The organism is Micromonospora sp. Llam0, assembly GCF_003751085.1.
GTDB lineage: Bacteria > Actinomycetota > Actinomycetes > Mycobacteriales > Micromonosporaceae > Micromonospora_E.
The window spans coordinates 168,243-225,913 of the sequence record NZ_RJJY01000002.1 but is presented as its reverse complement, the minus strand read 5'-3'; the positions used below and the strand labels follow the sequence as shown (position 1 = coordinate 225,913).

The 57,671-nt window shown below is 70.9% G+C and carries 50 protein-coding genes and 1 tRNA gene (2 of these 51 cut by a window edge); 28 read left to right on the top strand and 23 right to left on the bottom strand.

Annotated features, from left to right (window positions below):
- Positions 1-2,128 carry the 3' portion of a S8 family serine peptidase gene (locus tag EDC02_RS28060; protein WP_123605353.1) on the top strand. 1,283 nt of this gene lie to the left of the window's left edge, so 2,128 of the gene's 3,411 nt are visible here — the last part of the coding sequence; its start codon lies off the left edge, out of view; it ends in the stop codon at positions 2,126-2,128.
- Between the two features lie 100 nt (positions 2,129-2,228).
- Here the strand turns inward: EDC02_RS28060 and dapD are convergent, their stop codons facing one another.
- Positions 2,229-3,185 carry a 2,3,4,5-tetrahydropyridine-2,6-dicarboxylate N-succinyltransferase gene (dapD, locus tag EDC02_RS28055; RefSeq protein WP_123605352.1) on the bottom strand — a complete coding sequence of 319 codons (957 nt, stop codon included), beginning with the start codon at positions 3,183-3,185 and terminating at the stop codon, positions 2,229-2,231.
- 108 nt (positions 3,186-3,293) lie between these two features.
- Between dapD and dapE the strand changes: the two genes are divergently transcribed.
- Complete coding sequence (gene dapE / locus EDC02_RS28050) at positions 3,294-4,367, top strand: succinyl-diaminopimelate desuccinylase (RefSeq protein ID WP_123605351.1); 1,074 nt, start codon at positions 3,294-3,296, stop codon at positions 4,365-4,367.
- 22 nt (positions 4,368-4,389) lie between these two features.
- Here dapE and EDC02_RS40455 read toward each other — a convergent pair whose 3' ends face one another.
- Positions 4,390-4,542, bottom strand: a complete 153-nt coding sequence (locus tag EDC02_RS40455) for a hypothetical protein (RefSeq protein ID WP_158632337.1) — start codon at positions 4,540-4,542, stop codon at positions 4,390-4,392.
- A gap of 234 nt (positions 4,543-4,776) precedes the next feature.
- Between EDC02_RS40455 and EDC02_RS28045 the strand changes: the two genes are divergently transcribed.
- The 6 genes from EDC02_RS28045 to EDC02_RS28020 all read left to right on the top strand — a co-directional run bounded on the left by EDC02_RS28045 (position 4,777) and on the right by EDC02_RS28020 (position 15,071).
- Positions 4,777-5,688, top strand: a complete 912-nt coding sequence (locus EDC02_RS28045; RefSeq protein ID WP_123605350.1) for a TIGR00730 family Rossman fold protein — start codon at positions 4,777-4,779, stop codon at positions 5,686-5,688.
- A 14-nt stretch (positions 5,689-5,702) separates the two neighbouring features.
- On the top strand, positions 5,703-6,248 hold the full coding sequence (locus tag EDC02_RS28040) for a TIGR00730 family Rossman fold protein (protein WP_123605349.1): 546 nt from the start codon (positions 5,703-5,705) through the stop codon (positions 6,246-6,248).
- 81 nt (positions 6,249-6,329) lie between these two features.
- Entirely contained in the window at positions 6,330-9,788 is a 3,459-nt protein-coding gene (locus EDC02_RS28035; protein ID WP_123605348.1) for an ATP-dependent DNA helicase, read from the top strand.
- A complete protein-coding gene (locus EDC02_RS28030; protein WP_123605347.1) occupies positions 9,785-13,135 on the top strand; it encodes an ATP-dependent DNA helicase in 3,351 nt (1,116 codons plus the stop codon). The genes EDC02_RS28035 and EDC02_RS28030 overlap by 4 nt, the downstream gene beginning before the upstream one ends.
- A gap of 242 nt (positions 13,136-13,377) precedes the next feature.
- Complete coding sequence (locus EDC02_RS28025; protein WP_123605346.1) at positions 13,378-13,581, top strand: cold-shock protein; 204 nt, start codon at positions 13,378-13,380, stop codon at positions 13,579-13,581.
- A 173-nt stretch (positions 13,582-13,754) separates the two neighbouring features.
- Positions 13,755-15,071: a DEAD/DEAH box helicase gene (locus EDC02_RS28020; RefSeq protein ID WP_233606479.1), complete on the top strand. Its 1,317-nt coding sequence runs from the start codon at positions 13,755-13,757 to the stop codon at positions 15,069-15,071.
- 87 nt (positions 15,072-15,158) lie between these two features.
- Here the strand turns inward: EDC02_RS28020 and EDC02_RS28015 are convergent, their stop codons facing one another.
- Both EDC02_RS28015 and EDC02_RS28010 read right to left on the bottom strand, forming a co-directional pair.
- A complete protein-coding gene (locus EDC02_RS28015; RefSeq protein ID WP_123605344.1) occupies positions 15,159-16,559 on the bottom strand; it encodes a glucose-6-phosphate dehydrogenase in 1,401 nt (466 codons plus the stop codon).
- A complete protein-coding gene (locus EDC02_RS28010; protein ID WP_199757943.1) occupies positions 16,556-18,454 on the bottom strand; it encodes a glycoside hydrolase family 15 protein in 1,899 nt (632 codons plus the stop codon). Before EDC02_RS28010 ends, EDC02_RS28015 begins: the two co-directional genes overlap by 4 nt.
- 391 nt (positions 18,455-18,845) lie before the next feature.
- Between EDC02_RS28010 and EDC02_RS28005 the strand changes: the two genes are divergently transcribed.
- From EDC02_RS28005 to nudC, 5 genes are all read left to right on the top strand, one after another.
- Positions 18,846-19,043, top strand: a complete 198-nt coding sequence (locus tag EDC02_RS28005) for a hypothetical protein (RefSeq protein ID WP_123607163.1) — start codon at positions 18,846-18,848, stop codon at positions 19,041-19,043.
- A 106-nt stretch (positions 19,044-19,149) separates the two neighbouring features.
- On the top strand, positions 19,150-20,049 hold the full coding sequence (locus EDC02_RS28000; protein ID WP_233606478.1) for a hypothetical protein: 900 nt from the start codon (positions 19,150-19,152) through the stop codon (positions 20,047-20,049).
- A 46-nt stretch (positions 20,050-20,095) separates the two neighbouring features.
- A complete protein-coding gene (locus EDC02_RS27995) occupies positions 20,096-21,403 on the top strand; it encodes a pitrilysin family protein (RefSeq protein WP_123605342.1) in 1,308 nt (435 codons plus the stop codon).
- On the top strand, positions 21,400-22,782 hold the full coding sequence (locus EDC02_RS27990; protein WP_123605341.1) for a pitrilysin family protein: 1,383 nt from the start codon (positions 21,400-21,402) through the stop codon (positions 22,780-22,782). The genes EDC02_RS27995 and EDC02_RS27990 overlap by 4 nt, the downstream gene beginning before the upstream one ends.
- Positions 22,769-23,782: an NAD(+) diphosphatase gene (nudC, locus tag EDC02_RS27985; RefSeq protein WP_123605340.1), complete on the top strand. Its 1,014-nt coding sequence runs from the start codon at positions 22,769-22,771 to the stop codon at positions 23,780-23,782. The genes EDC02_RS27990 and nudC overlap by 14 nt, the downstream gene beginning before the upstream one ends.
- 42 nt (positions 23,783-23,824) lie before the next feature.
- On the opposite strand, the gene EDC02_RS27980 is transcribed toward nudC, so the two are convergent.
- The 4 genes from EDC02_RS27980 to EDC02_RS27965 all read right to left on the bottom strand — a co-directional run bounded on the left by EDC02_RS27980 (position 23,825) and on the right by EDC02_RS27965 (position 26,188).
- A complete protein-coding gene (locus EDC02_RS27980) occupies positions 23,825-24,064 on the bottom strand; it encodes a hypothetical protein (RefSeq protein WP_123605339.1) in 240 nt (79 codons plus the stop codon).
- 283 nt (positions 24,065-24,347) lie between these two features.
- Complete coding sequence (locus tag EDC02_RS27975) at positions 24,348-24,584, bottom strand: DUF397 domain-containing protein (RefSeq protein ID WP_123605338.1); 237 nt, start codon at positions 24,582-24,584, stop codon at positions 24,348-24,350.
- A gap of 45 nt (positions 24,585-24,629) precedes the next feature.
- A complete protein-coding gene (locus EDC02_RS27970; protein ID WP_123605337.1) occupies positions 24,630-25,781 on the bottom strand; it encodes a helix-turn-helix transcriptional regulator in 1,152 nt (383 codons plus the stop codon).
- Positions 25,782-25,942: 161 nt separating this feature from the next.
- Complete coding sequence (locus EDC02_RS27965; protein ID WP_123605336.1) at positions 25,943-26,188, bottom strand: mycoredoxin; 246 nt, start codon at positions 26,186-26,188, stop codon at positions 25,943-25,945.
- A 189-nt stretch (positions 26,189-26,377) separates the two neighbouring features.
- On the opposite strand from EDC02_RS27965, the gene EDC02_RS27960 reads away from it, so the two are divergent.
- From EDC02_RS27960 to EDC02_RS41035, 4 genes are all read left to right on the top strand, one after another.
- Entirely contained in the window at positions 26,378-28,555 is a 2,178-nt protein-coding gene (locus tag EDC02_RS27960; protein ID WP_123605335.1) for an ATP-dependent DNA helicase UvrD2, read from the top strand.
- Positions 28,556-28,648: 93 nt separating this feature from the next.
- Positions 28,649-29,041 (top strand): hypothetical protein, encoded by a 393-nt coding sequence (locus EDC02_RS27955; RefSeq protein WP_123605334.1) that lies wholly within the window; start codon positions 28,649-28,651, stop codon positions 29,039-29,041.
- Between the two features lie 137 nt (positions 29,042-29,178).
- A complete protein-coding gene (locus EDC02_RS27950) occupies positions 29,179-29,583 on the top strand; it encodes a WhiB family transcriptional regulator (protein ID WP_123605333.1) in 405 nt (134 codons plus the stop codon).
- An 85-nt stretch (positions 29,584-29,668) separates the two neighbouring features.
- A complete protein-coding gene (locus tag EDC02_RS41035; protein WP_199757942.1) occupies positions 29,669-29,812 on the top strand; it encodes a hypothetical protein in 144 nt (47 codons plus the stop codon).
- Between the two features lie 110 nt (positions 29,813-29,922).
- On the opposite strand, the gene EDC02_RS27940 is transcribed toward EDC02_RS41035, so the two are convergent.
- The 3 genes from EDC02_RS27940 to EDC02_RS41940 form a co-directional block, all read right to left on the bottom strand.
- Entirely contained in the window at positions 29,923-31,251 is a 1,329-nt protein-coding gene (locus EDC02_RS27940) for an AarF/ABC1/UbiB kinase family protein (protein ID WP_123605331.1), read from the bottom strand.
- Between the two features lie 10 nt (positions 31,252-31,261).
- Positions 31,262-32,368 carry a hypothetical protein gene (locus EDC02_RS27935; protein ID WP_233606477.1) on the bottom strand — a complete coding sequence of 369 codons (1,107 nt, stop codon included), beginning with the start codon at positions 32,366-32,368 and terminating at the stop codon, positions 31,262-31,264.
- Between the two features lie 242 nt (positions 32,369-32,610).
- Positions 32,611-32,778, bottom strand: coding sequence for a DUF5679 domain-containing protein (locus EDC02_RS41940; protein WP_233606684.1), 168 nt, complete (start codon positions 32,776-32,778; stop codon positions 32,611-32,613).
- 483 nt (positions 32,779-33,261) lie between these two features.
- Between EDC02_RS41940 and EDC02_RS27930 the strand changes: the two genes are divergently transcribed.
- Complete coding sequence (locus EDC02_RS27930) at positions 33,262-33,792, top strand: M48 family metallopeptidase (RefSeq protein WP_123605330.1); 531 nt, start codon at positions 33,262-33,264, stop codon at positions 33,790-33,792.
- Positions 33,793-33,876: 84 nt separating this feature from the next.
- Positions 33,877-34,473 (top strand): hypothetical protein, encoded by a 597-nt coding sequence (locus tag EDC02_RS27925; protein WP_123605329.1) that lies wholly within the window; start codon positions 33,877-33,879, stop codon positions 34,471-34,473.
- A 57-nt stretch (positions 34,474-34,530) separates the two neighbouring features.
- On the opposite strand, the gene EDC02_RS27920 is transcribed toward EDC02_RS27925, so the two are convergent.
- Positions 34,531-35,799: a zinc-dependent metalloprotease gene (locus EDC02_RS27920; RefSeq protein ID WP_123607162.1), complete on the bottom strand. Its 1,269-nt coding sequence runs from the start codon at positions 35,797-35,799 to the stop codon at positions 34,531-34,533.
- A 160-nt stretch (positions 35,800-35,959) separates the two neighbouring features.
- Here EDC02_RS27920 and EDC02_RS27915 point away from each other — a divergent pair, with 160 nt between their 5' ends.
- The 3 genes from EDC02_RS27915 to EDC02_RS27905 all read left to right on the top strand — a co-directional run bounded on the left by EDC02_RS27915 (position 35,960) and on the right by EDC02_RS27905 (position 40,316).
- Positions 35,960-36,985 (top strand): PDZ domain-containing protein, encoded by a 1,026-nt coding sequence (locus tag EDC02_RS27915; protein WP_123605328.1) that lies wholly within the window; start codon positions 35,960-35,962, stop codon positions 36,983-36,985.
- 103 nt (positions 36,986-37,088) lie between these two features.
- Entirely contained in the window at positions 37,089-40,091 is a 3,003-nt protein-coding gene (locus tag EDC02_RS27910; protein ID WP_199757941.1) for a UPF0182 family protein, read from the top strand.
- Positions 40,092-40,239: 148 nt separating this feature from the next.
- A tRNA-Met gene (locus EDC02_RS27905) sits at positions 40,240-40,316 on the top strand.
- A gap of 78 nt (positions 40,317-40,394) precedes the next feature.
- Here the strand turns inward: EDC02_RS27905 and EDC02_RS27900 are convergent.
- The 9 genes from EDC02_RS27900 to EDC02_RS27860 form a co-directional block, all read right to left on the bottom strand.
- Positions 40,395-41,885 (bottom strand): site-specific integrase, encoded by a 1,491-nt coding sequence (locus EDC02_RS27900; RefSeq protein ID WP_123605326.1) that lies wholly within the window; start codon positions 41,883-41,885, stop codon positions 40,395-40,397.
- Positions 41,882-42,442: a helix-turn-helix domain-containing protein gene (locus EDC02_RS42935; RefSeq protein WP_123605325.1), complete on the bottom strand. Its 561-nt coding sequence runs from the start codon at positions 42,440-42,442 to the stop codon at positions 41,882-41,884. Before EDC02_RS42935 ends, EDC02_RS27900 begins: the two co-directional genes overlap by 4 nt.
- Positions 42,442-44,400, bottom strand: a complete 1,959-nt coding sequence (locus tag EDC02_RS27890; protein WP_123605324.1) for a DUF3987 domain-containing protein — start codon at positions 44,398-44,400, stop codon at positions 42,442-42,444. Before EDC02_RS27890 ends, EDC02_RS42935 begins: the two co-directional genes overlap by 1 nt.
- Before the next feature lie 37 nt (positions 44,401-44,437).
- Positions 44,438-44,731, bottom strand: a complete 294-nt coding sequence (locus EDC02_RS27885; RefSeq protein WP_123605323.1) for a hypothetical protein — start codon at positions 44,729-44,731, stop codon at positions 44,438-44,440.
- The gene (locus tag EDC02_RS27880) at positions 44,728-44,982 is read right to left on the bottom strand and encodes a hypothetical protein (RefSeq protein ID WP_123605322.1); all 255 of its coding nucleotides are present in this window, start codon (positions 44,980-44,982) and stop codon (positions 44,728-44,730) included. Before EDC02_RS27880 ends, EDC02_RS27885 begins: the two co-directional genes overlap by 4 nt.
- Positions 44,983-45,124: 142 nt before the next feature.
- The gene (locus tag EDC02_RS27875) at positions 45,125-47,332 is read right to left on the bottom strand and encodes a cell division protein FtsK (RefSeq protein ID WP_123605321.1); all 2,208 of its coding nucleotides are present in this window, start codon (positions 47,330-47,332) and stop codon (positions 45,125-45,127) included.
- Positions 47,333-47,434: 102 nt separating this feature from the next.
- Complete coding sequence (locus EDC02_RS27870) at positions 47,435-47,674, bottom strand: hypothetical protein (protein WP_148083662.1); 240 nt, start codon at positions 47,672-47,674, stop codon at positions 47,435-47,437.
- 93 nt (positions 47,675-47,767) lie between these two features.
- Positions 47,768-48,676, bottom strand: a complete 909-nt coding sequence (locus tag EDC02_RS27865; protein ID WP_123605319.1) for an ABC transporter permease — start codon at positions 48,674-48,676, stop codon at positions 47,768-47,770.
- Positions 48,676-48,933 carry a DUF6284 family protein gene (locus EDC02_RS27860; protein WP_233606476.1) on the bottom strand — a complete coding sequence of 86 codons (258 nt, stop codon included), beginning with the start codon at positions 48,931-48,933 and terminating at the stop codon, positions 48,676-48,678. The genes EDC02_RS27865 and EDC02_RS27860 overlap by 1 nt, the downstream gene beginning before the upstream one ends.
- Positions 48,934-49,102: 169 nt before the next feature.
- Between EDC02_RS27860 and EDC02_RS27855 the strand changes: the two genes are divergently transcribed.
- From EDC02_RS27855 to EDC02_RS27840, 4 genes are all read left to right on the top strand, one after another.
- Entirely contained in the window at positions 49,103-49,897 is a 795-nt protein-coding gene (locus EDC02_RS27855; protein ID WP_123605318.1) for a GntR family transcriptional regulator, read from the top strand.
- Between the two features lies 1 nt (position 49,898).
- Positions 49,899-50,642: a glycosyltransferase gene (locus EDC02_RS27850; RefSeq protein ID WP_123605317.1), complete on the top strand. Its 744-nt coding sequence runs from the start codon at positions 49,899-49,901 to the stop codon at positions 50,640-50,642.
- Between the two features lie 35 nt (positions 50,643-50,677).
- Positions 50,678-51,322, top strand: a complete 645-nt coding sequence (locus tag EDC02_RS39790) for a glycosyltransferase family 2 protein (protein ID WP_158632336.1) — start codon at positions 50,678-50,680, stop codon at positions 51,320-51,322.
- A gap of 727 nt (positions 51,323-52,049) precedes the next feature.
- Complete coding sequence (locus EDC02_RS27840; protein WP_123605315.1) at positions 52,050-52,316, top strand: hypothetical protein; 267 nt, start codon at positions 52,050-52,052, stop codon at positions 52,314-52,316.
- A 172-nt stretch (positions 52,317-52,488) separates the two neighbouring features.
- Here EDC02_RS27840 and EDC02_RS39785 read toward each other — a convergent pair whose 3' ends face one another.
- Positions 52,489-53,292 (bottom strand): hypothetical protein, encoded by an 804-nt coding sequence (locus EDC02_RS39785; RefSeq protein WP_148083660.1) that lies wholly within the window; start codon positions 53,290-53,292, stop codon positions 52,489-52,491.
- Positions 53,293-54,153: 861 nt separating this feature from the next.
- Positions 54,154-55,014 carry a hypothetical protein gene (locus EDC02_RS27835; RefSeq protein WP_123605314.1) on the bottom strand — a complete coding sequence of 287 codons (861 nt, stop codon included), beginning with the start codon at positions 55,012-55,014 and terminating at the stop codon, positions 54,154-54,156.
- 113 nt (positions 55,015-55,127) lie between these two features.
- Here EDC02_RS27835 and EDC02_RS27830 point away from each other — a divergent pair, with 113 nt between their 5' ends.
- Entirely contained in the window at positions 55,128-56,033 is a 906-nt protein-coding gene (locus tag EDC02_RS27830; protein WP_123605313.1) for a hypothetical protein, read from the top strand.
- A 220-nt stretch (positions 56,034-56,253) separates the two neighbouring features.
- Positions 56,254-57,671, top strand: the beginning of a protein-coding gene (locus EDC02_RS27825) for a type I restriction-modification enzyme R subunit C-terminal domain-containing protein (RefSeq protein WP_199757939.1). The gene runs 2,023 nt beyond the window's last position; the window shows 1,418 of its 3,441 coding nt (coding positions 1-1,418); its start codon is at positions 56,254-56,256; its stop codon lies beyond the right edge, outside the window.

Genomic DNA, 57,671 nt, shown 5'->3' with positions numbered 1-57,671 from the left:
CGCGGCCCGCGCCGCCGGCACCACCCTCGCCGATCCGGTCGACGAGCACTACGTCGCCGCCTCCGGCACCTCGATGGCCGCGCCGCACGTGGCCGGAGCCGCCGCGCTGCTCGCCCAGCGTCGGCCGAACTGGCCCGCCGTGCGGTTGAAGGCCGGTCTGATGGCGTCGGCCGCACCACGGTCCGGCACCGGCGCGTACCCGCAGGGAGCCGGCCGGGTGGACGCCGCCCGCGCCGTCACCCAGGAGCTGATCAGCCGACCGGCCAGCGTGTCGTTCGGCCGCGCCGACTGGCCGCACCACGATGATCCGGCGGTCGTGGAGAAAGTCACCTACCGCAACACCGGCAGCAAGCCGCGGACCCTGACCCTCTCCGTCGAAGCCGTCGGTCCGACCGGCCGCAGCGCACCGGCGGCGATGTTCCGGGCCGGTGCCGACACGGTGACCGTACCGGCCGGCGGCACCGCCGCAGTGACGCTGACCGCGGACACCAGCGTCGGCGGCCCGGACGGCTACTACTCCGGCCATCTGGTCGCCACCGGTGCCGGCCAGCGGGTCGTCACCCCGTTCGGCGTCCACCGCGAGGTGGAGAGCTACGACCTGACCTTCGTCCACGTCGACCAGGCCGGCGTGGCGACCGACGACTACTGGACCGTCGCGGTCGGCCTGGACCAGCCGGTGGACGCGATGCCGTGGACCTCGGACGGCTCCGGCCGGGTCACCACCCGGCTGCCGGCCGGCCGGTACGGACTGTCCAGCATGATCCAACGCTGGACCGGCGAGCAGGAGTACGAACTCGCCGTCCTGGTCCGGTCGAACCTGCGGCTGGACGGTGACCGCACCGTACTGTTCGACGCCCGTACCGCCCGACCGGTCCGGATGACGGTGCCCGAGCCGACCGCGCGTCCGGCGCTGGTCGACGTCAGCTTCCAGTACCGCACCCCGGACGCGGGTGCCGGGATCGGGGTGCTGGCCGACACCTTCGACGGGCTCGCCGCCGCCCACGAGGGCGGGCCGTCGGGCGCGGGCGAGTTCACCGCCAGCATCGCCAGCCAGTGGCTGCGACCGGACGGCGCGGACGGGTTCACCGCCAGCCCGTACTTCTACGGGCTGAGCGAACTCTTCGCCGACCGGCTGCCCACCGGCTTCACCCGGCACTACCGTCCCCGGGACCTGGCCACCGTCCGGCACCGGTTCCGCGGGGTCAGCCACGGCGACCTCACCGACCGGCTGGTCTTCCCCGGCCACGGCGAGCAGGACATCGGGGGATGGGCGCTGGTGACCCCGGTCGAGCTGCCCAGCGTGCGGGTGGAGCACTACAGCGTGTCGAGCACGTCGACCTGGGAGAGTTCCCTGGAGTTCGGCCGGGCGGTGGACGGTCAGCTCTGGCCGGAGTACACCGCCGTGCTGGTCTCGCCGCCGAGCCGTCACCAGCCCGGCAAACGCACCCTGGACACCTGGAACCTGGCACCGTACGGGCCGGCGTTCCCCGCCGTCGCGGGTGACGGTGCCGCAGTCAGCCGGCGGGGCAACGTCATCGACGTCCAGGTGCCGGTGTTCGCCGACGCGCAGGGCCACCCCGGCGGGGTGGTGACGGAGACCGCGCGGACCGCGCTGTACCGCGACGGGAAGCTGATCGGGGAGAGCCCGGAGCCGGGCTACGGCCGGTTCCCGGTACCGCGGGCCCAGGCCGACTACCGGTTGGAGGTGTCGGCGACGCACGACGTCGGGGACTTCTCCACCTCGGTCAGCGGGGCGTGGACCTTCCCGTCCGGTCCGGTGACCCGCAACCAGGTGGCGGCCCTGCCGGTGATGGCGGTGCGGTTCACCCCGCCGGTGGACGCCGGAAACACCGCCGCCGCCGGACGGGAGATGCCGATCCCGTTCACCGTCGCCCACCAGCCCGGCGTGGTCGGGATCGGCATCCGCCGGCCGACCGTCGAGGTGTCCTACGACGGCGGGCGGACCTGGCAGCCGGCCGACGTGCGGTCCGCGAAGGCCGGCTGGACCGCCACGGTCGACCATCCGTACCGGGACGGCTATGTGTCGCTGCGGGCGTCGGTCACCGACCGGGCCGGCAACACGGCACGGCAGACGATCGTCCAGGCGTACCGGATCGTGCGCCGCTGACCCGCGCCGGCCGGTGCCCTGCCCGCCGCTACCGTGGCGGGTGGGGCACCGGCTGACCTCGGCGGACCGGCACCGGCGCACCGTACCGGCCGGTCCGCGGTCAGCTGTTGGCGTGCAGTGCCTCGTTGAGCTGGATGCCGGCCCCGGTACGCGGCCGGGCCTCCAGCGCGCCGGTGACCGAGTTGCGCCAGAACAGCAGCCCGTCGACGCCGGACAACTCGCGGGCCTTGACCACCCGGCCGTCCGGCAGGGTCACCTTGGAGCCGGCGGTGATGTAGCAGCCGGCCTCGACCACGCAGTCGTCGCCCAGCGAGATGCCGATGCCGGCGTTCGCGCCGAGCAGGCTGCGCTCGCCGATGCGTACCTTTTCGGTGCCGCCACCGGAGAGGGTGCCCATGATCGACGCGCCGGCCCCGACGTCGGAGCCGTCGCCGACCACCACGCCGGCGACGATCCGGCCCTCGACCATCGAGGTGCCGAGCGTGCCGGCGTTGAAGTTGCAGAAGCCCTCGTGCATGACGGTCGTCCCGGACGCCAGGTGGGCGCCGAGCCGTACCCGGTCGGCGTCGGCGATCCGCACCCCGGACGGCACCACGTAGTCGGTCATCCGGGGGAACTTGTCCACCCCGTACACCGCCAGGTGGCGCCCGGCGGCCCGCTCGATCAGCCGCAGCTCGTCGACCCGGTCCGGCGGGCACGGTCCGGCGGAGGTCCAGGCGACGTTGGCCAGCCGGCCGAAAATGCCGTCCAGGTTGAGCTCGTTCGGCCGGACCAGCCGGTGGGACAGCAGGTGCAGCCGCAGGTACGCGTCGGCGGCGTCGGCGATCGGGTCGGCCAGCGAACCGATCTCGACGACCACGATCTCGGTACGCAGTCCGGGCAGTGCCCGGGGGCCGACCACCCCGGCGGGCAGTCCGGCCGGTGTGGTGCCGTTCGCGGCCGGCGGCCGCTCGCCGAGCCCCAGCTGACCGACCGGATACCAGGTGTCCAGCACCTGCCCCTGCTCCGTGCAGGTGGCCAGGCCGATGCCCCAGGCGGGCTGCGTCGAAACCGTCACCGAACTGTCGCCTTCCGATCGGGGTACGTGTCACCACCGGGCCGACGTCCGGGCGATCCGGGTGATCAGCGGACGAGTCGACCCTGCCGAGACGGTACCGTGCCAGCCATGGTGAACCCGCTGACCCCCGAGGTCCTGGCCGATCCGGTGACCCTGACCCGCGCGTTGGTCGACATCGAGTCGGTGTCGCGCAACGAGCAGCGGATCGCCGACTGCGTGGAGCAGGCGCTGTCCGTCGTGCCCTGGCTGACCACCGGGCGGTACGGCAACACGGTGATGGCCCGGACCGAGCTGGGGCGCTCCCGGCGGGTGGTGCTCGCCGGGCATCTGGACACGGTGCCGCTGGCCGACAACTTCCCGTCCCGGGTGGTCGGTGATCTGATCTACGGTTGCGGCACCTCGGACATGAAGTCCGGGGTGGCGCACGCGTTGCATCTGGCGGCCACCGTCGCCGAGCCGAGGTACGACGTCACCTACCTGTTCTACGAGGCGGAGGAGATCGACTCACGGTTCAACGGGCTGCGTCTGGTGGCCGAAGCCCACCCGCAGTGGCTGTCGGCCGACTTCGCGGTACTGCACGAGCCGACCCACGGCGTCGTCGAGGCCGGTTGCCAGGGCACCCTGCGGGCGGTGGTCGGCACCACCGGCCGCCGGGCCCACTCGGCGCGGTCCTGGCGCGGGTTGAACGCCATCCACGCCGCCGGTGAGGTGCTGCGCCGGCTGGGCGACTACTCGGCGCGGACCGTCACCATCGACGGTTGTGAGTACCGGGAAGGGCTGAACGCGGTCCGGATCGGCGGCGGGGTGGCCGGCAACGTGATCCCGGACCGGTGCGACGTCGAGGTCAACTTCCGGTTCGCGCCGGACCGCGACGGGCGGCAGGCGGAGCAGCACGTCCGCGAGGTCTTCGCCGGGTTCGACGTCGAGGTGGTCGACTGCGCCGGCGGGGCGCTGCCCGGACTGACGTCGGCACCGGCGCGGGAGTTCCTCGCCGCGGTCGGTGAGCCGCCGGTCGCGAAGCTGGGCTGGACCGACGTCGCCCGGTTCGCCGCGCTGGGCATCCCGGCGCTCAACTTCGGCCCCGGCGACCCCAACCTGGCCCACGCTCGTGACGAGCACGTGGAGATCGACAAGATCCAGCAAGGCGCCGAGACACTCCGGCGTTGGCTGACGCCGGAGTGAATCGGGATCACCGCGGCCGGGATCACCGCAGCAGCGCCGGCTCCTGCTCGACGGCGTCGTCCACCGGCTCAGCCGGATGCGCTCGCCCCCCGGCAACCCGGCGCTCGGCCACCACGACACGGATCCGGCGGTGCATCTGCCGCCGGACCCGGATGAGTTCGCTACGTGTCATCATGACTACTCCTCCCCCCGAAGGTGCCGTGACGGCGTCCTCCCCACCGTCCGGCGTACCCAGTATCTGTTAGTGAAGACGTAGCCGCAGCCGATTTGGTTGCACTTGACGCCAGATTGACATCACCTTTTTCGTCATGCGCCGGGTGAGTGCCGCAGCGTGGCGGTTCGGCGTCCGCACTGGACACGCGCGGGCGGCGACGTCAAGCACGGCACGCCGCCCACTACGGTTGTCCAGATGGACCAGTCGAACAACCATCGCGCGCCAGACGACCAATCCCGACCGGGACCGGACCGGGTCGGTGCGACACCGGACGAACCGGGGTCGGAGCGGCACCGGGGCGCGGTGACCCTGCGCCGGGAAGCGGTCCGCCGCAGCACCGCCGATCAGGGTCTGCTCGATTCCCGGGCCCGTGGCGAATGGAAGACCAAGGATTCCTGGCGGGCGCTGCGAATCCTGTCGGAGTTCGTCGAAGGGTTCGACACTCTCGCTGATCTGCCGCCGGCGGTCAGCGTTTTCGGGTCGGCCCGCAGCGCGCCGGACAGCCCTGAATGCCGGCTCGCTGAGGAACTGGGCCGCGCGCTCGCCGGTGCCGGCTACGCCGTGATCACCGGCGGCGGTCCCGGTGTGATGGAGGCGGCCAACCGGGGCGCCACCGAAGCCGGCGGCGTGTCGGTGGGGCTCGGCATCGAATTGCCGTTCGAGCAGGGCATCAACGAATGGGTGGAGGTCGGCATCAACTTCCGCTACTTCTTCGCCCGCAAGACCATGTTCGTCAAGTACGCCCAGGCGTTCGTGGTGCTGCCCGGCGGATTCGGCACCATGGACGAGTTGTTCGAGGCGCTCACCCTGGTGCAGACCGGCAAGGTGACCAGATTCCCGGTGGTGCTGATGGGCACCGGGTACTGGTCCGGACTGGTCGACTGGCTGCGTGACACGATGCAGGCGCAGGGCCGGATCGGCGACGCCGACCTCGACCTGCTCTGCCTGACCGACGACGTGGCCGAGGCGGTACGGCACATCGTCGGCGCGGATGCCGCGCTCGCCGCCGAGCAGGCGGCGCTGCGCCAGACGGCGCACGCCCAGATCGCGGCCGAGCGGCAGGCCGACGAACGGGCACCGGCCGGGGACCACCGGCCGGCGGAATGAGAGGAGCAGCACGGATGGCCGCGATCGGAGTCTTCTGCGCCTCGTCGCGCACCCTGGAGCAGCGGTGGCTCGACCTGGCCGCCGAGACCGGGCGGGAGCTGGCCCGACGTGGGCACACCCTGGTCTCCGGCGGCGGCTGCGTCGGCATGATGGGTGCGCTCGCGGACGGTACCCGGGCCGGCGGCGGCTGGACCCTCGGGGTGATCCCGCAGTCGCTGGTCGACCTGGAAGTGGCCGACACCCGCTCCGACGAACTCGTCGTCACCGACGGGATGGCCAGCCGTAAGACGCTGATGATCGAGAAGTCGGATGCGTTCGTCACCCTCCCCGGCGGTCTCGGCACTTTGGACGAACTGTTCGAGGTGTGGACCACGGCGGTGCTCGGGCTGCACCGCAAACCGGTGGTGCTGGTCGACACCGACGGCTTCTACCAGGGGTTGCTGGACTGGCTGACGGCGTTGGCGGAGACGGCGTTCGTCGGGCGGTCGGCCCTGGAGATGCTGATTGTCGTCGATTCGGTGCCGGCGGCGCTGGACGAGATCGAGGCCCGGTTGGGTTGACCGGCTACCCATGTCCCGGCGTGCCCGGGACCGGCGTGCCGGCGACCCGGCTGCCGACAGCTGTCCCATCGTCGTGGTGAGATGAGCGGCGTGCAGGCGTACCGGCTGGTCCGCCGGCCGGCCCAGGCCGAGCCGGCGCGCTTTGACGACCCCGCGCAGCAGGCGGTGGTCGCGCACACCGACGGGCCGCTGCTGGTCGTCGGCGGTCCGGGGACCGGCAAGACCAGCACCCTGGTCGACGCGGTCGCCACCCGGGTCGCCGAGGGGACCGACCCGGAGCGGATCCTGGTGCTCACCTTCAACCGGCGGGCCGCCGTCGCACTGCGCCGACGGATCGAGGCGGCGATCGCCGCCGGCTCCCGGCGGGTGCTGCACGAACCCCTGGTACGCACGTTTCCCGGCTACGCGTTCGGCCTGTTGCGCCGCGCCGCCGCCGAACGGGGCGAGCCGTCGCCACGGCTGCTCACCGGCCCCGAGCAGGATCTGATCATCCGCGAACTACTGGACGTGGCCGGCCCGCAGCCAGGGGCCGCCGGCCCGGACGGCCCGACCGCCACCACCGGCTCCACCGGCCCGACCGGCCCGAGCGGCGATCAGAACGGTGACCAGATCGGCGACCCGGTCGGCTGGCCGCCGGAGCTGCGCGCCGCCCTGCCCACCAGGGCGTTCGCCACCCAGCTGCGCGACCTGCTGCAGCGGGCCACCGAACGCGGTGTCGGGCCGGTCGAGCTGGCCCGGCTCGGCGAACGGCTGGGCCGGGCCGACTGGCCGGCGGCGGCCCGCTTCCTGCGCCAGTACGTCGCGGTCCTCGCGCTGCGCGACGTCAGCAACCGGGGTTCGATCGGCTACGACCACGCCGAGCTGGTCCGGGCCGCCACCGGGCTGCTCACCGACGATCCGCCGCTGCTGGCGGCCGAACGGGGCCGGCTGTCCTACGTCTACGTCGACGAGTTGGCCGACACCGATCCGGCGCAGGTCGAGCTGCTCGGTCTGATCGCCGGTGGCGGGCGGCCGCTGGTCGCGTTCGCCGACCCGGACTCCTCGACGTACGCGTTCCGAGGCGCCGATCCGGGCATCGTGCCGGCGTTCGGGCACCGGTTCCGGACCGCCTCGGGCGCGCCCGCCCGGCAGATCCTGCTGCCGGTCTGCTACCGCACCGACCCGGAGCTGCTGGCGGCCACCGGTCGGGTGGCCCGGCGGCTGCGCGGCCCGGCCGGCCACCGCGACCTGCGCCCGGCCACGGACACCGGCGCGACGGCCGACAGCGGCGACGCCGTGGCGGTACGGGTGTTCCGCTCGGCGACCAGCGAAGCCGGCTACCTGGCGCACGCGCTGCGGGTGGCGCACCTGATCGACGGGGTGCCGTGGTCCCGGATGGCGGTGATCGTGCGCTCCACCACGCTGCAGCTGCCGCCGCTGCAGCGGGCGCTGCACGTCACCGGCGTGCCGACCGTGGTGCACGCCGAGGACCTGCCGCTGCACCGGCAGCCGGCGGTGGCGCCGCTGCTGTTGCTGCTGCGCTGCGCGTTGGAGCCGGACCGGCTGGACGAGGAGGCGGCGGTCGCGCTGCTGCACTCCCCGCTGGGCGGGGCGGACCCGCTGGCCGAGCGGCGGCTGCGGCAAGGGCTGCGGGCGCTGGCGCTGGCCGCCGGTGACCGTCGTCCCTCCGGCGAGCTGCTGGTCGACGCGTTGCGTGATCCGGCGGAGCTGGCCGCGATCGAACGCCGCTGGGCGGCACCGGCGCAGGCGGTCGCGGCGCTGCTGGCCACCGCCCGGGACACCGCGGCCCGGCCGGGTGCGACCGCCGAGGAGGTGCTCTGGGCGGTGTGGCAGACCAGCGGGCTGGCCGACCGGTGGTTCGGCGCGATCCTGCGCGGCCGGACCCCGGCCGGGCCGGCTGGCACCGTACCGGTCGGTGGGGTGACCGACGCCGGGGCGCGGTGGCGGGCAGCGGCGGCGGACCGGGACCTGGACGCGGTGATGGCGCTGTTCGACGCGGCGGCCCGCTTCGTCGACCGGCTGCCGGGTGCCCGGACCGAGGTCTTTCTCGACCATGTGCTCGGCCAGCAGCTACCGGCCGACACCCTGGCGCCGAGCGGCGATCGCGGCGAGGCGGTCCGGCTGCTCACCGCGCACGCCGCGAAAGGTCTGGAATGGGACGTGGTGGCGGTCGCCGGGGTGCAGGAGGGCGTCTGGCCGGACCTGCGGCTGCGCGGCAGCCTGCTCGGTTCGGAACGGCTGGTCGACGTGCTGACCGGCCGGGCCGACGGCGCCGGGCTCACCGCGTCGCTGGTCGCGCAGACGTCGGCGCTGCTCGACGAGGAGCGGCGGCTGTTCTACGTGGCGGTGACCCGGGCCCGCCGACGGCTGCTGGTCACCGCGGTCGCCTCCGCCGGGGTCGGCGGGCTGGACCACGAGGAGCAGCCGAGCCGGTTCCTGCACGAGCTGGGCGTGTCGACGGTGGACGCCGACGGCGAGGAGCTGCCGACCCTGCCGGTCGGCCGGCCGCCCCGGTCGCTCACCCTGCCGGCGCTGGTCGCCGAGCTGCGTACCGTGGTCACCGACCAGACGGCGCAGCCGCAGCGCCGGCAGGAGGCGGCGGCGGTGCTCGGCCGGCTGTCGGTCGCCGGGGTGCCCGGTGCCCACCCGGACGACTGGTGGGGGCTGCGGCCGCTGTCCGACGACCGGCCGCTGGTCGACGAGGGCGAGTCGGTCCGGGTCACCCCGTCGACCATGGAGAGCGCGCTGCGGTGCAGCCTGCGCTGGCTGTTGGAGCGGCACGGCGGCCGGGGCGAGCCGAGCGCGGCGGCCGGCGTCGGCAACCTGGTGCACGCGGCGGCGATGCTCGCCGAGGACGCCAGCGTCGACCGGGCGAAACTGCTGGAGTACGTCGCCGCCCGGTTCGACGCGATCGACCTGGCCGCCCGCTGGATGGCCGGTCCGGAGCTGGCCCGTGCCGAAGGCATGGTGGACAAGCTGCTGCGCTGGCTGGCCAGCAATCCGCGCCGGCTGCTCGCCATCGAGCACGAGTTCACCGTACGGCTGGACGACCCGCGGCAACCGGTGGAGCTGACCGGCCGGGTGGACCGGTTGGAGATCGACGCCGACGGCCGGCTGGTGGTGATCGACCTCAAGACCGGCAAGTCGACCTCGGTCACCGCCGCCGAGCTGGCCGAGCATCCGCAGCTCGGTGCATACCAGGCGGCGGTCGAGGCGGGGGCGTTCGCCGAGTACGGCGACGACTCCGGCGGGGCGGCGCTGGTCCAGCTCGGTACCCCGGTGAAGGAGGCGAAGGAGCAGCCGCAGGAGCCGCTGGCCGACACCGACGACGCCGGCTGGGCGACGGCGATGGTCCGCCGTACCGCCCAGACGATGGCGGCGTCGACGTTCTCTGCGGTGGCCAACTCCTCCTGCCGGGTCTGCCCGGTGAAGACCAGCTGCCCGGTCTCCGGCAAGGGCCGGCAGGTCGTCGAGCCGCCGTCCGGCGAGCCACCGTCCGGCAGACCGCCGGTCGCCGAGCCACCAGCGGAGCGCGGATGACCCAGCAGTCGTTGTTCGCCGCCACGCCGTCGCCGCGCCGCCGCGCCGACTCCGGCCCGCGCTACACCCCGCAGGAGCTGTCCCGGCTGCTGAAGCTGCCGCCGCCGACGCCGGAGCAGGCGGCGATCATCGCCGCCCCGGTGGAGCCGCTGCTGGTGGTCGCCGGGGCCGGGTCCGGCAAGACCGAGACGATGGCCGCCCGGGTGGTCTGGCTGGTCGCCAACGACCAGGTACGCCCGGAGCAGGTGCTCGGTCTGACCTTCACCCGCAAGGCCGCCGGGGAGCTGGCCCACCGGATCCGGACCCGGCTCGGGCAGCTGGTCCGTCAGCTCGGCCGGCAGGGCCGCCGGGCGGAGGAGGATCCGCTGGCCGGTGAGCCGATGGTGGCCACCTACCACTCGTACGCCGCCCGGGTGGTCACCGAACACGGGCTGCGGGCCGGGTACGAGCCGTCGGCCCGGCTGCTCACCGAGGCGTCCCGCTGGCAGATCGTCGACTTCCTGGTGCGCAACTACGACGGTGACATGTCCGAGGTGGACCGGGCGCCGGGCACGGTCACCGACGCGGTGCTGGCGCTCGCCGGAGAGCTGGCCGAACACCTGGTCACCCCGGACCAGCTGGCCGGCTGGACCGGCCGGTTCTTCGCCGAGGTGCAGTCCCGGCCCGGCCGGGTGTACGCCGACGTGAAACGGGCGCTGACCATCCAGCAGATCCGGCTGCGGCTGCTGCCGCTGGTCCGGGCGTACCAGCAGCGCAAGGCCGATTTCGAGGCGATGGACTTCGCCGACCAGATGTCCCGGGCCGCGCAGGTGGCCCGGGACCATCCGGCCGTGGGTGAGCTGGAGCGGGACCGCTACCGGGTGGTGCTGCTCGACGAGTACCAGGACACCAGCCATGCCCAGGTGGTGATGCTGCGGTCGCTGTTCGGCGGGGGGCATCCGGTGGTCGCGGTCGGTGACCCCTGCCAGTCGATCTACGGTTGGCGCGGGGCCAGCGCCGGCACCCTGGACCGGTTCCCCGGCGAGTTCGCCCGCGCCGACGGCGGCCCGGCCCGGTCGCTGACGCTGACCACCAGTTGGCGTAACCGGCCGGAGGTCCTCAGCGTCGCCAACCAGCTGTCCGGCCCGCTGCGGACCGCCGGGGCCCGGGTGGCGGCGCTGGCCGCCGCCGCGAAGGTCGCCGCGCCGATCCCGGGCCGCACGGCCCGGGGCGCGCCGGCCGCGACGGTGCACTGCGCGCTGCTGGACACGGTGCTCGACGAGGCCGAGTGGATCGCCGACGGCATGCTGGCGGCCTGGCGCGGGGCGGCCGGCGTCGAGCCGGGTCGCGGCGACGAGATCCCGGTCGACGCCCGGCCGACCAGCGCGGTGCTGGTCCGGGTCCGCAGCCAGATCCCGGCCGTCGAGGCGGCGCTGCGGGCCCGCGGGCTGCCGGTCGAGGTGGTCGGTCTCGGCGGCCTGCTGGACACCCCGGAGGTCCGCGACGTCGTCAGTACGCTGCGCGTGCTGGCCGATCCGACCGACGGCGCGGCGCTGCTGCGGCTGCTGACCGGGGCCCGGTGGCGGATCGGCCCCCGGGACCTGGTGGCGCTGCACCGGCGGGCCCGGGCGATCGCCGACGCCCGGCGGGAGCTGCCTCGGGCCGGGGCAGCCGAGCCGGAGATCGTCGTCGACCGGCTCGACGAGGCCAGCCTGGTCGAGGCGTTGGCCGATCCGGGGCCGGCCCAGCTGTACTCGGCGGAGGGCTACGCCCGGCTGCGCGGGTACGGCCGGGAGCTGGCCCTGCTGCGGCAACGCCTGGACCAGTCGTTGCCGGACCTGATCGCCGACGTCGAGCGGACCACCGGCCTGGACGTGGAGGTGGCGGTGCGGGCCGGCGGGGCCGGCGGCGGTGACGCCGGGCTGGCCCGTGGGCACCTGGACGCGCTCGGCGACGTCGCGGCCCGGTTCGCCGGTGAGTCGGACACCGCGACCCTGTCGGCGTTCCTGGCGTTCCTGGACGCCGCCGAGGACGAGGAACGCGGGCTGAGCCCCGGCGAGATCGACGTGGTCTCCGGCGCGGTGCAGATTCTCACCGCGCACGCCGCCAAGGGCCTGGAGTGGGACGTGGTGGCGGTGGCCGGGCTGACCCGCGACGTCTGGCCGGGCGCGGTGCGCGGCTCGGACCACTACCTGTACGGCCTCGGGGTGCTGCCGTTCCCGCTGCGCGGCGACGCGGACGGCCTGCCGGCGCTGGGCCTCGACGACGCCGAGGACCAGAAGGCGGTGCAGCGGGAGCTGACCGAGTTCGGCAAGCGGTGGCGCGAGCACGACGAGCGGGAGGAGCGGCGGCTGGCGTACGTGGCGGTCACCCGGCCGCGCCGGCTGCTGCTCTGTTCCGGTTACTGGTGGGGTGCCGGGGTGAAACGGCATCGCGGGCCGTCGGTCTTCCTTAAGGAGATTCACGACGACTGCCTGGCCGGCGCGGGAGTGGTGGACCACTGGGCGCCGGAGCCGCTGCCGGGCTCGGCGAACCCGATCGACGAGGTGACGGTACGGGCCGAGTGGCCGGCCGACCCGCTGGGCGCGCAGCGGCCCCGGATGACGGAGGCGGCCAACCTGGTCCGCCAGGCGATGGACCGGCCGGCCGACCCGCCGGACGATCAGCCGCCGGCGGGGTGGTGGGCGGAGGCCCGGATCCTGCTCGCCGAGCGGGATCGGCTGGCCCACGGGGTCGGGCCGGTGGACGTGCCGTTGCCGGACCAGCTGTCGGTGTCGCAGCTGGTGGCTCTGCGCCGGGACCGGTTCGGGCTGGCCCGCACGCTGCGCCGGCCGCTGCCCGGCCGACCGGATCCGTACGCCCGACGGGGGACGGCGTTCCACGCCTGGCTGGAGCAGCGCTTCGGCGCGGACCGGCTGTTGGACGTCGACGAGTTGCCCGGTGCGGCCGACGCCGACGCGGCATCCGACGACGCCCTGTCGGAGCTGCAGGAGCGGTTCCTGGCCAGCGAGTGGGCCGGCCGGGTGCCGGTCGAGGTGGAGGTGCCGTTCGCCACGGTGATCTCCGGTGTGGTGGTCCGTGGCCGGATGGACGCGGTGTTCGCCGGTCCGGGCGGGCGCTACGACGTGGTGGACTGGAAGACCGGCCGGCAACCGACCGGGGTGGCCGAGGCCGCTGCGGCGGTGCAGCTCGCCGCGTACCGGCTGGCCTGGGCGGACCTGGCCGGGGTGCCGGTGGAGCAGGTCCGGGCGGCGTTCCACTACGTGCGCGACGGCGTCACCGTGCGCCCGGCGGACCTGCTGGACCGGGCCGGGCTGGCGAAGCTGATCAGTGATCTGCCGTTGCTGGGTGACACTCCGGATTCGTGATAGCCTGGCGGCGTTGCAGTATTGGTTCCCCGTGCCGCCCCCGGTGCTACCCGCCGGCCGGCCGGTCACAGAGACAGTGCGAGCGCCTGTGGGGTCTCGGCCCAGGCGCTCTTCGTTGTGTCCGGGCTCTGTTCCGGATGGGGCGATCAGCACCGCGACGCCGGTCCGCGTAGTAAGCGTGGATCTCACATCGGCCCGCAGGCAGTCTCGGGTCCGATCGTTCCATCAAGGAGAAGAGTTACATGGCAGTAGGCACCGTCAAGTGGTTCAACGCGGACAAGGGTTTTGGTTTCATCACCCCGGATGAGGGCGGTGCCGACGTGTTCGCCCACTTCTCCGCCATCCAGTCCTCCGGCTACCGGAGCCTGGACGAGAACCAGCGGGTCGAGTTCGAGATCACCCAGGGCCAGAAGGGCCCGCAGGCGGCCAACATCCGCCCGCTCTGAGCTGTTCGGTAAGAACGGTCCGGCTCCCGCCGCCCGGCGGCGGGAGCCGGACCGCAGCAAGTCCCACCCTGGTTCGTGCTTGTGACCCGCTGCTGGCGACCCCGTCGCCCGGCGCCTTCCTCGCTACGTGCCACCTAGCTAGCGGAAGGCCGATCCGGTCAATGAGCACCACCATGATTCCTCACGTCCAGACGCCCTCGTTCGCCGACCTCGGTGTGCCGGCGAGCCTGCTCGCCGCGTTGACCGCCAACGGCATCAACGAGCCGTTCCCCATCCAGGCGGCGACGCTGCCCGACTCGTTGGCCGGCCGCGACGTCCTCGGCCGTGGCCGCACCGGCTCCGGCAAGACCCTCGCCTTCGGGCTGCCGCTGGTGGCCCGTACCGCCGGGCGGCGCGCCCGCCCCGGTCGGCCGCTGGCCCTGGTCCTGGTCCCCACCCGTGAGCTGGCCCAGCAGGTGACCGCTGCGGTGGAACCGTACGCCCGGGCGGCGCGGCTGCGCTGCGTCACCGTCGTCGGCGGCCTGTCGCTCCAACGCCAGGCCGACGCGTTGCGCTCCGGCGCGGAAATCGTCGTCGCCACCCCGGGCCGGCTCAACGACCTGGTCAACCGGGGCGCGTGCCAGCTCGACGACGTCACCGTGGCGGTGCTCGACGAGGCCGACCAGATGGCCGACATGGGCTTCCTGCCACAGGTCACCATGATCCTGCGTAAGGTCGCGCCGGGCGGGCAGCGGATGCTCTTCTCGGCCACCCTGGACCGCGGGGTGGACCGGCTGGTCCGCGAGTTCCTCACCGACCCGGTGTCGCACCAGGTCGACCCGTCGACCGCCACCGTCGGCGCGATGAGCCACCACCTGCTGCACGTGAGCGCGGCCGACAAGCCGGCGACCACGGCGGCCATCGCCGCCCGGGACGGTCGGGTCATCATGTTCATCGGGACCAAGCACCGCGCCGACCGGCTGGCCCGCCAGCTGCTCGCCAGCGGGGTGCGGGCGGCCGCTTTGCACGGCGGCAAGTCCCAGGGGCAACGCAACCGCATTCTGGAGCAGTTCAAGACCGGTCAGGTCACCGCGCTGGTCGCCACCGACGTCGCGGCCCGTGGCATCCACATCGACGACCTCGACCTGGTGCTCAACGTCGACCCGCCGGCGGACCACAAGGACTACCTGCACCGGGGCGGGCGTACCGCCCGGGCCGGTGCCGCCGGCGTGGTGGCCACCCTGGTCCTGCCCGAGCAGCGGCGGGACATGGACCGCCTGATGGCCGCCGCGAAGATCCGTCCGCAGCGCAACTCGGTCGGCCCGGCGGACGCGGACCTGGCCCGGGTCACCGGCGCCCGTACCCCGTCCGGCGTGCCGGTCACGCTGCCCACGCCGACCCGGGCCGCGGCGGCGAAGAACACTCCGGCCGGCGGCACCGGTACCGGTCGGCGCCCGGGGCGTCGCCCGGGCGGCCGGCGTCGCCCGGCCCGCCGTCCGGCGGCCCGCTGACCGGCCAGAACCCCATCAGGTCCGGACCGGGCCGGACCGCATACGGCCCGGTCCGGTCCGGACCCGTATGCGGCCCGGTCCGGCCGGTCAGGGCGGTGGGCCGGTGCTGCCGGCCGGATAGTCGCGTAGCGGGGTCCGACCCTCGGCCCAACCGGCGAGCACCGGTTCGATGATCCGCCAGCTCTCCTCGGCCTCCTGCGCCTGGGCGCTGAGCCGGGTGTCACCTTCGATGATGGCCAGCAGCAACTGCCCGTACGGGCTCGGTGCCTGCCGGGCCAGCTCGGTGACCATCTCGACCGGCTCCAGGTCGAACGGGTCGCCGATGCCGTTGACGTTGAGCCGCAGCGACATCCGGTCCGGGTCGAGTTGCAGCCGCAGCTCGTTGCACTGGCTGTCCCGCTCGGTGAAGATCGCGTGCGGCACGTCGGCGAACCGGATCACGATCTCGCGCCGGTCGGCGGCCAACGCCTTGCCGGTACGCAGCTTGAACGGCACCCCCGACCACCGCCAGTTGTCGATGTGGACGGTGAGCTCGGCGTACGTCTCGGTGCCCCGGGCCGGATCGACCCCGGCGCCGTCGACGTAGCTGGCCACCTTCCGTTCGCCGCGCCGGCCCTGGACCACCCCGGCGGTGTACCGACCGCGTACCGTGCAGTCGGCCACGTCGGCGGCCCGGATCGGGCGGACCGCCCGCAGCACGTCCAGTTTGCGCACCGCCAGGTCGGCCGGGTCGACGGTCAGCGGCGGCTCCATCGCCACCAGGGTCAGCAGCTGCAGCAGATGGTTCTGCACCATGTCGCGCAGCGCCCCGGCGTGGTCGTAGTAGCTGGACCGACCTTCCGCGTCGACCGTCTCGTCGAAGACGATGTCGACTCCGGTGATGTGCGTGTTGCTCCACAGCGGCTCCAGCACCCGGTTGGCGAACCGCAGCCCGAGCAGGTTCAGCACGGTCTGCTTGGCCAGGAAGTGGTCTACCCGGAACACCCGGTCGTCCGGCAGCACCTGGTGCAGCACCGTGTTCAGCCGCCGGGCGCTGGTCAGGTCCTCACCGAACGGCTTCTCCACCACCAGCCGGATGCCGGCCGGCAGGTCGCAGCGGCCCAGCGCGATCGCGACCGGCTCGAACAACCGGTGCGGCAGGGCCAGGTAGACCACCACGGCGTCGTCGCCGTGACTGGCCCGCTCACCGTCCCTGGCGATCTCCAGCGCCGTCGCCAGCACCTCCGGGTCGGTCACGTCACCGTGGACGTAGCTGGCCGTCTCGGCGAGTTCGCTGCGGGCCCGGGTGGCCACCTCGGGGGCGTGTTCGCGCAGCGCGGCGCTCACCCGGTGCCGGAAGCCACGGTCGTCGAGCTCGTCGCGGGCCACCCCGATCAGCCGCATCCCGTCGGCCGGCCGGTCCAGCTCCCGCAGCTGGGCCAGGCCGGGCAACAGGTAGCGGGTGGTGAGGTCGCCGGTGGCGCCGAGCACGATCACGTTCGCTGTCACGTCCGCATCCTTCCGTACCGGGCCAGGTTGACCGCGCTGCTGATCAGCCCGATGTGACTGAACGCCTGCGGAAAGTTTCCCAGGAAGGCGCCGGTCGCGGGGTCGATCTGCTCGGGGAGCAACCCGACGTGGTTCACCCGGCCGCAGAGCTGTTCGAACAGTTCGTGGGCCCGGTCCAGTTGGCCGCTGCCGGCCAGGTTGTCCACCCACCAGAAGGAGCAGAGCAGGAAGGCTCCCTCGCCGCCGCCGACCCCGTCCGGCGACTCCTCGGGCAGGTAGCGGTAGAGCAGGTCGCCGCCGGCGCCGAGGCGTTGCTGGACGGCGTCGACGGTGGCGACCATCCGGGGATCGGCGGGGTCGACCACCCGGCGCAGCGGCAGGGCGAGCAGGCTGGCGTCGACGGTGCCGGGCTGGCCGAGGTGTTCGGTGAAGTGCTTGTTGTCGTCGTCCCACGCCTCGGCCAGCAGCGCCGAGCGGATCTTCTCGGCCGCCCGCCGCCACGGCTCGACCTCGTCGCGCCGGCCGGTGGCGGTCGCCAGCCGGGCCATCCGGTCGGCCGCCACCTGGCACATCGCCACCGAGTAGGTGAACGGGCGGCCCTCGTGGCGGATCTCCCAGATGCCGTGGTCCGGGGTACGCCAGTGCTGCAACGCCGAACGGCCCAGCCGGGTCAGCCGGGACCACCGCCGGTCGTCGACCGCGCCGCCGGCCCGGGCCCACTGCCAGGCGCAGTCGAGGATCTCGCCGTACACGTCGTGCTGGATCTGATCGGCTGCCGCGTTGCCCCAGCGCACCGGCCGGGAACCGCGGTAGCCGGACAGGTCCGGGTCGATCCGTTCGGGGGCCGGCCGGGTGCCGTCCAGGGTGTAGAGCACATGTGGTCGGCCGTCGCGGGTGCAGGCCTGCAACACCCAGGACAGGAACGACTCGGCTTCGGCGGCCATCCCGATCCGGCGCAGCGCGTAGACGGTGTACGCGGCGTCGCGTACCCAGGTGAACCGGTAGTCCCAGTTGCGGCGCCCGCCGATCGCCTCCGGCAGCGACGACGTGGGGGCGGCGACCACCGCGCCGCTGTCGTGGTCGTCGCAGAGCTTGAGCGTGATGGCGCTGCGGCGGACCAGGTCGGCGTGCCGGCCGGTGTAGTTGATCTGGCGGCTCCAGGTCCGCCAGGCCGCCGCGGTGCGGTCCAGCGCGGCGGCGAGCTGATCGGCGTCGCGGTGCCGGGTCGGACCCTGCGCCCAGCGCAGCACCAGGCCGAGCCGGTCGCCGGCGGTCAACTGGATCCGGCCGGCCAGCCGGTCCAGGCCGGGTACCGGCCGGCTGGCGGTCAGCCGCAGTCGACCGCCGTCCCCGGCCAGGAACTCGATGCCGATCTCCTCGGCGCTGGGAGTGGTCCGCAGGCCACCCCGGCCGGTCAGTCCGATCTCCAGGTCGACCGTGCCGTCGATGACGGTGACCAGCCGGCCCAGCTCGCCGCAGGCCGCCCCGAGTTCGGTGCCGAGCGGCCGGTCGACGGCCGGTCCGGCCCTGTCCGCCGCGTCCGCCGGTTCGCCGGCACCGGAGGTGATCAGCAGCGCGTCGCGGATCTCCAGGCGTCCGGTGGCGGTGTGCAGTTCGGTACGCAGTACGGCGGTGTCCGGCAGGTACTCCTGCCGGACGGCGCGCAGGCCGGCCGGCCGCAGCGTCCAGGCACCCCCCCGCTCGGCGTCGAGCAGTGCCGCGAACAGCGCCGGGCCGTCGAATCTCGGCAGGCAGAGCCACCGTACGGTGCCGTCCAGGCCGACCAGCGCGGCGGTCTGGCCGTCGCCGATCAGGCCGTGGTCGGCGATGGCCGGGTAGCCGTCGGTGAGTTCGGGCACTGGCAGCGCCTTGATCTCCGCCAGATGGTCCGTCACGGGTGTCTCCTCCGCATGGTGGGTCCGTCCGGCACCACTCTCCCCGGTGAGCCGTGCTGCCGACAGGTATGCGGGTTCCTCTACCCGGTGCCGGACCGGTTGACGCCTGCGACGGACCCGGTGGCCGCGCCGTCCGCCGGGCCGTCCGCCGGCCGTCAGCCGGCTGTTCGTCGTCGCGGCCGGCCGCACGTTCTGTCGGAGCCGCCGGTGTCGACGGACAGTGACGCCGTACGGATGAGCAGGGTCGTCCGTACGGCCGGCGGGATCCGCGAGACATCCACGCTTTTCGTCCGATGGCTGACTGCACGTCGCGCCCGCCGCCGGGATCCTTTGCGTGGCGGACGAGGCACGGCCGCCGGGACGCCACTCCGGGCAGAAAGGTCGGGTGGAGATGACAGCCGAGACCAGCGCGACGAGGGAGATCCTGCTCGTCGTCGGCGTCGCGATGCTCGGCGTCCTACTGGCCCTGGCCTCTGTCCTCACTCCCTGGTACACCGGTCCGAGAGCCGGTGCCGGGCCGGTCGTCGTCGAACTGCACGCACCCGACCCGCCGGTACGGTCCACCGACATCGAGGCGGCTCCGCGCTGATCCACCGCATCCCGTCGGGGCGCTGCCGGTTTTCCCACTGTCGAGTGCTTCACTAGGAGAGATGTCTGCTCCGCTGCCGTCTGACCGGTCAACGTCCGGGACTGCCGTGGACTGGTCCGCCGGGCCGGTCACCCGGTCGGGCCGACCGTACCTGGCCGCCGGTGCCGGCGCGGGCCCGCCCACCGGGCCGCCGACCGGCCCAGACGTCGGGTCGGGGCTGCCGCCGACCGGCCCGGGGCGCGGCGGGCGGGACGGGGTACGGCTGTGGTGGTTCGGCGGTGCCGCCGCCGTGGTGCTCGCCGGTGGACTGGTCGCCGTGCTGGTGCTGGTGCTCAGCGGCAACCCGGACCCGTTCGGCAGCCCGGACCCGCCGCCGGACGTCCGGCCGCCGCTGGCCCAGCTCTGCCCCGGCCCCAGCGCTGGACCGGGCGGGCCGCCCTCGCCAGCCGACCCGACGCCGGCTCCCGCGCTGCCCGAACCGACCGGGCCACGCACCGTCGACCCGGACGCCGGCATCTCCTACACCGAGTACGGCGAACCGTGGCGGCCGTGGTCGACGGTGTGGAACGCCGGGGCGCTGCAGGTGCCGTACAAGGTGGGGCAGCACTTCGTCACCGAGGCGGACTACAACGGGTTCAGCGACTACCACGCCTCGATCCTGTCCGCCGCCGTGCCGGCCGCCGACAACGACGCGCTCTCCCTCGACCTGGAGTGCGTCGGCCGGCAGGTGGCCGCCGACGTCCGTGCCGAGTACTACCCGCAGCCCAACCGGATGGACCTGATCCGCGACGAGCGGACCCCGATCGGTGGCCGACCCGCCTGGCTGACGGTGTTCCGGCTGCACTTCACCCAGCCCGGCCTGCAGGCCACCGACGAACTGGTGGCGGTCGCCTGTATCGACGTCGGACGCCCGACTGCGGCGGTGCTGTTCGTCTCCATTCCCGGCACCCACCGCCAGCTCGACTGGGTGGTCGACGACCTGTACGCATCCGTACGCGTCGAATGATCCGGCGGTGCGCCGAGGGCTGCCGCCGACAGGTTAGGGTCGGTCCGTGGCGCGTACAGTGCGGATCCCGGCGACCGCGTACCCGGTGGAGCGGTTCACCCTCCCCAACGGCCTGCGGGTGGTCCTGGCGCCCGACCGCAGCGCGCCGGTGGTCGGCGTCGCGGTCGTCTACGACGTCGGGATCCGGTCCGAGCCGCCGGGGCGTACCGGGTTCGCGCACCTGTTCGAGCATCTGATGTTCCAGGGGTCGGCGAACCTGGAGAAGCTGGCGCACTTCCGCCACGTACAGGGCTCCGGCGGCACCTTCAACGGCAGCACCCACCTGGACTACACCGACTACTACGAGGTGCTGCCGAGCAACGCGTTGGAGCGGGCGCTGTTCCTGGAGGCCGACCGGATGCGCGGCCCACAGTTGACCGAGGAGAACCTGCGCAACCAGGTCGACGTGGTCAAGGAGGAGATCCGGGTCAACGTGCTCAACCGGCCGTACGGCGGGTTTCCCTGGCTGCGGCTGCCGCCGGTGCTGTTCGACACCTTCCCCAACGCGCACGACGGCTACGGTTCCTTCGCCGATCTGGACAGCGCCACCGTCGGGGAGGCGGCCGAATTCTTCACCCGCTACTACGCCAGCGGCAACGCGGTGCTCGCCGTCGCCGGTGACTTCGACGTCACCGCCGCGACCGGGCTGATCGAGCGGCACCTCGGTGACGTGCCGGCCCGGCCGGCGCCGGTCCGACCCAGCTTCGCCGAGCCGGACCTGACCACCGAGCGACGTACCGCGTACCCCGATCCGTTGGCTCCGCTGCCGGCGGTGGCCGCCGCCTGGCGGGTGCCGGACCCGGTCGACGACCTGGCCGGCTACCTGCCGTACGTGGTGCTCGCCGAGGTGCTCACCGACGGTGACGCGGCCCGGCTGGTGGAGCGGCTGGTGCGTGGCGACCGTACGGTGACCAGCCTCGGCGGCTACCTGTCGTTCGAGGGGGAGCCGTTCGACGTACGGGACCCGGCGGCGCTGGTCCTGCAGGCGCACCTGCCGCCCGGCGGCGACGTCGACAAGGTGCTCGGCGCGGTCGACGAGGAGCTCGACCGGCTCGCCGTCGACGGCTTCGCCCGGGGTGAACTGGCCCGGGTGCAGGCCCGGATGGCCACCCACCTGCTGCGCGACACCGACGCGGTGCTCGGCCGAGGGCTGCGGATGGCGGTGCTGGAGCAGCAGCGGGGCACACCCGAGCTGCTCAACGAGTTGCCGCGGATGCTCGGCACGGTCACCGAGACGCAGGTCCGCGAGGCCGCCGCCACCCTGCGCCCGTACCGCCGCGCCACGATCGAGGTCGTCCCCGGAGGAGCCCAGTGACCGCCGCCCCCGCCCGGAGGCCGTTGCCGCCGCTCGGACCGACCCGTCGACCGCCGTTGCCCAAGGTGGCGGAGCGGACGCTGGACAACGGGCTGCGGGTGATCGCCATCCGCCGGCCGTCGGTGCCGCTGGTGGAGATCCGGCTCTGGGTGCCGTTCGCGCGGGCCCCGCTGGCCAGGGCGACGGTGCTGTCGCAGAGCCTGTTCGCCGGCACCGTCGACCGGTCCGGCGTGGAGTTGGCCGCCGAGCTGCAGACGGTCGGCGGCGGTCTGTCCGCCGGGGTGGACGCCGACCGGCTGCTGGTCGCCGGTGCCGGGCTGGTCACCGGGCTGCGACGGATGCTCGAACTGCTCGGTGAGGTGCTGACCGGGGCGACGTACCCGGCCGGCGAGGTGGCCATCGAGCGGGCTCGGCTGGCCGACCGGATCCAGGTGGCGCTGAGCCAGCCGGCGCACCTGGCCCGCGCCGCGCTGTCCCGGCGGATGTACGGCCGTCACCCGTACGCCGAGTCGGTTCCCGGGGTGGATCAGGTCCGCGCCGTCCGGCCGGCCGGGCTGCGGGCTCTGCACGCCGACCGGGTCCGGCCGACCGGGGCGCACCTGGTGCTGGTCGGCGACGTGTCACCTGCCCGGGCGTTGGACACCGCCGAGCAGGTGCTCGGCGGCTGGCCGGCCGGTGGCCGGCAGTTGACGCTGCCGGCGGCGCCCGCGCCGCGCCCGGCCCCGCTGCTGCTGGTCGACCGGCCCGGGGCGGTGCAGTCGTCGATGCGGATCGCGTTGCCGGCGGTGGATCGGCGGCACCCGGACCACGCCGCCCTGCAGCTGGCCAACATGGTGTTCGGTGGCTACTTCTCGTCCCGCTGGGTGGAGAACATCCGCGAGGACAAGGGTTACAGCTACGGCCCGTACTCGATGGTCGAACACTCGGTGGCCGGATCGGCGCTGATGCTCGCCGCCGACGTGGCGACCGAGGTGACCGCGCCCGCGTTGCTGGAGACCCTGCACGAGCTGGGCCGGCTCGCGGTGCTGCCGCCCGACGCCGACGAGCTCGAACAGGCCCGGCAGTACGCGGTCGGCAGCCTGCAGCTGGGCATGTCGACGCAGGCCGGGTTGGCCGGGGTGGCCAGCACCTACGCCGGGTTCGGCCTGCCGTTGGAGTTTCTCGCCGAGCACACCGCGCGGCTCGCCTCGGTGTCCCGCGACGAGGTGGCGGCCGCCGCGACCCGTTACCTGGCACCGGCGCTGGCGATGGGGGTGGTGCTCGGCGACGTCGCGCGGATCGCCGGGCCGGTCGCCGCGTTGACCGAGGTCGAAACGTCCGACGCGTCGGTCACCGGCGTGGTCGGACCTGGCGCGGCAGTGTCCGATGTCGCCGGGTGACACCTCCGTCGGGCCGACCGCCGGTACGCAGCCGCCGCTGGCCCGCGCCGCGATGGACCGGGCGGCGCCGTACCGCCGGGATCCGCAGTGGTTGACGCGGGCCTGGCCACGCTCGCTGGTGCTGGTGGTGGATGGCGCGGCGGGCGGCCGGGCGCTGGTGCGCGACGGCGCCGACGGGACCACCCTGGTGCTGGTGCGTCCGGACCGGGCACCCGCCGTCGAGGTCACCGACCGCATTTTCATCGGTACGGTCGACGACGGCACCCCGGTCTTCGCGGTCGACGCCGTACCGCCGTCGCCCGTGCCGGAGCCGTCCGTGGCGGTGCCGGGCCTGCGGTCGGTGACCGTCCGGGAGGTCGGCCATCTGCTGTCGGACCGCGACGCCGGGCTGTTCACCACCGCCGCGGCGATGGTCAGCTGGCACGCCCGGCACCGCTACTCGGCGGCGTCCGGTCTGCCGACCCGGGCAACCGACGGTGGCTGGTCCCGGGTGGACGACTCCGGTACGCGGAGCTGGCCACGGACCGATCCGGCGGTGATCGTGCTGTTGACCGACGGCGGTTCCGGCCCGGACGGGCGGTGTCTGCTGGCCAACCACCACGCCCGGCGTGGGGACGGGGCCAGCCGGCTCTACTCCTGCCTGGCCGGGTTCGTGGAGCCCGGCGAGTCGGCCGAGTCGGCGGTCGCCCGTGAGGTGGCCGAGGAAGTGGGTCTGACGCTGGCCGCGACGCGGTACGTCGGCAGCCAGTCCTGGCCGTTCCCGGGCACTCTGATGCTGGGCTACCTCGGCCGGGTCGACCCGGCGCAGCCGCTGCGGCCGGACCCGGAGGAGATCATCCGGGCGCGCTGGTTCACCCGGGCCGAGTTGGCCGCCGGGCTGGCGGGTGAGCGGCTCGATTCCGGCGACGGGTACCGGGTCCGGCTAGCGCCACCAGCGTCGATCGCCGCCTTCCTGATCCGCAGCTGGGTGGCGGAGGTCGCGCCGGACCCCGGCCGGTGACCGCCTCGCCGGACCCGTCGGGTGCGTGCCGGTCTGTGCCGGTCAGCCGATGGGCGGGACCGGTACCACCTTCACCCGTTGCCGGCCGGAGCGGACCGACCCGACGGTGGACAGTGCGCGGGCCAGGTGCATGGCCGCTTCGAGGTTCTCCGCGCAGACCGTCTGCCGGCGTGGTTCGGGTGCGGTCCGCTCGTCGCGAATGCGTTGGCCGGTGCGGACCGCGGCGATGAGTTCGTGGTGTGCCACCGCGCGGATTTCCGTGCGGACGATCAGGTATCGCATGAACGACTCCGAGCAACCGGTGACCTGGGTAGGACGGCCGATGGCTCAGGTCGGACAGGCTCCTGCTGGAAATTCCATCGGTTGTCCCCGCAGGAGGAGAACCCGTTGTGGTGGCCGGTCAAACCTGACGAACGGATCGATCCTGATGTCCGTTCGGTCGAGGCGGTGCCGGCGCTGAACCAGGTCGGGGTCGAGGCGGTGCCGGCGCTGAGCCGGGTCGGGGGTCGAGCCGGGTCGGGGTGGCGGTGGCCACCCGGCTCGACCTGCCGTCGGTTGCCGGCGGTCAGACCAGGTCGAACTCGCCGTCCTTGGCGCTGTCGATGAAGTCACGCCAGGTGGTGCGGTCGAACGACAGCACCGGCCCGCTGCGGTCCTTGCTGTCGCGCATCAGCACCGGTGCGCGGTGACCCGCCGTCGCCCCGACCTCGACGCAGTTGGTGCTCTGGCTGCGGCTGCTCTTGCGCCAGGCGGGCGGGGGCGGACCGGGGACGCGCACGCTGGACTGATCTGCTGGGTTCATTCCTGCTCCTTGCTGGTCAAGCGGACCGGGCGGGCGGACCGTCGGTCAGTCCGGGATCGCCTGGCCGGTCCGGCGCGTGGTCCGCTCGTGCGGTCCACGCTGGATCGGCGGCCCGGCCGGTCGGCCGGGGCCTGCCCCGCCCGCGGCGGGCGGGGACAGCGGGGCAGGGGTGGTGGGGGAGGAGGGGGCGGCGCCGCCGGGTACGGAGTCGAGTTCGGTGGCACCGGCGGCGACGTGCCGGGCCACGGCGTCGCCGAGCCAGTCGATCGACTCCTGCGGGCTGCGGGCGGCCTCGCAGAGCCAGTCGAAGACCTGGCCGTACCGTTCGAGCACCGGCACGTCGTTGACGATCATGTCGGCGGCGAGCGTCTCGATCGCCACCGCGCTCAGGTCCTCCGGGTCGGCGAAGTGGTAGATCGAGAACGCGGTCTCCGACAGGTACCAGGAGGCCACGGTGGCGTTGGGTGGCAGCACCCGCAGGGTGACGTTGGGCAGCTGCGCCATGGTGAGCAGGTGCTTCAGCTGCGCCACCATCACGTCGGGCGGGCCGCAGCGCAGGCTGACCGCCGCCTCCTCCAGCACCGCGGTGTACTTCGGTGCTCCGTTCTCGCGCAGCAGCATCGACTGCCGGGACTGCCGGGCCGCGACCTCGGTGTCCGGGTCGTCGGCGTTGCGTTTCTGGTTGGCGGTCCGGTGGTTGGTCGCCTTCTGCAGGATCGTCCGGCGCCCGGCGGCACGCTCGTCGACGATCTCCACCAGCGGGCGTGCCGAGAGGATGCGTACCTTCGCGTAGGCGGAGGTCTGCAGCAGGCCCGGGATGATCACCGCGCCGTACTCCTGGATCTCGGTGCAACCAGCCTCCAACTCGGCGTACGCCCGTTGGAGGCTGGTCATCACCGCGTACGAGCTGAGAAAGGCCCGGGTGTTGCCGGCGTCGCGGGCGATGCCGACCAGATCGTCGCGTTCGGTGCCGGTGACGCCGTACAGGTCGAGCAGGTCCATCACGTCGCCGACCCCCGGCCGACTGCGTCCGTTCTCGAGTCGGGAGAGCTTGGACGCGGACGCCCACTTCACCCGTTCGATCACCTGCTCACCGGTCAGTCCGGCGTGTTCCCGCAGCCGCCTCAGCTCGCTGCCGAGGCGGCGACGACGCAGGTTCGGGCTCGGTATGGGCTGCTCGGGCTCCTCGGGCTGCACCGGAAACCACCCCCGATCCGTTTGGTGACCGCCAATGTCGCGGCGATGTGGGTCACGGCCCGAAACAGTATGGCCCGATTGCTGCCTCGGTGGGGTCCTCTGGTGGGCGTGTTAGCCAAATGCGACGTTGTGCACGGCGGCGGACGGACCGTGAGTGCGACTCAGCTCGCCGCGAGGTCGCTGAGTCGCTGTCGAACCTGAACGATACTCGGATTCGTCAATGCCGAACCGTCCGGGAAACGGACCGTCGGCACCGTCTGATTGCCGCCGTTGACCCCCATCACGTACGCGGCCGCCTCGGTGTCCTGCTCGATGTCGACCACCTCGTACGGGATCCGCTCCCGGTCGAACTGCGACTTGAGTCGGTGACAGTAGCCACACCAACTGGTCGAATACATGGTCAACATCAGCAGGTCCTCCGCGGTCGTCGGGCCCCGGCGGGCGCTCGCCCGCCGGGGTCGCCGGCCCCGGGCGGTGCCGGGGCACAGTACTTGCGGCCCGGGTGGCACCCGGGCTAGCCGGTGCAACGTCGCGCGAGGCTGCGATGATTCCTACCCGTGGCGGCCGACAACAACTCAGACCCAGGACCAGGCCCAGTGCTCGGCGGGCTGGACCCGGAGCAGCGTACGGCGGTGACCGCTCCGGCGGTGCCGGTCTGCATCCTGGCCGGCGCTGGCACCGGCAAGACCCGGGCGATCACCAGCCGGATCGCCTACCGGGTGCTCTCCGGCGCGATCGCCGCCCGGCACGTACTGGCGGTCACCTTCACCGCGCGGGCCGCCGCCGAGATGCGGGCCCGCCTCGGCGCGCTGGACGTGGGTGGGGTGCAGGCACGGACGTTCCACGCCGCGGCGCTGCGCCAGGTCCGCTACTTCGCGCCCCGGCTGCTCGGCGGCCGGGAGATGCCGGAGCTGCTGGACAGCAAGGTCCGGCTGGTCACCCTCGCCGCGGGCCGGGTCGGGATGCGCACCGACCGGGCCGCCGCCCGCGACCTGGCCGGTGAGATCGAGTGGGCGAAGTCGTCGATGGTGGAGCCGTCCGAGTACGCCGTCGCGGCGGCGAAGGCGCTGCGGGAGACTCCGCACGAGCCGGCCAAGGTCGCTGAGGTGTACGCCGGGTACGAGCAGATCAAGCGCGGCAACGGCGTGATCGACTTCGAGGACGTGCTGCGGGCGGCGATCTGGGGCATCGAGGAGCACCCGGACGTCGCCGAGCAGGTCCGGGCCCAGTACCGGCACTTCGTGGTGGACGAGTACCAGGACGTCAACCCGTTGCAGCAGCGGCTGCTCGACGCCTGGCTGGGGGAGCGGGACGACCTGACCGTGGTCGGCGACGCGAGTCAGACGATCTACTCGTTCACCGGCGCCACCTCGGCGTACCTGGTCGACTTCGCCCGCCGACGCCGGGACGCGGTGGTGGTCCGGCTGGTCCGCGACTACCGGTCGACGCCGCAGGTGGTGGGGCTGGCCAACACGGTGATCCGGCAGGCCCGGGGAACCGAGGCCCGGCTGCGGCTGGAGCTGGTCGGCCAGCGCGAGCCCGGCCCGGAGCCGGACGTGCGGATCTTCACCGACGAGCCGGCCGAGGCGGCGGCGGTCGCGGCGCGCTGCGCCGAACTGATCGCGGCGGGTACGCCGGCCGCCCAGATCGCCGTGCTGTTCCGGACCAACGCCCAGTCCGAGGCGTACGAGAAGGCGCTCGCCGAGACGGCGGTGCCGTACGTGGTGCAGGGCGCGGAGCGGTTCTTCGAACGCGCCGAGATCCGGCAGGCGATGGTCGCGCTGCGTTCGGCGGTCCGGTCGACGCCCGGGGAGACCCCGCTGGTCGAGGCGGTCACCGCCGGGCTCGCCGCGGTGGGTTGGACCCCGGACCAGCCGCCGCCCGGCGGGGCGGCGCGGGAACGCTGGGAGGCGCTCGCCGCGCTGGTCCAGTTGGCCGAGGAGTTCGGCGCCCAGCCGGTGCTGGTGCCGGTGGGGGAGGCGGCGGTCAGCGAACGTCCGGTCCCGCTCGCCGACTTCTGCGCCGAGCTGCAGCGGCGGGCGGCGGCGCAGCACGTGCCGACGGTCGCCGGCGTCACCCTCGCCTCGCTGCACTCGGCCAAGGGCCTGGAGTGGGACGCGGTCTTTCTGGTCGGGCTCGCCGACGGGACGCTGCCCACCACGTACGCCCGGACCGCCGAGCAGCTGGAGGAGGAGCGCCGGCTGCTCTACGTCGGGGTGACCCGGGCCCGGCAGTGGCTGTGGCTGTCCTACGGTGCCGCCCGGTCGCCGGGTGGGCGGGCCCGCCGGCCCTGCCGGTTCCTGCCGCAGCTGGACCGCTCGGGCGGTGGCGCCGGCGGCGCCCAGCGCGGCGGTCCGGCGGCGGGCCGCTCCGGCGAGCGCCGACGCGGCCAGCCGGTCTCCTGCCGGGTCTGCGGGACCACGTTGCTGGCCGGCGTCGACCGCAAGCTCGGCCGGTGCGCCACCTGTCCGTCGGATCTGGACGAGGAGCTGCTGGACCGGCTGCGGGCATGGCGCTCGCGTGTCTCCGGCGAGCAGCGGGTGCCGGCGTACGTGGTGTTCACCGACGCGACCCTGCTGGCGATCGCCGAGCGGCTGCCCGGCAGCGACGCCGAGCTGCTGGCGATCGCCGGGATCGGCCCCCGCAAGCTGGGGCTCTACGGTCCGTCGGTGCACGCTCTGGTGGGCGGCGCGGCCGTAGATGATCTTGACTGGCAAAAAAGTTCGGAATCCGACCCGGAAAATGGTTTGCCCCCGGCGTCGCAAGAGGCTTAGCCTCAGGTCACACCTCGCGAGCAGTGGGCGTTCTCGCTGCTCCGTCGGGGTGGAGGGTTTTTCCGTGATGAGTCCAGGCAGGAGGTGACGACGGTGCTGAGCTACGAGACTTCCACGCTGTCGACGCTGACCGCTGCCTGCGCTCCGACGGTCGGTGGCTATCTGGCCGCCGTCGCGCCCATCGGTCACTCGGCAGGGGCGAACCAGGTCCAGACCCAGACCCAGATCCAGGTCGAGCAGACCCACCAGCGCCAGCTCGCCGTGCCGACCACGGTGCCGGCCGGCGCGACCGGGCAGCACCGCACGGTGGTCACCGGGTGGGTCGGCGTCGACCAGGGCTGGGTCCGGCTCCAGGGTGCGTCCGTAGTCGTGACGACCAATGGCACCAGCAGCTCCGAAGGCAGCGTTCGCACCACCATCCCGGCGGCCAAGAAGCCGTTCATGGATGCTGCCCGCGGTGTTCCCCCTCGAGGAAGGCCGGTCTGACACCAGACCACACCGGCTCACCTCGAGGCCGCGGAACCCGCAACCGGGATCCGCGGCCTTAGTTTTTGTCGCCGCACAGGCATGAGCAAGTCGGAAGCGATCCACGAGATCGAAGCGAAGAAAGAGGTGACCGGGCGATGAGTCTGGCGTTTGCCACTCTCGACCGCAGCGACTACCAGCCGGGGTGCCGGCCGGCCGCAACGGGCCAGCCGGACGTCGTGGCGGAGCTGCCCTGCCGGAAGTTCGACCCTGACCTGTGGTTCTCCGACTCCCCGACGGAGCTGGAGCTGGCCAAGTCGCTCTGCGTGGACTGCCCGCTGCGGGTGGAGTGCCTCGCCGGGGCGATCGAGCGGGCCGAGCCGTGGGGCGTCTGGGGCGGCGAGATCTTCGAGCGGGGCGCGGTCGTGCCGCGCAAGCGGCCCCGGGGCCGGCCACGCAAGGAGGACCTGGCCCGCGACGCCGCCCTGCGGGGCGAGGTCGAGGCACGCATGGCGGCCAACGGGGTCGCCAACTCCCGCGGCACCGTCCGGCTGGCGGCCTGACATGCATCGGATCACGTCGAGCACCGGCCGGGCACCGGCACAGGCCACCCACACCGCAGCACCGACCGTCACAGGAGAAACCGTCATGCACTTGCTCTACGAAGCGCTCTCCCGGGCGCGAATGCAACCGCCTCAGGCCGGCACCGCGCGTACTGAGGCACCCCGATCCGCCCGTACCGTCGCCATGCAGGCCCGGCACCTCTGGGCCCGCAGCCTGAGCGGGCGTTGACCGAGCCCGGTCCCCGCTGAACACAGCGGGGACCGGGCCCATCCCACTGTCTATCCGTCCGTGCGGGTCAACCGGCCGGGCCAGCTGGCCCGACCGGTTGACCCGGTGGGTCAGCCGGTCGGGGCGAAACCCGGCAGCCAGCGCCGCACCACGTCCCGGTACCGGGCCCGGGCCTCCAGCTGGCTGAGCACCCCGATCGAGCCGAGCGTCACCCGGTGGATCAACAGGTAGGCCGGCGGCAGGTTGAGGTGCCGGCTCAACTGGTACGCCGGTGACTTCGGGTTGGCCAGCCGGGCCGCCTCGTCGCGCAGCCACTGCCGGGTGAACTGGAACTCCTCGGCCGCCAGCGGCGCCAGCATCGGCAGCAGGAAGTCGAGTACCGCCGAGGCGTCGATCGGGTCGTCCGGTTTGATGAAGCCCTCATCGCGCAGCCCGGCCACCACTGCGTCGGAGTCCCCGTCGAGCGCCAGCCGGACCAGCCGGCCGATCGGCTCGGGATGCCCGCCGGGCAGCCGGGCCACGGCGCCGAAGTCGACCACGCCGAGCCGGCCGTCGTCGAGCAGCCGGAAGTTGCCCGGATGCGGGTCGGCGTGCAGCAGCCCGGCCCGCGCCGGAGCGGAGAAGTGCAGCACCGCCATCAGCAGCCCGGCCCGGTCGCGTTGGTCCGACGTACCGGAAGAAATGATCTTCGAAAGCGGGACGCCGTCGATCCACTCGGTGACCAGCACCCGGGGCGCGGCGGCGAGCACCGCCGGCACCATGATCTGGTCGTCGCCGGTGTACGCGGCGGCGAACGCCCGCTGCGACTCGGCCTCCAGCTCGTAGTCCAACTCCTCGGCCAGCCGGTCCCGTAGCTCGTTGAGCAGCGGCTTGATGTCCAGCCCGGGCTGGATCGCCCGGAACATGGTGCTCAGCCGGGACAACTGCTTGAAGTCGGCGAGCAGAGCGTCGCCGGCCCCCGGATACTGCACCTTGACCGCCACCGGCCGGCCCGCTGCGGAGCCGTCGCGCCACACCGCCCGGTGCACCTGGCCGATGCTGGCCGCGGCGGCCGGCCGGTCGTCGAACTCGACGAACCGTTCCCGCCAGTCGGCGCCGAGCTGCTCGGCCAGCACCTTGTGCACCGACCCGGCGGGCAACGGCGGAGCGGCCTCCTGCAGCTTGGTCAAGGCCTGACGGTACGGGGCGGCGAGCTCCTCCGGCAGCGCCGCCTCGAACACCGACAGCGCCTGCCCCGCCTTCATCGCACCACCCTTGAGCTGCCCGAGCACGCTGAACAGCTGCTCGGCGGTGCGTTCCTGGATCTCGGTGGAGATCACGTCGGAGGCGAGCCCGGTGACCCGCTTGCCCAGCCCCAGGACGGTGCGGCCGGCGAAGCCGATCGGCAGCGCGGCGAGTTTGGCGGTCCTGGACACGGCCCAGCGCGGGATTTCGGTCACCTGGCCATTGTTACCGACGATCGCGGACCGTGACCCCTCCCTGAGCGTGGCTCATGCCACCGGCCCCCTGCGCCTGGCCCACGCCATCGGCGGGGCTCCGCACCGGTGTGCAGCGGCGCGGCCGGCGCCGGTGGCAGTGGCAACCCTGGTGGGCCGGCCAGGCCCGGCGCCGCAGCCGGGCCGGGGCGTGCACCTCGACCGCCGCCCCGATCGTCTCCGGGCTCCCACCGTCGACGAACGCCAGGATCTCGGCCGTCCCGACACTCACCGCGGCCAGCAGGGTCGCCGAGTCGCAGATCGTCGCCGGGCCGATCGCGCACAACTGGGACGCCAGTTGCGGCCAGCCCGGATCCCGGTCCCGACGGTGCAGGTCCAGGCAGTTCAGGCACGGGGTACCGGTCGGCGGCACGAGCGGGCCGACTACCGGCGTCCGGTCCCGGATGTCGACCAGCAGGTGGGCCTGCCGGTGCCGGGCGTAGCTCGCGGCGAGCAGGTTGGCCGGCCGGTCGGCGCCGAGCAGCACCGTCAGGGTGGCCTGGCCGCGCCGTACCGGGCGGGTCTCGACTCCGGGTACGGCCTGGCTGACGGCGACGGTGACGGCTTCGCTGGCAGCGCGCGTACCGGCCAGGTCGATGGCGACGTGGCCGATCCCCGCCTCGGCCACCGCGACGGCCAGCGGCCGGGCCAGCCGGCCCCGGCCGGTCAGCACGATCCGGGCCGCGGCGCGCCGACGCAGGATCTGCGCCGGGGTGCCGGGCAGTTCGTCGCGGCGCAGCGCCAGAGCGGTCGCCTCGGCGGTCAACCGGTGCCGGGCGTGCTCCGGCAGGTTCGCTGGCAGCAGGGTGTGCGCGCCGACGATCAGGCCCCGGGCGACCAGCATGTCCAGCAGGTGCCGGGCCTGGTCGGCCGGGACGCCGAGTCGGACGGCGTGGTCCAGTACGGCGCGGGTCGACCGGCTGCCGTCGAGCAGGTCGAGCAGCCGGGACAGTGCCGGGTCGGCGAGGTCGAGCAGTACGGCGTGCGCCGGATCCGAGCCGAGCTGCAGGGTGTTGCGGTCCCGCCAGAGGCGGGCCAGGCCGGGCAACAGGGTCGGCCTGAGCAGGGGATTGGTGGGCATGGACAACAGACTGTCACCGTAACGAAACGCTTGCTGGCTCGTTATCCACAGCCTGTGTCCCGCGTATCCTCGGTTGTCCACAGGTTCCGGCGAGTTTTCCACAGCCTGGTCGGGGTGGTGTCGCGGCTCGGACATGACGCAGCGTGTAGTGGCGGGCAACCGGCTGTTGGTGGTGGCGGTGTGCGATGGCCGTGCGCGTCGAAGGGGCGGCTCCAGCCGCCCCTTCGACGCAGCGCCGCGAGTCAGACCTTGGCTTTGCCCAAGATCCGGTTGACTGTTGTGCCGCAGACCGGGCACTTGCCCTTGGCCATGTTCATGCCGGTCTTCGACACCTCGACGGTGCCCTCGAAATCGCGCTTCTCCTTGCACTTCACGCAGTAACCGTTGTAGGTCTGGGCCTGGTCGGCCACGGTGCCCCTCCTCGTCTCCTCGCCGGGTGGTTGCAGACCCGGCGTGCACCCGCTCGCGGCGACCTTCGGCGGCGCCGCGCGCTGGGATTTCTCCGCGGCCACTGTTGACCGCCGGTCCGCGGACCCTACCCAGGACTGGGCGGTTCCATGTCAACAATTCACCGACACTGTGAGTAAGTCGACGTCGAGAGTGTGCATGCCGCAATAGATCGGATAAGTCAGATTCGCAGTGACACGCCGGGAGAAGATCCGCAGGTGGTCACCGGCCGGGGGGTGGAGGTGAAAACTTCTTCGTGATCGCCTACGGTGACCTTGAGCGGCTCGGGCGCGACGTACGGCGGTCGAGTGGGTAACTTTTTTCGCGACAATCGGCCCTAAAAGGGGTGATTCACCCTCGCTACACCGCGTTGCCTCTTGCGTTCCCCTGGTCAGTACGGATTAGCGTGCCATCGTGAGCGAAACCCGGGGCTGCGCGGGCCGCTGATGGCAGGGACGCGTAAGCCGGTCGTCGAGGTGCGGCGCAGCCAGCGCCGACGCCGGACGGTGTCCGCGTACCGGGAGGGCGAACGCGTCGTCATCCTCATCCCGGACCAGTTCTCCCGGGCCGAGGAGAGCGAGTGGGTGGACCGGATGCTCGCCCGGCTGGCGGCCCGGGAGGAACGCCTCCGCCGGTCGGACAGTGAGTTGGTCGGCCGGGCTCGCCGGCTGGTCGACCGCTACCTGCCGGAACACGCCCGGGTGGTGGTCCCGGCGAGCGTCCGGTGGGTGACCAACCAGAACAGCCGCTGGGGGTCGTGCACCCCGGCGGACCGGACCATCCGGATATCCCACCGGATCCAGGAGATGCCGGACTGGGTCATCGACTACGTCCTGCTGCACGAGTTGGCGCACCTCGTCGTGCCGAGCCACAACGCCCGGTTCTGGGAGCTCGTCGGCCGCTACCCCAAGGCGGAACGGGCCCGCGGCTACCTGGAAGGGGTGGCGGCGGCCAGCGGCTTCGTCCTGGCCGACTGACCGACCTGCCGGCTGCACCGACTACGCCAACCACGCCGGGTACGCCCCGGACCTGCCGGGTACGCCGCCGCTAGAGTGGGTCAGATGCGCCGTGCCGTGGTCATTCTTCTCGACCTGGTCGACTGGTCCCCGCCCGGCACCGATCCCGCCGCCTGGCGGGCCGCCCTGGCCGAGGACATGGTCGACCTGCTCGCCACCCTGAGCCAGGTGGAACCGGCGATCGCCGCGAGCGAAGCGGACCTGCCGTTGGCCAGGTCGATCGCCTGGCCCGACATGCCGATCCATCCGCTGCCGGAGATCTCGGTCAACGCGGCGCTGGCCGCCGTCGCGGCACACGGCTACGACCAGGCGGCGGTGCTCGCCGCCGACGCGCCGGACCTGCCCGGCCTGCTGATCGGCAAGCTGCTGCGACCGATCACCACCCGGCCGGTGGCGGTGGCTCCGGCCGGCGGCGACGGCGGGGGACTGCTCGGCGTGGCGGCCCAACTGCCGGCTCCGGACTGGCTGCCGCCGCTGGACCTCACCGCCGATCCGCAGGTGGTCCGGGCGGCGGCGCCGCACCCGGGACAGGTGGCGGTGACGCCGCCCTGGCGTCGGTTGCGGGGCCCGGCGGACCTGGCGGCCCTGAACCCGGCCGTCGAAGGCTGGGAGACCACCCGCGCGCTGCTGACCACCGGCTGAACCCGGGGCCTGTCGGTCAGCGGGCCTATCTGTCAGCGGGGCCCGTCGGCCTATCGGTCAACGGGGCCCGTCGGCCGGCGGCTGCGGCGGCTCCGGCTGCTCCGGCGGGTCGCCGCCGAAGTCGATGTCACCGAGGTCGAAATCGGTCTTCGCCTGGGCGAACGCCTCCGGGTCGGCGAAGTCGTCGTCCGACGGCAGCAGATCGGGGTGGCTCCACAACGCGTCCCGGCCGTCGACCCCACGGTGGGTGTCCAGCGCGGCCCACAGCGCGGCCGCCTCGCGCAGCCGGCGGGGCCGCAACTCCAGCCCGACCAGGGCGGCGAAGGTCTGCTCCGCCGGCCCACCGGCCGCCCGCCGACGCCGGAACGCCTCGGCCAGCTTCACGACGTTCGGCAGCCGGTCCCCGGCTGCGCTGTCGACGACGTGACACACCCAGCCCTCGATCAGCGCCAGGACCGTCTCGATCCGGGCCAACGACGCCTGCTGGGCGGGGGTGTCCTCCGGAGTGAAGATCCCCTCCATGGCGATCTCCTGCATCGACTCCGGATTCATCGGGTCGACCCGGCCGAGGGCGTCCTCGATCGCCTCCCGGTTGACGGTGATCCCGGACGCGTAGGTCTCCACTGCGGCCAGCACATGCCCCCGCAACCACGGCACATGCTCGAAGAGGCGCTGGTGGGCCGCCTCCCGCAGCGCCACGTACAGCCGGACCTCCTCCTCGGGCAGCTCCAGGCCGGACCCGTACGCCCGGATGTTGGCCGGCAGCAGCGCGGCGGTGCCGGCCGGGCCCAGCGGCAGCCCGATGTCGCTGGCCGACAGCACCTCGGTGGCGAGCGAGCCGAGTGCCTGGCCGAGCTGACCGCCGAACAGGGCCCCGCCGAGAGTGGTCATCATGGCGTGCATCGGGCCGAGCTGGCTGCGGGCCTCCGGCGGAACGAGGTCGCCCATCGCGCCGACCATCCGACCGGCCACCGGGTCGCAGAGCTTGCGCCACACGTCGAGCGTCCGGTAGATCCACTCGTTGCGGTTCCACGCCGCCGACGTGCGGGTCCCGGACGGGAACGTCGACGACGACTCAAGCCACAGGTCGGCGACGCGCAGCGACTCCTCGACGGTGTGCCACTCGTGCGGGTTGACCGACGGGTCACCCTCAGCGGCGAGTTGGCTGGCCGCCACCTGTCGGGCCAGGTCCCAGTTCACCGGGCCGCTGCCCGGAGCGGCGAGCAGCTGCTGCAGCTGCGCCATGAACTGCTGCATCTGCCGTGGGTCGTTGGGGTCCGGAGGCTGGCCGCCAGGGAGCTGGAAACCGAACGGAGTATCAGGCACGCCCTCCACGGTACGCGGGCCACCGGCTACAACGCCGCCGGTGCGTTCCGCTCAGCGCGAAGCGCCGCGTCGCAGGCGCGACGCCACCGCCCGGCTGCGCGGTTTGCGCCGGTACGCGGTCCGCGTCGCTGGCGCGACCGCAGTCGGTACGCTCAGGCGCATGAGACGTCGCGGTGTCACGGTCATCCTCGGCGCGCTGCTCACCGCACTGCTCGCCTACGCCGTGCTCGCCGCACCGGTCCCGTACGTGGTGCTCGGCCCCGGCCCGACGGTCGACACGCTCGGCACCGACGACGGCGAGGACGTCATCCAGATCACCGGGACCGACACCTCGACCTCGGCCGGGCAGCTGCGGCTCACCACCGTCGGCGTACGCCCCAACGTGGGGCTGCGGGAAGCGATCGCCGGCTGGCTGAGCGACTCCGAGGCGGTAGTGCCGTACGAGGTGATCTACCCGCCGGGGCAGACCCAGGAAGAGGTCGAGGAGCGCAACGCCGAGGACTTCGCGGCGTCGCAGACCAGCGCCGAGACCGCGGCGCTGCGCCAGCTCGGCTACCCGGTGCAGGTGCTGGTGAGGGCGGTCACCCCGGACGGGGCGTCGGTCGGGCTGCTCGACGTCGACGACGTGATCACCTCGGTCGACGGCACACCGGTCAGTTCGGCGACCCAGCTGACCGAGCTGATCCGGGCCGAGCCGGAAGGCAGCACGCTGACCATCGGCTACACCCGCGACGGCCAGTCGGCCACCGCCGAGATCACCACCCGGGCCAGCGACGGCGGCCCACCCCGGATCGGCATCGAGATCACCGAGGAGCAGCCCAGGCCGTTCGAGCTGACCATCGACCTCGACGAGATCGGCGGGCCGAGCGCCGGGCTGATGTTCGCCCTGGGCATCATCGACAAGCTCGAACCCGAGGACCTCACCGGCGGCAAGATCATCGCGGGGACCGGGACCATCGACAACGAGGGCAACGTCGGCGCGATCGGTGGTATCCCGCAGAAGCTGGTCGGCGCCAAGGAGGCGGGTGCGGTCGCCTTCCTCGTCCCGCAGGCCAACTGCGCCGAGGCGGTCGCGAACGCCGTACCCGACCTGCCGCTGCTGCGGGTGGCCACCCTCGACGAGGCGCTCGACGCGCTGGCCCGGCTGCGTACCGGCGAGAAGCCGACGCTCTGCGGCAGCGACTGACACCCCGGTCAGGTCCACCTCAACCGGCCTTGAGGTGGACACACCCCGTAGTCTTGGTGCCTGATCGCCCAGCGGATCACACCAACGTGCGGAGTACCTAGTCGTGGTCATGCGTAGCAGCCCAATGCCCGGAATGAGCCGACGTGGCCGGGTCACCGTCGGCGTACTCATCGGGATCTTCCTTCTGTTCACCCTGCTCGGCTGGGGGGTGAACGCATGGACCGACTGGTTGTGGTTCGAGGAGGTCGACTACACCCAGGTCTTCACCGGCGTGCTGTTCACCCGACTGCTGCTGTTCGCGGCGGTCGGCCTGGCCATGGCACTGGTGGTCGCGGCCAACCTGTGGCTGGCGTACCGGCTGCGGCCGGCGCTGCGACCGCACTCGCCGGAACAGGTCAGCCTGGAGCGCTACCGGATGCTGCTCAGCCCCCGGATCGGCATCTGGATCGCCGTGGCCGCGGCGCTGGTCGGTGTCTTCGCCGGGCTGTCCGCGCAGAACCGGTGGAGCCAGTGGCTGCTGTTCCGCAACTCCCAGGAGTTCGGCGTCACCGACCCGGAGTTCGGCATCGACATCGGCTTCTACGTCTTCGAGTACCCGTTCCTGCGCTACCTGCTCGGCCTGGCGTTCACCGCCGTGGTGCTGTCGGTGATCGGCGGGCTCGCCGTGCACTACCTCTACGGCGGCGTACGGCTGCAGGGCATCGGCGACCGGATGACCACCGCCGCGCGGGCCCACCTGACCACGCTGGTCGCCGTCTTCGTGCTGCTCAAGGCGGTCGCCTACGTGCTGGACCGGCGCGGCATGCTGCTGGAGTACAACGAGCAGGCGCGCATCTACGGTGCCGGCTACGCCGACATCAACGCGCTGCTGCCGGCGAAGGAGATCCTGGCGTACATCTCGATCGTGGTGGCGATCGCGATCATCGTGTTCTCCAACGCGGTGATGCGCAACCTGGTCTGGCCGGGCATCTCGCTGGCGCTGCTCGGCATCTCCGCCGTGGCGATCGGTGGCATCTACCCGTGGGCGGTGCAGACCTTCGAGGTCAACCCGAGCCTGCGGGACAAGGAGGCGGCGTATATCGAACGGGGCATCGTCGCCACCCGAGAAGCGTTCGGGCTGGACATCAGCCAGCAGACGCCGTACCCGGCGACGAACCTGACCCCGCCGGAGAGCCTGGCCACCGACACGGCGGTGGTGCCCAACATTCGACTGCTCGACCCGCAGCTGGTCTCCGAGACCTACACCCAGCTGCAGCAGGTGCGTGGCTTCTACGACTTCGGCACCAAGCTGGACATCGACCGCTACACCATCGACGACGAGACCCAGGACTATGTCGTCGGTATGCGGGAGATCAACTACGGCGAGTTGACCGAGCAGCAGAGCAACTGGATCAACCGGCACACCGTCTTCACCCACGGGTACGGGATGGTCGGCGCGCCGGCCAACCAGGTGGTCTGCGGCGGGCAGCCGTACTTCGTCTCCGGCTTCCTCGGCGACCAGGCCCAGGAGCAGTGCTCCTCGTCGACCGAGGAGATCCCGGTCGAGCAGCCGCGGATCTACTACGGCGAGCAGATGGACGGCACCGACTACGCCATCGTCGGCTCGCCCGGCGACAGCAACGTCGAGTTCGACCGGCCGACCTCCAGCGGCGGCGAGCAGTACTACACCTACACCGGCACCGGCGGGGTCGAGGTCGGTTCGTTCGGCCGCAAACTGCTGTACGCGATCAACGAGCAGGAGACCAACTTCCTGCTCTCCGAGGCGGTCAACGAGAACTCCAAGCTGCTGTACATCCGTAACCCACGGGACCGGGTGGAGAAGGTCGCGCCGTTCCTGACCATGGACGGCGACCCGTACCCGGCGGTGGTCGACGGCCGGATCCAGTGGATCGTCGACGGCTACACCACCTCGGCGACGTACCCGTACTCGGAGCGGGTGAACCTGCAGGCCGAGACCGCCGACGAGCTGACCGGCCAGGGCACCTTCGTGCTGGCCCGGGAGAACGTCAACTACATCCGCAACTCGGTCAAGGCCACCGTCGACGCGTACGACGGCACCGTCCGGCTCTACGAGTTCGACGAGAACGACCCGGTGCTCAAGGCGTGGAACGCGGCGTTCGGCGGCGACTTGGTCATCCCGAAGGCGGAGACGCCGCAGGAGCTGGTCGCCCACTTCCGCTACCCGGCGGACCTGTTCAAGGTGCAGCGCAACCTGCTGGCCCGCTACCACGTCACCAACCCGGCCGAGTTCTTCTCCGGCCAGGACTTCTGGGAGGTGCCGAACGTTCCGGACTCGCCGGACAGCGGGGTCAAGCAGCCGCCGTACTACCTGATGACCCAGCTGCCGGAGCAGGACGAGCCACGGTTCCAGCTGACCTCGGCGGTGACCCCTGCCGGCCGGCAGAACCTGGCCGCGCTGATCTCCGGGTCGTACGTCGACGGACAGCCGCAGCTGCAGGTGCTGGAGTTGCCCGACCAGACGGCGATCTCCGGCCCGGTGCAGGTGCACCAGCGGATGACCAACAACGCGGCCATCCGACAGCAGCTGAACCTGCTGTCGTCGAACCAGGCGCAGGTGCAGTACGGCAACCTGCTGTCGCTGCCGTTCGGCAACGGCATGCTCTACGTCGAGCCGGTCTACGTGAAGAGCAACCAGACCAACGCGTACCCGCTGCTGCAGCGGGTGCTGCTCTCCTACGGTGACGGCGGCTCGTACGTGGTGCTCGCCAGCAGCGTGCAGGACGGCATCCGGCAGCTGATCGAGCAGGCAGAGGAGGGCGGCGCGCCGACGACCCCGCCGGAGGGCGAGGGCGAGGGCGAAGGCGAGGAGCCCGGTGGCACCCCGACACCGACCCCGCCGGCCACCGGTGACCCGGGTCTGGTGACGCCGGAGCTGCAGGCGGCCGCCGCCGAGGTCAGCGCCGCGATCGACGAGGCCCGCGCCGCGCAGGCGGCCGGTGACTTCCAGCGGTACGGCGAGGCGCTGGCCCGGCTGGACGCCGCGATGACGGCGTTCCAGGCGGCGCAGCAGGCGGCCGGGGTGGGTGGTGCCCAGCCGCCGTCCACCGATCCGTCGCCGGGTGTCGATCCGTCGCCGACCGGCTGACGCGAAACCGACTGACGTCGACCGGCCTCGGTGATCCTGACTTGTCCGCTTTTGTGGGTGGGCCAGGGCAAGATCACCGAGGTCAGTCGGTCAGTACGGGGGTCGTTTTGCGGCGGGCTGACGGTATGCGCTAGGGTTAACTCATCGCCGCGGGGTGGAGCAGTTCGGTAGCTCGCTGGGCTCATAACCCAGAGGTCGCAGGTTCAAATCCTGTCCCCGCTACCACGCGAAACGGCCCGCCAGGGATTCCCTGGCGGGCCGTTTCGCATCCGAATGTAACCAGAAATGTAACCAGCGGCCTTCCTACGCCGCGTGTGGCTCCGGTCCGGCGGTGTCTTCCCGGTCGTCCTGCTCGTCGTCGCCCTGGTCCTCGGGCGCGTCGAACATCAGCCCGGCCACCTTCTGCGCCGCATCCTGGTCCCGCCCCGTGGACCGGTGGGTGTAGATCGCGAGGGTGTACGCCATGTTCGCGTGTCCGATGCGGTCGCTGACGATCTTCGGGTCCACTCCCGCGTCGAGGGACAGCGTGGCGTACGTGTGGCGCACGTCATGTAGCCGGATCTTCCGAACCCCTGCCCGGTCGACCAGCCGATTGAAGCGACGTGTGATCGTGTCCGGGTGGATCGCCTTCCCGTCCGGATGGCAGAACAGCAGCCCCAGACTCTGGTAGTCGCCGTCGAACGCCTGGCGTTCCTCATCCAACATGGCCAGATGGCGGATCAGCGCCGGAATCGTGAACGTGTCCAGCGAGATGGTTCGGTTCCCGCTCAACGTCTTGCCGTCCGAATCGGCTGCCTTCCCGCCGACCACCACCCGCGTGTCGAGGATTTCCAGGGTGCCGGACCGCTCAAGCCGCTTCGACCCGCATGACGTGCACCGTTGCGCATGCAGGTCCTGCGGAGTGACGCACTTGCCACAGGACACGCTGATGCTGAGGTAGTCGCGCTGCACGCCGGCCAGCTCGGAGCGACGCATCCCGGTCGTGGCCGCGAGCGCCCATAGACCGGCGTCCCGATCCTGCATCGCGACCTTCAGCCAAGCGGTCAGCTCCTCTGGCGTCCACGTCGTACCGCGCCGACGCCTGCCCGATCTGCTCTGACGTGGCAGGCTCGCGTGTGTAGCTGGGTTGTAGCTGAGGTACCGCCAGGCGACAGCGTCACTGAGCGCCCGGTGCAGCATCCGGTGCACGTTCTTCACCGTCTTGGGAGCCAGGCCGGCGGACTTGGCGACGGGGAGTCGTCCGCGCTTGTACCGTCCAACCGCCGCACGTGCCGCGTAGATCGTCACCTTGCAGTGCGCAGCGATCTCCCGAGGACTCGGCTCGACCCCAGCAACGCATCGAGTCGTCCAGTAGTCGTACATGACCCGGTTGTTGTCCGGCTTGCGGCGACCACCGGTGAGAAGGCGCCGGTAGAGCGCGTTGAGCACCGGAACATCGATGTCTTGAAGCTTGCGCTTGCCGATGCTCGGCAGGACGTAGGCGTCAAGGTAGTCGACGTAGTTCGTGTAGGTGGTCGGCTTGATCGCGTCGCGGATCGAGGCAAGCCACTCGGTAGAGAATTCGGCAACGGTCCGCTTCGACCGGTTGACCCGCTGGCCGCGTTCGTTCTCAGTCCGCGCGGTCAACGCGGCAGACCACGCCTCGTCTTCGGTGCCGTGTCCGCCCTGATACTCGTAGCGTCGCTCCCCGGTGAGCTGGTCGGGCTCAAGCTCGATCCGGTACCACCACTTCTTGCCTCGCGGGTAGACGACGACACCGGGGACAGGAACGCGCTTACGAATCGGCTTGCTCAAGCAGCCTCTCCCATCGGCTCGGCGGTCAGCAGCGGTCGGAGCTGGGCGGTAACGATGTAGACGCGTCCGCCTAGTCGCTTGCTCGGTAGCTCTCCCGCTGCCGCGTACCGGTACGCGGACGCGCGGCTCAGTCCAAGCAACGCGGCGGCACGCGGTACGGACAGCAGGGCGGGAAGGCCGTCAAGGGGTGTCACTGCGGCGTTCAGTGTGGACTCCTCATCCGTGATCGATGGCGTTTGCCCGCTTAGATCGTCATGGGGCGGTGTTCGGTCGTCAGGGGTAGCGCCGTCGGTGCCCAATCGATCCGTCCGGCGGGGTGTTTGGTCGTGGACAGAACTGACAGAACTGACAGAACCTCGGTCGGCAGGGGGTTGTGTCAGTTGTGTCAGTTCTGTCCGAGGGGTTCGGCGGTCCGGCGGACGTGGTGGCCCTCGGTTGCTGCCGGCCGTCGGCCGGGACGTCGGGCACCCCGTTCGGCCGTGGACACAACTGACAGAACTGACAGAACCTCGGTCGGCGGGGGGTTGTGTCAGTTGTGTCAGTTCTGTCCGAGGCATCAGGCGGTCCGCCGGACGGCGTCCGGCAGGGCGTGAACGGTGGCGGCGGGTTGCTGGTGTAGGTCGGGGTGGACCAGGTAGGACGGCGAGGGGGGTCGGCCACCACCGGTCCGCGTGCGTGGTGCGTCGACGTGGCGGATGTAGCCGTGCATTTCCAGCAGGGACAGGGCGGGGTCGAGGTCGGCGACGGTGGGCAGTTGGCTGCTGCGGACCGCGCGGAACAGCTCCCGTTTCGTGAACGCGGTGGTGGTGGTGCGTTCGATCCAGGTGAGGACGTGGCGGGCGTGTCGGCTGGTCCGGTCGGTGCCCATGTCGTCGAACGCGGCCAGGGCGTGAGCGGCGTAGTAGTCGCCGATCAGTGCGGCCCGGTCGATGGTGTCGGCCTGGACAGGCTTGCCCCATCCGTCGCGCAGGTGTTCGGCGAGGTGGATCAGTCCGGCGATCCGCACCACAGCACCGGTGTACTTGCTGCCCCAGTCGATGACGTGTGACCACGCGCCACCGGGAGCAAGCCGGGGTTCCACCGCGCGTTCGATGTCCAACACGCGGTCGTTGGCGTCGGGGGTGAGTGGCAACACGGCCGGGTCGGTCCACTCGGCGAGGGACATGACCATCGTGGCGAGGTTGGCCGCGTACGTTGCCGCGACCGGTTCGGCTACCGGGTCGGCTCCGATCCGGCGTCGTCCGACGGTGTTCTCCGGCAGCGAGAACAGGATGCGCGCCAGCAACCCTTTGCCGCGGAATCCGGGCATGTCGGCGATGTCGCGTAGGACGTCGGGTTGCACGGCCAGACCGAGTGTCAGCGCCGGATGCTCGACGTGTTCCGGCGCACGACTACGACGGTTGACCCGCAGCATGTCCCCCGCATGACCCTTGAGGAAGACTTCAAGGTTGGGGGTTCCGGAGTAGCGGCCGGCGATGGTGGCGAAGATGCCACCTTCCGGCGACAGGACGGCCAGGCGTCCGCCCTGCTCGGCGAGCAGGGATGCGGCTTCCTCGCTGGTGACGTCGTCGGCCACCAGTTGCGGCAGGGCGGGGATGGTGATGGTGTCGGCGTTCATCGCGGCGGCGGTCGCCTCAGCAAGCAGGGTGTCACGCCCGGACGCGTCCGCGTTCGCGGCAGCGATCGCGGTCCGCTCTGCCGTCTTCCCGGCCACCCGTGCGGCCAACTCGGCTTCCACGATGGCCGGTCGGGTCCGCTCCACCAACGCCTTCTCAGCGGCCAACAGCGGCCCGGTGATCGCGGAGAACACCGCCGACTTCCGCGACCCCGGCGGCAACACGACGACCGTGAACAGGTTGACCGGTTCCCGCCACGACCCCCGTACCTCCACCTCGGCCCGGCCACCGGCAGCCGTCGACAGGGCTGCGAGGGCGATGCAGCCGGGCAGGTCGACCGGGGTCTGTGTGAACTCGGCGACCCCGTATACCATGTCGGCGACCCATGCGGGCAGCATCTCGGCGGGGAACGCGGGTAGGTGGCGGCGGTCGCCGAGCGGGATCAGCGGTGCCCAACCGCTGGTGTCCGCCTGGTCGAGCAGGGCACGACCGGTCGCCATGACTTCGGCGACGTCGGCACCGGATGCGGCGAGGTTGGTCAGCCGCTCGCCGAGGTCAACGACCCGGCGGCGGGCGGCGTGGTCGGCGACGATCCGCGCGTAGTGCCCGGCGTTCGCGGCTGCCGGAACGTCACGGATCAGCGTGTGCAGGTACGGGGCACCACCAACCTTGCCCAACTCCCCAGTCTCCGCCAGATGGGCCGTGAGGGTGATCGGGTCAGGCTGGCGTCCGGTGGCGTGCACGGCGGTCAACGCCTGCCAGATGATGCCGTGGGCCGGTCGGTGGAAGTCGTCCGGGCCGAGCAGGGCGGCGAGGTCGGCCAGGGCGTGCGGGGCGATGAGTACCGCGCCGATGACGGCCCGCTCAGCGTTGTAGTCGTGGGTGGACTGTCGACTCATACGGCGTTCCTCCTTCTGGTGTCGTTGATGCGGTCGGTTAGGCGGCGGGCCGGGGGTACCGGGCGCGGCCAGCACGGGTGATCAGGTCGTCCAGGTCGGCGAGCAGGACCGCCAACTGTCGGCGGGCGGCGGGGTCGACGTCGGCCAGGGCGACCCGGATACGGATCTCGGCCTGGTCGTGCCCGTCGCCGGTGCGGATACGGGTGAGAACGGCGCGCGCCTGGCCGGGCAGGTCGACGATCATCGACGGGGAGCGGTGTCCGTCGTGTCCGCAGCGGTGGTCACGGGCGCACCAGTCGGTGTGCGCGCCGTGCGGATGCCGGCGGTTCATCGGTGGATGCCGTTGCGGTGTTCGCGGCGGATCTCGTTCCACACGTGCCGGCCGATGCGGATACGGCGTCCGGTGCCGTCGCACCGGTAGCAGAGCCGGAACGCCTTGCCGTACGGGGCGCGGCGTTTCCCGGTGCCGTGGCAGCGTCGGCAGGGTCCGAACGGCCAGATAGCGCAGGTGAGCAGGTAACCGAACGTGACCAGGGTCAGGAGGGGGCAGAGCAGGCTAGCGAGGGTGGCGTACGGGTCCATCGGGTGCCTCCACGGGCGGTTTTCGGGCGTGCGGGGGTAGAGGCGCTAGGCGGCTAGCGTCCTGGCAGGGGTTTGTTTCGGGGGCTAGCGGTGCCGCTAGGTCTAGCGGGTGTCGCCGATAGACCTAGCGGCCCGCGAGCGGCTATCCAGCCTTGCGGCGTTGGTCACGCTTCGTTACGGCGGTGGTGATGTCGTCGCGGAGGATGCCCTTACGGTTGGCGCGTTCCCCGGTTGCCGGGTCGGTGCCCCACACCTGCCGGCCGACCGTGATCCCGTGCGGCTTGAGTGCCGGGGCGAGGTTCCCGGTCTCCCATCCGCCGTAGACGTCCGGGCGCAACTCGGCCAGACGGGCGACAACGGTCTCTGACCACACCTTCGCCTCACTGGTCGGGACGACGGTCAGGATGTCGTCCAACAGGGTGTCCCCCGCGTGCTTCACCGTCTCGGGTGCCTGGCCGATGGCGTGACCGGACAGGGTGCCGGCCCGCTCCCGCAACTCACGGGCGCGACCGATGACCTTCTCGACGTCGGCCATCTCGGCGAGGTTGGTCCGCACGGTCACGGCTTCATCGACGGAGCCGGAGTCGTCCGCGCCGAGCAGGATTCCGACGCCCTTGTGTCCGCGTTGGAACCGCGACGAGTCATAGCCGGCCGTGTACGACCCGGCACCCAACACGGCTTCGGAGGACTGCCACGTCATCGTTTTCAGGGCGAAGCGGGTGCCGATGTTGTCGCGCAGGTCGGTCGGGACCGCTTTGCCGTCCGGCTTCTGCGTGGCCAGCAGGATCATGATCCCGACCGAAGGGCCGACCTTGCACAGCTCGGTCAGCAGCGACACGATCTCGTCCCCGTGGACGGGGTGGGCGGAGTAGCGCTGAAACTCGTCGACGGCGACCATGACCGGCCACAGCTTGAGTGACCGCTTCTCGGCAATCTGGCGGGTGACCTTCGATTCCGGGCAGAGGTCGGCGGGCAGGGTGGCGATGGTGTCGTAGCGGCGGTTCATGTCCGCGACCAGGCCGCGAAGATCCTCCACCAGGGACTCAACGACGTCGTCACGGACGCCGTAGCCGGTGCGGTGGGCGATCCGTTCGAACGGTCGCCAGTCCTGCCCGCCCTTGCCGTCGTAGATGTGCAGCTCAACGATCGGATCCAGGGCAGCGGCCAACACCGGGAGCCGTGCGGCGAACGTCTTGCCCATGCGGGGGATGGCTCCGACGAGCAGGGACGTGAACATCATCAGCAGCGGCACCGGACGTCCGCGCTGGTCCTGCCCGAACGGAAACGGCGCGAACACATCCACGCTGCCCTTCGCGATGAGTGGCCAGGGGCCGGACCCTTTCGCGTACGGGTCCTCATCGGCGACCCACAGGGCGAGGCGGCGGGCGGAACCGGCGGTGCCTCGTACCCGCTCCGGCCACACCTGCACCTCATCCAGGTCGAGGCCGGCGGCGAGCTGGTCCCGCTTCTTGATCGCCTTGTCGGCGTTCGTCCAGAACGGCAGATCGATCACGGCCCGCCAACCGGGTCCGTCGCGCATGATCGGGGCGGGGAAGGTGATCAAGTCGTCCGGCTTACACAACCCGGCCGCGAGGAACGCGCGGGTGACGACGTCGGCGGACAGCTTCCGCACACGCGGACTGACAGCGGCGACGTCCAACAGCGGCGTGTCCTTCGGCGTACCCGCCACACCGAACAGAACCACGATGCCGGCGAGGATCGCCCACCGCTGCCACGACCCAGCAAGGGCTACCAGCGTGAGGACGGTGGGGATGCCGAGCAGCAACAGCGCGGTGAGGACCAGGCCGCGCCACCGGACGCGTACGTCACGCTGCCGCGACAGCTTCAAATACAGTTCGGCGTTTTCCTGCCGGACGACGGCCAGGCGCACGGGGATGCCTTCGGCGTCGGTCACCCAACGGACGGTGTGGCCGAGCAGTCGGGCCACGCCGAACGGTGCCCGCCACGCCAGGCGTGCGCCGTACTTCGGCGACCGGGACAGGTGATACATGCTGACGTGCGTGTAGTGGCCTGCCGTCCACCGGACGGCGCTCGCGAGTTCGGTCCGGGAGCGCAGCCAGGCGGGGATGACCGGCCGACGCTCCGCACCGACCACACCGGCCAGGCGGGACCGGCCGCTGTCCGGGGCGGACGGTGGGTTGACCGGGACCGGGGCGTCGTCGTCCTGGTCGTCGCCCTCGTCGTCGATGTCGACAGCGAACGAGCCGGCCGGGTTGGTCTTGCGGCGGCGGGCGGTCAGATCGACCACATCGGCGCTGCTGCCGTTGCCGTCGTCGGTGATGTCGGTTTCCGCTGCCTGCCAGTCGTAGCCGTCGTCAGGGGTGGGCATGGGGATTGCCTCCAACAGAAAGTCCAGAACCAAGGGGGGAAGATCGAGGTAGCGGGACCGGGCGCGGCCCGCGTGCCGTAGCCGCGCCCGGTCGAGGGCCGGTCAGGCCGGATCGGTGCCGACGTCGGCGGGGCCGGGGCAGGTCGGCAGGTGGTTGACCAGCGCGGCGAGGGCGGGAGCCAAACCGGGATCCTCGCGGTAGAGGGTGCAGCCCTGGCAGCGGACGAACAGCCGGCCGCGCCCGTCACGCTCGACCCACGCCTTTGCTCCGGCCGGGGTGTGCTGGATACGCGACACGATTTCCGTTGACGGCAACTCGTCCGGTGACGACGTGGATGCCACGATGAGAGTCCTTCCCGAAGCGGTTGCTGAGGGTCGAGGGGCCGGCGGCACAGCACTGGTTTCCAGGCCGTAGGGCTGTGCCGCCGGGCAAAGTCAGGACTGCCGCTGGTCGGTGTGCAGCAGGTGAGCCAGAGCGGCGCCCATACCGAGCACGGCCACCGGCAGGCACGAAACGACGGTGGTGATCCACCACGGGGCGGCGGTGATCCCGGCGGACTCCATCAGGTGATACGCCACCTGACCGGCCGCACCCAGAACGAGGGACCCGATCGCGGACCAGGCGGCGAACCGCCGTGCGCGTGGCGGGACCCCGTCGGGTGCGAGCCACGCCCGCAACGCGTACGCGGCATAGGCCTCAACGCCGATCGGCAACGTGATCGCCGTGTTCACCGCGAGGGAATCCCAGATGCCCGGTAGCGGGTGCACCACACCGAACCCGGTCAGCTCACCCAACCCCACCCACCCGGACCAGATCGCCACGAACGCGGGAGCGGCCAGCAACAGCAACACCCACGATCGCACCGGCGACCGCACCACCCGAGGCTGAGCGGCGGTGATCTTCGTGTCCGGGTGTCCGTCCACCGCCACCGGTGAAGACGTCTGCGCGGTGTCCTCGGCGACCGGCGACGGCAGGTCCGCCCCGGACCCGGCCGACGACTCATCGGACGGGGCGACCGGCACCGGGTCCGCCGACACATCCGCCGACACCGGCGACGGCTCGACCGGAGCCGGTACGTCGACCTCGGCAGGCTGGTCGCCGGTGGTGTCGCGGACCAGGTGCAGTCCCCGGTGCCCGCCGGTGGGCTCGACCTGCGCCGCGTCCCGGTCCTGCTGTTCGTGGTGGAGGGCTTCCCGTAGGGCGGTCGCCTTCGGCGAACCCACCCGTAGTTCCCTCATGAGCAGGTTCCGCGACGGAACCCCGCCCAACCGGACGGCCAGGGCACGCGCGGCGGGCAACAGCTCCTGCACCGGGCGGGGGTACATGCTCGCGGGCGTCGTCATCAGGCCACCGCCTTCCGCACCCGCAGGACCGTCACGGCCTGGACGTCGCCCAGGGCGGCGGCTTCCCGCATCACCCGCTGCCCAGCACGCCGCACCCGGCGGCGGTCAAGCTGCGACGGCCCGCCATCGGCGACGTACAGGGCGGTGATCTCGGCGTCCAGCAACGCCAACTCGGCCTCAATCAACGGCCACTCACGTTCGATCGCGGCCAACTCGTCGGGGGTAGGACCGACGTCCAGGGCTTCCCTGCTGCTCAAGACAGACTCCACTCATTAAGGGACCTAGAGGACTGTTCCTCCGGTCCTCTAGAGGACTTGTGATCAATCTACTGGCCGGACGACCGTTGTCAACTCCTTCAGAGGACTTAAGCTTGAGAGGACCGACTGACCGGCCCACCTGGGCGTCTGGAGAGCGAGGAAGCCAGTCATGGCAACCAAGTACGACCGGATCGCCGCTGACCTGCGGCGCAAGATCCAACAGGGCGAGCTGCCACCGGGCGCGCAGATGCCGGTGGAAACCGTCCTCCTGAGGGAGTACAGGGTGAGCCTCGCCACGCTGAGGCGAGCACTTGACCAACTTGCCGCTGAGGGCTTGATCCACAAGCAGCACGGCAGGGGCACGTTCGTGCGTACCCCTCGCCAGCGGCTCCGGCGGACGTCCACCCGTCACCAGTGGGAGAAGGACCGGGCGCGGTTGCCGATCGGAGAGCGGTTCGGCACGGGATCGGCAGAAAGGGACACCGGGCTTCAGATGGGCGATTTCGACTTCAGCGCCGAGTACTTCCCGGATGCCGTAGCTGATGAGGACTTGGCAGAGGCTTTCGGCATCCCGGTAGGAACGCGCCTGCTCGAAAGGACATACAGGACCGTCTTGAAGGCAGAGGAATCCCCGCTCGGGCTAGGGCGATCATTTCTGATCTACGACATGATCGCCGTAAACCCCGAGCTTCTCGACGCGTCAAGCGAGCCGTGGCCAGGTGGCACGCAAAACCAGCTTTACACGATCGGCATCGAGTTGGACCGGATCGAGGAGAGAGTGATATCCCGACCGCCGTCACTCGAAGAAGCCGAGAGCCTGAGGATCGATCCAGGCGTTGCGGTATTCGCCCTGCGCAAGGTCTCGATTGACACGACCGGGCGGGTCGTCGAGGTAGCCGACTCCATCTTCGGCGGAGACAGAACCGAACTGCACTACGTGATCCAACTCGAAAGGTGGAAGTGACATGAGTACGATTTCCGTGATTACCCCCGTGCATACACCCGCGATTCCATATCTCGAAGCCGCGTGGCAGTCGCTGCTAGATCAGGAGATGCCCGCCGGGTGGGACTGGGAGTGGATCATCCAAGAAGACGGCGAAGACGGCGAAGCTTTTGCAGCAATCCCTGACGACCCGCGCATTCAGTACGACATGGGCCGAAAGTCGGGACCAGGTGTAGCTAGGACGATTGCGCTTTCTCGGTCGAGCGGTGAACTAGTCAAGGCGCTGGACGCAGACGACATGCTCACGCCCGGCGCGCTGGCACGGGAAATTGCCATCCTCAGCGCCTATCCAGAAGTCGGATGGACAACAACAAGTACGGTCGATTTGCTGCCGGACGGGTCGCTGATGAAGTGGCATTCCGATCCGACAGAGGGAATTTTTGCACGATCAGCGATCTATGACTACTGGTCTCAAAACGAGTACAACCTTCCAGTGGTGCCCGGAACACTCTGCATCCGCCGAGAACTCATCATGGCACTCGGTGGCTGGATGGCACTACCCGCCTCCGAGGACACCGGACTACTCATTGCCGCAAGTATCCTGCAAGAGGGCTACTTCATAGCCGAGCCTGGACTTGTCTACCGGAAATGGTCCGGGCAGAGTACCGCGCAAAGCAGCCACCACGATGAGACCGAACGCCGAGCGCGAATCACTGTCATCACACGTAGGGCGGAAGCCATGAAAGCTCTGTGGACACAGCAGTAGCTTGCGCGCTCACCATCCAATCGAGAGGCCCCCCGTTGAAACTGTACGCCGTGATTGCTACGCACAATCGTCATGAGCTGATCAGCGGACTGACTGAAAAGCTGTGGCGGGACAACGTCACACCTATCGTGATCGACAACGCATCAACTCCGCCCTTTACCTCTAGCTACGGCGTAACGATATTCGACCCGGAGCAGCCACCCAATCTGAGTAGACTTTGGAATCTGGGGCTGTCCGTCGCGGTCGACATGGCTGGTAGCGAAGAGTTCGCCGTAGCAATCTTGAACGATGACCTTGTCGTCTATCCGGGTTTTGTGGCAGAGCTAGCCGAAGGACTCGGCGGCCAGGCTGCGGTTTCCCACCCCAGTGGCATTATCGGATGTGCCTACGTACTGCGCGGGTCTCTGGTGAGAAGACGTCAGCTATGGCTAGACGAGAGATTCCGTTGGTGGTATGGCGACAACGACCTAGAGTGGCAGGCGCGCAAACTCGGCGGCTTGCAGCCAGTTCGCCTCAAGGGTGAGATCAGGCATCTCTATCCCAACTACACCACTAAGTCCAGACGGGAGCTGAGAGCACAAGCCGATAGCGATCGCGCAGCCTTCCTCGCGAAATGGGGGCCGGACGCCTTAGCTCCGAAGGTGAATGGCAGCGAGGCGACCAGTGGCCACCTACGATGAGTACCTAGCCGCCGTAGCGAGGCTACTCACCGAAAGACACAGGCCAGTATGGTCGTGGCTGCACATGAAGCGCCGTTGCCTATGTGGATCGGCGTTGCCATGCAGCTACCTACATCGCGTTGCACTGTCACGTGAGCAATGGACAAAGCGAGGCAACGACAGGAGTAGCCGTGAGTGCGAAGGATGATTCTTCAGGTACGGGGGTCGACTCAGGTCGAGTTCACTCGTGCAAGGTATGCGGAACCTGGCTTAATCACTACCAGGAGGGCACCTGCGAAACACTTCGTGACATGCTGCCGTTGATTGCCGACATCGACAGGGAGCCCACTCTCCCACATCGTCGCACGGCACAAGGTGTCCCTACCGCGACGAGCCGGGATGCCGCACTCAGGAGAAACAACCTCATTCTGAGATCCGGCACCAAGCTCACAATTCCTGAAGCCCACTACTGTTACGGGTCCGGGGACCTACTTCTTCAGTTAACCTCAGACGTGCCTCTAGCCAACACTCAACTTGAGTGGATCTCGGTTGAAGGGATAGGTGGCGGTATCAAAGACGAGGTACAGCATCGGCGCACCGTCCTTGTACGCGTCTCGGCCCTCCTTGCCATTGCCGCCCACACCGACCCACCGGCGCACCCCTCGCCCTGATGGCAGACCCGGCAGGATGCACCGAATGCAATCAAGATCGACATCTGATATCCTGATCAGCTACTCAGGGAGGTTCGATGTCGATCGAGGAAACGCTCAGCAGGCTTCAGATCCAGATCACGGCGGTGGAAGAGACACACAGAGACTTGGTTGGAATCGCGGAACGTATCGAGAGCATCAAGCGGGCCACCGCCGCGACGCTTGCCGGTGTCGCAACGCCGGCGATGGTGGCCGCGCTCGACTCGGCTGCACAGCGGCTCCAGGCCGTAGTACCCGCGCTGAGCCAAGCTCGCGAGACTGGGATGGAAACCAAGATGCGGATTCAGCAGTCAGGCACCTTCTAGCCGTGTGCACGGCGCTGCGTAGCCCGCAGCGCCGGCACGCGGCTCTCGTATCGCTCCGGTACGAAGTGGTCCGGCGAAACTCTTGAGTCGGTCGTATGGCTAGTTAGGTGAGCTGTCCGAGCGAGGTGGACGGTTGGGAGCAAATATTGGGAGTTTGGTTCTCTAGTCGGGATCAGTAAATGGCAATTGCCTTAACGACAACAAGTGGCCCTCTAATTCTCAGATCGTCAACGGTTACTTGCATGTTGGATTGCGGGGGAAGGTTCTTAAGAAGTTCTTCCACGGGGAAGCTTCGTCGAACTGGACGGCTGAAACCTGAGAGGAAGAACTTGTCTAGTGAGTAGCTCGATCCCTCGGCCACGACGGCGTCAACCTGGCCGAAAACGGCACGTTCCCCTTCGAGGTCGTCAGGGCCGGTTCGGCCCGTGAGATACCCTGCTTCTAGAAGGACTAGAACGCGAGTTTTGTTGGAGTCTTCTGTTGTTGTGTCTAGTACTACGGGTCCCTGATTGGTTCCGGGGGCCAATATCCGGGAGTAAAACTCTGCAGGTGGCTCCGAGCCTTTGAACGCAGATGGCTGTTCGGAAAACAAAGTCGCCATCTTTGTAAGGAGGCTACCGATGTCGGTTGCTGGAGAAACGCTCCAATCGCCATCGACTTCAATGAGCTGACGGCGGGTAATCGCACCTGAAGAAAGGTCTGTGACTATGTCGTTGTTTCGGGTGAGTGTGTCTAGTAGGCGATTAAGTGCATTGGCCGGATGATCCTTGATGGTGCGTGCCTGCGTTACCTCGAACTCGGAACCCTTCGATCCGCCCAGTTCAAGACCTGGAGAGCCGGTAATGGGAACTGCCAGTTTGACGCCAGCGTTACCGGAGCGTTGGCCTAGATCGCGCTGTGTAATGGCTATGTCGACCATTATCTCGATGTCGTGGTAGTTGGCTAGTGGCACCAGAGTCTCGGTGTCAAGATACAAAGGGGAGCGGAATAGGCTCACGGATTCAGCCCTTTCTGTGTTGTGGCAGCCTGCTCGGATAATACACGGCCCGTCACTTGATCCTTGGTCTCCTACCGCTACAGCGTGTCGCAGGTGGCGACAGGGCTATTGGTGCGAATAGGGCTAGATCGGTTGGTCCGAGAAGGTAGAAAAGGTTGTCGTCGCGGCATTCCAGTACCATGGCGGTGGGCGATCTCTGTCGGTTGCCAGAGGGAGTGAAGTGTTCGTAGGTCGCCCCGTTGCTGGACGGCAGCGGTGTTAGCAACCGTGCTGGACGTGGAGGGGTCGGGGGTGGGTGAAGGACTCGCGCCCGAGGCCAGAGGCGTACGCGGACCGCGCCAGACGGAGCGTGTAGAGCTTGTAAGGGGCGGGGCCGAGTCCCGAACCGGGATGTCTGCTCGTACTGCAGCAGCGAACAGCGGCACGCCGACAGATGGGAACTGCTGGCAGGTTGGCCGGGTAAGGTCCACCGCGTCGTCATACCTTGATCCGCTTGGCCCCGATCAAGATCCGCAGCGGTCGGCAGCGGTGCCGGGACTGTAACCAGGGCTGTAACCGGGACGTGGCAAGACCGGGCGCGTCGGGTGAGACGGCAAGAGACTCAGACAGCGGCTCGCGCAGGTCAGGGCCGCTGCGGAGAGATCAACTGGTACCGGTGAGACACCGGGCAGACTGCTCATAACCCAGAGGTCGCAGGTTCAAATCCTGTCCCCGCTACCACGGTGAACGGCCCGCCAGGGATCTCCCTGGCGGGCCGTTTCGCGTACCCGGTGCGGTGGGCGCGCGGTCCCGGGCACTCCTGTGACCGCGCGCCCACCGCACCTCACCTCGTCTGACGGGTCAACGCCGCAGCGACTCGGCGACGTCGAGCAGCTCGCCGATAGTGCGGGGCTTGCCGGCCGCCGCGTCGTCCGCCGTCGTCCCGGTGTCGTCCGTCGTCCCGGTGTCGGCCCGGAACCGCTGCCGCAGCTCGGCGGTGACGGCCAGCCCGTCGCCCTGCAGCAGGCCGAGCAGCGCGGTGTCCTTGTCGGCGGCGGGCAGCTGGGCGATCCAGTCGGCCAGCCGGGCGGGATCAGCGGCGGCACCTGAGGCGTCCGGGGCGCTGCCCTGCGCCGCGGCGGCGATCAGGTCGGGGTCGATCCGCAGGAACTCGGCGAACTCCTGCAGTGCGCCGGTCAGGTCACCTAGCCCGGCCGGCACCGGCGGTTCGGTCGCCTCGTCGCCGAACTCGCCGTCCTGGATCAGGAACAGCCAGGCCAGGTAGAGGGCGCGGTGGTCGCCGGCGGCGAGCTGGTCGCGGACGTCGACGATGCTGTCGAGCCAGCCGTCGTCGTCGCGGTCAAAGTCCTCGACGCCGTCGGGGTCCTCGCTGAAGAAGTTCAGGATGAGGTTGTCGCCCGACTGGTACGCCTCGGCCGGCTCGGCCCAGCAGTACTGCTGGGCGGTCTCCAGGTCGAGCAGCCGCAGCGGCAGCCGCAGCACCAGTTGCCGGGTGCCCCAGTTGGTGTTGTAGAGGTGCGCGTCGAAGTACTCCTCGACCATGGCGAGCGGATCGCCCTTGAAGTCGCCCCACTGGTAGGAGTTGGTGAAGCTGGTACGGGTGATCTCCGCCCGGGTGGACAGCGTGCGGAGCTCAGCCATCTGCTGCTCGTCGAGTGGCCGGTCGATGGCACGGAAGTCGTAGTACTGGTACTCGCTCACCCGGCCATCATTCACCGGCCCGCTGTCGGCTCCTGCCCGGGGGCACTTGCCGATCCGGGACACTGTGTCATCGCTCAACACCGGTCCGTCAGCTAGGTGTGTAGCGCGTCGCCATGCTGGTCGACCAGAGAGCGAAGATGCCGATGCAACAGTGCCCCGTCACCGACGTCACCCAGATCGCAGGGTTCTACGCACAGATGACCGGCGTCCTGGCTGGATTCGCGTTCACCGCCATGGTGGTTCTCCTCAGCCCCATCCAGGTGGACGAACGAGCCGAGGTGGGAAGGAAGGACGAACAGGTCCTAGCGGCGCTCTTCGCAGCCTTCATCGCCCTCGTCGTGACAACCCTGAACTACTCGCTGCTTGCCGGTGAGCCCGCAGACGCCTCGCAGCGGGCCCACAGCATGCGGCTGATCGACGGAGTGCCGTTCGGTATGGCGGCGGTGATGCTCTTCCAAGGCATCACGCTGCTGCTGAATGCCGGTCGGATGGGCCGACTGCTGGTGGGGACCGGGCGGGCCTTCACCGTGGTGATCGGGCCCGCTCTCGCCTACTACTACCTGGTGAACGGCACGTCCGACATCGAGACTCTGCGGGCGGCGGGAGGATCGGAGCATGTGTGCGAGCCCCAGGCCGCAGCCCTGCTGGGGCAAATCCTGAACGTCGTTCTGGTGGCCGTCCTCGCCGCCTCCACGGTGCGGAGGTTGCAGCCGTCCAGGGGGCGCGACCTCGCACGACGGCTGTCGAACATGCCAGCCGTGGTAGTGCTGGCCACGACGGTCATCGCGGCTATGGTCAGCGGGTACGTAGGCACTCGGCCGCCGGAGTTCCTGCTGCCGGCGGCAATGGTCAACCTCTACCTGGTCGCGGTCTTCGCCGTGTTGGTCCTTGTCGGATTGACGATTGCACTGAGCGCACCCGATCAGCCGGCCGACAGCCCGTTCAGCGTCGTTGCCGCTCGCGGGCGGACGACACGGTGGCGGCGACGAGCGCGGCGGTGGCCCCTGCCCCGGGGATGAGCGCGACCAGGCATACATCCGCCACCACCTCGACGGACCGGTGGAGCCTGCCCGATCGGTATCGAACAGATGCTTTCCGGCCGATGCCGTCCCGATCCGAGCATGGATATGCTCTTGCGTTCTACATCGGTCACGTACCCTGTGGAGAGTTGTGGATCATCAACGCGTCCGTCGTCTCGCCAACCAGTCTGCCAACTTCGGGTTCCTTGTGGATCATGGATTGCTGGTCTGGTATGGCGTCGGCGCCGAGTCGTTGATCTACGTGGACGCCCAGTCGTCGATGTTCAAAGCGCGGGCGTTCGGCGAGACCCTCGCCCGTGAGCTGGTGAATCGCACCGGCACCAGGGCCAGCAGCGACCGGTTCGTCGACCAGGTACAGGCGCTCAACGCGGCCGGCGTTTTCACGCCGAAGATCAACGAGGCGTTCCACCGGCTGCGCAAGGTCGGCAACCAGGCCGTCCACGGCCACCTCGACCAGGTACGCACCGCGCTGGAGCTGCTGCGCGACTGCTTCGAGCTGGGTGTCTGGTTCCACCGGGCGTTGACCGACGACCGCCGCCCGATCGGTTTCGTGCCGCCCAGCCCGCCACCGCAGCAGGTGCCACAGCACATCGTCGTCGGCCTGCAGGCCGAGCTGGACCGCTACCGCCAGGAGCTGGCCGAGGCGAAACTTCTGCTCGACGGACAGCCGTCGGTGGCGGCGGCGCAGGCTGCGGCCGAGGCCGCTGCCGACCGGGCGGTCACTGAGTCGGCGGCCCGCCGTACCGTCGCCGCCGAACTGGTCGCCGACCTGGCGCCGCAGATGGCGGCGGCCAGCGAGGAGTTCGCCGCCCGCAAGCCGGTGAAGGTGTCGGCGGCGAAGCGCGAGGACTTCATCAGCCGCGCCCGGCGCGCCTCGCGCGAGCCACTCAACGAGGTGCAGACCCGGGTCGAGATCGACCGGCAGCTCACCGCCGCCGGCTGGCAGGTCCAGGACCAGGGGCAGATCAACCTGTACGCGGGGGACAGCGGCGTCGCCGGGGTCGCCGTACGGGAGGTCACCCTGGCCACCGGCCGGGCCGACTACCTGCTCTACGTACAGCAGAAGTTGGTCGGGGTGGTCGAAGCCAAGCGGGAGGGCACCGCGCCGCGTGGGGTGGAGGCGCAGCTGGACCGCTACCTGCGCGGGCTGACCGCCGCGCAGCGGATGTCGGCGTGGCGGCGGGACGCGCCGCTGCCGTTCGGCTACGTCGCCACCGGCACCGAGACCGTGTTCGTCAACGGGCTGGACCCGCAGCCGCGTACCCGCGAGGTTTTCGCCTTTCACCAGCCGGAGACCCTCGCGCGCTGGATGCGCGAGGCCGACGACGACCCGGCGGCGCCGACGCTGCGCGCCCGGCTGCGGCAGCTGCCGCCGCTGCCGGAGGAAGGGCTGCGGCGGGCCCAGATCGACGCGGTACGCGGCGTCGAGCGCGCCCTGGCCGCAGACAAGCCCCGGTCACTGGTGCAGATGGCGACCGGGGCGGGCAAGACGTTCATGGCGGTGACCAGCAGCTACCGGCTGCTGCACCACGCCAAAGCGACCCGGGTGCTGTTCCTGGTCGACCGCAACAACCTGGGCCGGCAGACGCTGCGCGAGTACGCCGGCTACGCCACGCC

What these genes read in the sequence shown, in the direction of transcription:
- EDC02_RS27935 (WP_233606477.1), bottom strand. Translation starts at nt 32,368, where the DNA reads ATGCCCACCAATCCCCTGCTCAGGCCGACCCTGTTGCCCGGCCTGGCC.
- EDC02_RS27925 (WP_123605329.1), top strand. Translation starts at nt 33,877, where the DNA reads ATGCGCCGTGCCGTGGTCATTCTTCTCGACCTGGTCGACTGGTCCCCG.
- EDC02_RS27850 (WP_123605317.1), top strand. Translation starts at nt 49,899, where the DNA reads ATGAGTACGATTTCCGTGATTACCCCCGTGCATACACCCGCGATTCCA.
- EDC02_RS27930 (WP_123605330.1), top strand. Translation starts at nt 33,262, where the DNA reads ATGGCAGGGACGCGTAAGCCGGTCGTCGAGGTGCGGCGCAGCCAGCGC.
- EDC02_RS28030 (WP_123605347.1), top strand. Translation starts at nt 9,785, where the DNA reads ATGACCCAGCAGTCGTTGTTCGCCGCCACGCCGTCGCCGCGCCGCCGC.
- EDC02_RS27830 (WP_123605313.1), top strand. Translation starts at nt 55,128, where the DNA reads ATGCTGGTCGACCAGAGAGCGAAGATGCCGATGCAACAGTGCCCCGTC.
- EDC02_RS27855 (WP_123605318.1), top strand. Translation starts at nt 49,103, where the DNA reads ATGGCAACCAAGTACGACCGGATCGCCGCTGACCTGCGGCGCAAGATC.
- EDC02_RS27950 (WP_123605333.1), top strand. Translation starts at nt 29,179, where the DNA reads ATGAGTCTGGCGTTTGCCACTCTCGACCGCAGCGACTACCAGCCGGGG.
- EDC02_RS27880 (WP_123605322.1), bottom strand. Translation starts at nt 44,982, where the DNA reads ATGGACCCGTACGCCACCCTCGCTAGCCTGCTCTGCCCCCTCCTGACC.
- EDC02_RS28040 (WP_123605349.1), top strand. Translation starts at nt 5,703, where the DNA reads ATGGCCGCGATCGGAGTCTTCTGCGCCTCGTCGCGCACCCTGGAGCAG.
- EDC02_RS42935 (WP_123605325.1), bottom strand. Translation starts at nt 42,442, where the DNA reads ATGCCTCGGACAGAACTGACACAACTGACACAACCCCCCGCCGACCGA.
- EDC02_RS27975 (WP_123605338.1), bottom strand. Translation starts at nt 24,584, where the DNA reads ATGAACCCAGCAGATCAGTCCAGCGTGCGCGTCCCCGGTCCGCCCCCG.
- EDC02_RS27885 (WP_123605323.1), bottom strand. Translation starts at nt 44,731, where the DNA reads ATGAACCGCCGGCATCCGCACGGCGCGCACACCGACTGGTGCGCCCGT.
- EDC02_RS28045 (WP_123605350.1), top strand. Translation starts at nt 4,777, where the DNA reads ATGGACCAGTCGAACAACCATCGCGCGCCAGACGACCAATCCCGACCG.
- EDC02_RS27965 (WP_123605336.1), bottom strand. Translation starts at nt 26,188, where the DNA reads ATGTTGACCATGTATTCGACCAGTTGGTGTGGCTACTGTCACCGACTC.
- EDC02_RS28005 (WP_123607163.1), top strand. Translation starts at nt 18,846, where the DNA reads ATGACAGCCGAGACCAGCGCGACGAGGGAGATCCTGCTCGTCGTCGGC.
- EDC02_RS27915 (WP_123605328.1), top strand. Translation starts at nt 35,960, where the DNA reads ATGAGACGTCGCGGTGTCACGGTCATCCTCGGCGCGCTGCTCACCGCA.
- EDC02_RS27980 (WP_123605339.1), bottom strand. Translation starts at nt 24,064, where the DNA reads ATGCGATACCTGATCGTCCGCACGGAAATCCGCGCGGTGGCACACCAC.
- EDC02_RS28035 (WP_123605348.1), top strand. Translation starts at nt 6,330, where the DNA reads ATGAGCGGCGTGCAGGCGTACCGGCTGGTCCGCCGGCCGGCCCAGGCC.
- EDC02_RS27890 (WP_123605324.1), bottom strand. Translation starts at nt 44,400, where the DNA reads ATGAGTCGACAGTCCACCCACGACTACAACGCTGAGCGGGCCGTCATC.
- EDC02_RS40455 (WP_158632337.1), bottom strand. Translation starts at nt 4,542, where the DNA reads ATGATGACACGTAGCGAACTCATCCGGGTCCGGCGGCAGATGCACCGC.
- nudC (WP_123605340.1), top strand. Translation starts at nt 22,769, where the DNA reads ATGTCGCCGGGTGACACCTCCGTCGGGCCGACCGCCGGTACGCAGCCG.
- EDC02_RS27840 (WP_123605315.1), top strand. Translation starts at nt 52,050, where the DNA reads ATGTCGATCGAGGAAACGCTCAGCAGGCTTCAGATCCAGATCACGGCG.
- EDC02_RS27865 (WP_123605319.1), bottom strand. Translation starts at nt 48,676, where the DNA reads ATGACGACGCCCGCGAGCATGTACCCCCGCCCGGTGCAGGAGCTGTTG.
- EDC02_RS41035 (WP_199757942.1), top strand. Translation starts at nt 29,669, where the DNA reads ATGCACTTGCTCTACGAAGCGCTCTCCCGGGCGCGAATGCAACCGCCT.
- EDC02_RS28025 (WP_123605346.1), top strand. Translation starts at nt 13,378, where the DNA reads ATGGCAGTAGGCACCGTCAAGTGGTTCAACGCGGACAAGGGTTTTGGT.
- EDC02_RS27875 (WP_123605321.1), bottom strand. Translation starts at nt 47,332, where the DNA reads ATGCCCACCCCTGACGACGGCTACGACTGGCAGGCAGCGGAAACCGAC.
- EDC02_RS28020 (WP_233606479.1), top strand. Translation starts at nt 13,755, where the DNA reads ATGATTCCTCACGTCCAGACGCCCTCGTTCGCCGACCTCGGTGTGCCG.
- dapE (WP_123605351.1), top strand. Translation starts at nt 3,294, where the DNA reads ATGGTGAACCCGCTGACCCCCGAGGTCCTGGCCGATCCGGTGACCCTG.